Below are 55,028 nucleotides of genomic sequence, written 5' to 3'. Positions count from 1 at the left end.
CAGCTGCTGTCTGTACTACCGGGTGCCCGGCGGGGGCGTCTGCGGCGACTGCTGCTTCGCACGGCCGCCCCGCTCTTCCCCGCGCGCCCCATCTGGGTGACCATGGAACAAAGTCCGCGCAGACAGGGGGTTCACGGGTGCGAGTGGGACTGCTGACCCGGGAGTACCCCCCGGACGTGTACGGCGGCGCCGGAGTCCATGTGGAGTTCCTCGCCCGGGAGCTGCGGGCCCTGGTCGACCTGGAGGTGCACTGCTGGGGCGAGGGCCGGACGGACGGCGTGCTGCGCCACCGCTCCTGGTCCGCGCTCGACGGCGCCAACGACGCGCTGCGCACCTTCTCCGTGGACCTCGCCATGACCGCCGCCCTCCAGGGCCGCGAACTCGTCCACTCCCACACCTGGTACGCCAACCTCGGCGGCCACCTCGCCAAGCTGCTGTACGGCATCCCGCACGTGGTGACCGCGCACTCGCTGGAGCCGCTGCGCCCCTGGAAGGCCGAACAGCTCGGCGGCGGGTACGCCCTGTCGAGCTGGGCCGAGCGCACCGCGGTCGAGGCGGCCGACGCGGTGATCGCGGTGTCGGCGGCCATGCGCGAGGACATCCTCGGCTGCTACCCGGCCCTCGACCCGGCCAGGGTGCACGTCGTGCACAACGGCATCGACACCGGCCTGTACCGCCCCGATCCCGGCACCGACGCCCTGGACCGGATCGGACTGGACCGCTCCCGCCCGTACGTGCTGTTCGTCGGCCGGATCACCCGGCAGAAGGGCGTCCCGCACCTGCTGCGGGCCGTGCGCGACATCGACCCCGCCGCCCAGGTCGTGCTGTGCGCCGGAGCTCCGGACACCCCGGAGATCGACCGCGAGTTCCGCGCGTCGTACGAGGAGCTGAGCCGGATCCGCGAGGGGGTCCACTGGGTCCCGCAGATGCTGCCGCGGCCGGAGGTGATCCAGCTGCTCACCCACGCCGCCGTCTTCGTGTGCCCGTCGGTGTACGAGCCGCTCGGCATCGTCAACCTGGAGGCCATGGCCTGCGGCACCGCGGTGGTCGCCTCCCGGGTCGGGGGCATCCCGGAGGTCGTGGCGGACGGCTCCACGGGGGTACTCGTGGACGCGGACGACGACTTCGAGGCCGGCCTCGCGCGCGCACTCGACGCGGTGCTCGGCGACCCGGCCGCGGCCCGCCGGATGGGCGAGGCGGGACGGGACCGCGCGGTCACGGAGTTCGGCTGGGACGCCGTGGCCCGGCGTACGGCCGCTCTCTACGAGGAGGTCCGCAAACAGGCTTAGTCCCGCGCGTCCGGGGCAGTCTTGGGAAAATTCGGCGTGAGGGGAGCGGCCATGCGTCGTGGTGGGCCTTCGGTTCTGGGGATCGTGCTGGCGGGCGGCGAGGGCAAGCGCCTGATGCCCCTCACGGCGGACCGTGCCAAACCGGCGGTCACCTTCGGCGGCACCTACCGGCTGGTCGACTTCGTGCTGTCCAACCTGGTCAACGGGGACATCCTGCGGGTCTGCGTGCTCACGCAGTACAAGTCGCACTCGCTGGACCGGCACATCACCACCACCTGGCGGATGTCCAGCCTGCTCGGCAACTACGTCACACCGGTCCCGGCCCAGCAGCGCCTCGGCCCGCGCTGGTACCTGGGCAGCGCCGACGCCATCCTGCAGTCGCTCAACCTGGTCCACGACGAACAGCCCGAGTACGTGGCGGTGTTCGGTGCCGACCACGTGTACCGCATGGACCCGCGCCAGATGCTCGCCCAGCACATCGAGAGCGGCGCCGGCGTCACGGTGGCCGGGATACGGGTGCCGCGCTCGGAGTCCTCCGCCTTCGGTGTGATCACCCCGGGTTCGGACGGGATGAGCGTGGAGGGCTTCCTGGAGAAGCCCTCCGACCCGCCCGGTCTGGCCGACGATCCCGAATGCGTGTTCGCCTCCATGGGCAACTACATCTTCACCACCAAGGCGCTCGTCGAGGCGCTGCACCGGGACGCCGACGACGAGAACTCGGTGCACGACATGGGCGGTTCGATCCTGCCCCAGCTCACCGAGCGGGGCGAGGCCCACCTGTACGACTTCAGCTCCAACCATGTGCCCGGCGAGACCAGCCGCGACCAGGGCTACTGGCGGGACGTCGGCACGCTCGACGCCTACTACGAGGCGCACATGGACCTGATCGCCGAGCGCCCGGCCTTCAACCTCTACAACCGGCAGTGGCCCATCTACACGCACTCCGGCCAGCTCTCGCCGGCCCGCTTCAACGCGGGCGGCATGGCGAGCGAGTCGATCATCAGCGCCGGCAGCCTGATCCGGGGCCAGGTCACCCGGTCCGTGCTGTCGCCCGGTGTGGTGATCGACCCGGGTGCCGTGGTGCAGGGGTCGGTGCTGCACGACAACGTGCACGTGGGGCGGGGCGCGGTGGTGCGCGGGGCGGTGCTCGACAAGAACGTCGAGGTGCCGCCCGGCGCGACGATCGGCGTCAACCCCGAGCGGGACGCGGAGCTGTACACGGTGTCCAAGGGCGGCGTGATCGCGCTCGGCAAGGGGCAGCGGGTGCCGTAGCGGCGCCGACGACCGCCTCCCCGGGTTTGGCGAGGTGCGCGCCGGTGGGTGAACGGTGCCACCGGCGGGCCGCGCCCGTCCGGGTGGCTTCCGTCACCCCGCGAAGCGGCCGTCACCCCGGCCCGGCACCGTCCGTCACCGGGCGCCACCCCGGTCCCGCCCCTTCCGTGTGCGCGCGGAAGGGGCGCGGGCGTCACATGATGGTAACCATGTGTAGCCAGATCGTACTTGACCGTAATCGGCCGGGAGCGATTGACTGCTGATCCGTTCCCGTCGACGCGAGGCCCGCCCATGACCGCAGATCCGCTCGCCCCCCTCGACCTGGCGTTCTGGAACATCGAGTCCGCCGGCCATCCGATGCACCTCGCGGCGCTCGGCGTCTTCTCCGCCGGCTCGCCCTCCGCGGCGGCCCACGCGGCGGACCTGCTGGCCTCCCGGGCCGCCGCCGTGCCCGGACTGCGGATGCGCATCCGGGACACCTGGCAGCCGCTCGGCCTGCGCCAGTCGCTGAAGGCGCTGCGGAGCACGCTCCCGGGCCCCGGCGAACCGCCCCGCACCCCGCCGCGACAGCCGCTCACCGCCGCGCTCCGGCAGCCGTTCGCCTCGGTGGTGCGCCGGTCGCTCGCCTTCGGCGGCGCCACACGCGAGCCCGACCCCGGCTTCGACCCCCTCGACCACGTCCGGCTGCACCCGCCGGCCGCCGGCTTCCACGCCGCCGCCGGACGGCTGATGGGCCGCCCCCTGGAACGCGCCCGGCCGCCCTGGGAGGCCCACGTGCTGCCGGGGGAGGACGGTCTCTCCTACGCCGTCCTGTTCAAGTTCCACCACGCCCTCGCCGACGGGCTGCGCGCCCTCACCCTGGCCGCCGCGCTCATGGACCCCATCGACCTGCCCACGCCCCGGCCCCGCCCCAGCGACCCCCCGCGCGGGCTGCTCCCCGACGTGCGCGAGGTGCCCGGCCTGCTCCGGGACGCCCTGTCCGACGCGGGCCGGGCCCTGGACATCGGTGCCGCCGTCGCCCGCTCCACCCTCGACATGCGCTCCTCGCCCGCGCTGGCCTGCGCCCCCAGCGGTACCCGCCGCACCGCCGGCGCGGTCATCGACCTCGACGACGTGCACCGCATCCGCAAGAGCGCGGGCGGCACCGTCAACGACGTCACCATCGCGGTCGTCGCCGGCGCGCTGCGCCGCTGGCTCGACGAGCGCGGCGACGGCAGCGAGGGCGTCGCCCCGCGCGCCCTCATCCCCGTCTCCCGGCGCCGGCCGCGCACCGCCCACCCCCAGGGCAACCGGCTCTCCGGGTACCTGATGAGGCTTCCCGTCGACGAGCGGGACCCGCTGGCCCGGCTCACCCAGGTGCGCACCGCCATGGACCGCAACAAGGACGCGGGACCGCACCGGGGCGCCGGCGCCGTGGCCCTGCTCGCCGACCACGTGCCGCCGCTCGGTCACCGGCTCGGCGGGCCGCTGCTGGGCCAGGCGGCCCGGCTCTGGTTCGACGTCCTGGTCACGAGCGTGCCGCTGCCGGGCTTCGGCCTGCGGCTCGGCGGCGACCCGCTCGGCGCCGTCTTCCCGCTCGCGCCGCTGGCCCCCGGCCACTCCCTCGCCGTCGCCGTCTCCACCTACCGGGGGCGCGTCCACTACGGCCTCGTCGCCGACGGCTCGGCCGTTCCGGATCTCGACCGGCTGGCCCGGGCGCTGACCGAGGAGGTGGCGGCGCTGACCGCCGTCTGCGATCACTGAGGGGCACGGGTTTGCCGCTCCGGCCCGGCGCTCCGTAAAATCCCCCGTTCGACAGCGGACGCGAACGGAGCGCCGCGAGAAGCAGAGCGGGAAACGGCAGCGGCGATGACGGTGACACAGGACGGCCCCGAGGCCACGGACGCGGTGGCATACGGGCCCGGCATCGACCCGGAACGGCTCGCCGTCTGCCTCGGTGTGCTCGAGGAACTCGACGAACTCGACGTCGACCATCCGGACGCCATCGCGGTCCGCCGGGCCACCTCGCACATCTACCGCACGGTCAAGCAGCGCCGCCGCCAGGAGCGCCGGGCCGCCAAGACCGCGCACGACAAGGCCGTCACCGAGGCCACCGCCACCGGCTCCGCCGAGCGCATCGACGACGAGACCGAGGGCATCCTGCCCTCCTCCCGGGTGGAGCCGGGGAAGATCGCCGGGATACTCCAGCGCCCGCGGTCCTGCTACACCTGCAAGACCCGGTACGTCGAGGTCGACTACTTCTACCACCAGCTCTGCCGGAAGTGCGCCGCCGAGAACCGCGCACGGCGTGACGCCCGCGCCGACCTCACCGGCAAGCGGGCGCTCCTCACCGGCGGACGCGCCAAGATCGGCATGTACATCGCGCTGCGGCTGCTGCGTGACGGTGCCCACACCACGATCACCACGCGGTTCCCCAAGGACGCCATCCGCCGCTTCAAGGCCATGGACGACTCCGCGGACTGGATGCACCGCCTCGAGGTCGTCGGCATCGACCTGCGCGACCCGGGCCAGGCCGTCGCGCTCGCCGACCAGGTCGCCGAGCAGGGCCCGCTGGACATCCTGATCAACAACGCCACGCAGACCGTGCGCCGGCTGCCGTCCGCGTACGCCGCGCTCGTCGAGGGCGAGAGCGCCCCCCTCCCGGCCGGTGAGCTGCCCGCCCACCACGTCATCGGCGCCTTCAACTCCGGCGCCGTCGACGGACTGACCGCGCTGCCCGTCGGGGCCGGCGGCCTCGACCCGCAGAAGGTCGCCGACCTCGCCCTGGTCGCGGGCAACGCCAGCGTGGTCCGGCACCGTGACGGCACCGCCATCGACGCGGGCGGTCTGCTCCCCGACGTCGTCGAATCCAACACCTGGGTGCAGACCATCGAGCAGATCTCCCCGGTGGAGCTGCTGGAGACCCAGCTGTGCAACTACACGGCGCCGTTCATCCTCATCAGCAAGCTCCGGCCGGCCATGGCCGAGGCCGCCCGCCGGGCCCCCGCCGGACGCGCCTACGTGGTCAACGTCTCCGCCATGGAAGGCGTGTTCGACCGCGGCTACAAGGGCGCCGGGCACCCCAACACCAACGCGGCCAAGGCGGCCATGAACATGGTGACGCGGACCAGCGCCCAGGAGATGTTCGACGCCGACCGCATCCTGATGACCTCGGTCGACACCGGCTGGATCACCGACGAGCGCCCCCACTTCGACAAGCTGCGCCTCGCCGACGCCGGCTTCCACGCCCCGCTCGACCTGGTCGACGGCGCGGCCCGCGTCTACGACCCGATCGTGCGCGGCGAGGCGGGCGAGGACCTGTACGGCGTCTTCATGAAGGACTACGCGCCCGGCCGGTGGTGAAGGCGGCGGCCTCCGGGGCCGTCAGCCGACCGTGACCGGGCGTGGTCGCGCGCCGCCAGCAGTTCCAGCACGGTACGCCAGTCCTCCAGGACACCGGCGTCGAAGCGGGCCGTACGGGCCTCCTCGTCCGCCTCGCGCAGGGCGAGGAGGTCGTCCCCGGCGGGCAGGTCGTACCGGGGACGGTGACGGACCAGGCCGGCGACCCGCTCACCGAGCAGTGCCCGTACCGCGTCCGCCGCACGGTCGGCTCCGGCCGCGGTAGCGCCGGACCACGGCAGCCGGCCGACGGGCAGCACCAGGCCGGCCACCTGGAGTTCCTTGTCGGCGGGGCGGCCCCGGCGCAGCAGCGCCGCGGTCCGCAGGGCGTGTTCGCACGTGTCGGCCGGGGCGCCGCCGTGGCCCGTCCGGCCGGCCCGCGTACCCCGGCACGCGTGCAGCAGGTCCATCAGCTCCTCGACGGTGCGCAGTTCCATGCGCCGGTCCTCCCGGGAGACAGCCGTTGCCGTGCGGCAGCAGACCATGCCGAGTTTGCGGGCCGGCCAACGGGATCTGAACTGCGCCGTGACCAGACCGCCTTGTCGAAAACGTCGACGCCCACGTAGTCCGATCGGGTGAATGTGCGGTGTGCGGTGATGCGGATATAGCCGCATATGGGGGTTGATTGCTTACGCCCCGTCGCGACATTGTCACCGCCGGTTCCGAGCCCCATCGAGCGGGGGGCCGCTCATTTGGTTACCCTGGGGCGGACGGACAGCAGAAAGGGTTCTACCCGCACCCACGGTCCGTCTGGGACCAGCCGGTTCACAACGGCCCGCTCTTCCCCGAGACACCGGCGCCACCGCGTCCGAACGGCTATCGACTATGACCCGAGCGGACGTCGGGCGCCAGGCACCGGGCCGACGCGGTACGTCCCCAGGGTGACCGACACATAAGGAGTGCGCGGTGACACCGGAGCAGACGCAACGCGAAGAGTCCCCCACGGAATGCCTCCAGCGTCCCCGCCGCAAGGCCGGAGAGCTCGGCTGCCTCGACGTGTGGGCCCGTTCGGCCCCGATCCGCCTCGCCGGCTACGAGGACGACCTCGCCGAGCCGCACATCCTGCCCAGCGTCGACTGACAGGGGCGCCCGCTCGGCCCTCGCGCGTGCGTGCCAGACTCGCACCCATGCTGATCAGGGAAGCGTCCCCCGGCGACTGGCCGCGCATCTGGCCGTTCTGGCACCGTATCGTCGCCGCCGGTGAGACCTACGCCTGGGACCCGGGCACCTCCGAGGAGGCCGCCCGGGACCTGTGGATGAACCCGGCGAAGCAGGTGTACGTCGTCGAGGACGACGACGGTGCGGTCGTGGCCTCCGCCTACCTCACCCCCAACTACGGCGGTGCCGCCGCGCGGATCGCCAACGCCGGTTTCATGGTGGATCCCGACCGGGCCGGCCGGGGTGTCGGCCGGCTCCTCGCCGGACACGTCCTGACCCGGGCGCGCGACGCCGGCTACCGGGGCATGGTGTTCAACGCCGTCGTCGAGACCAACCCCGCCGTGGCGCTGTGGGCTTCGCTCGGCTTCACGATCCTGGGCACCGTGCCCGAGGCGTTCGACCACCCCCGGCACGGCTTCGTGGGACTCCACATCATGTACAGGGCGCTGTGACCCCGGCGCCGGGCGTCAGGGCCGGGCGTACGGGCGGGTCATGATCTCCATGTTGTGGCCGTCCGGGTCCTCGAAGTAGGCGCCACGGCCGCCGAAGAGGCGGTTGACCCTGCCCGGCTCGGTGTGCCGGGGGTCCGCGTAGTAGGTCACCCCGGCCGCCTCCAGACGGCCGATCATGGCGTCGAACCGGTCCTCCGGCACGAGGAACGCGTAGTGCTGGGACTGGACCGGCTCCTGTCGCGTCTCGTAGTAGTCGAGGGTCACGCCGTTGCCCAGGTCGACCGGGAGGAACGGACCGAACGGGGCGCCGACTTCGAGCCCCAGGATCCCGGCGAGGAACTCGGCGGAGGCCCGGCGGTCACGGGCGTTGACGGCGGTGTGGTTCAACTCGATGTGCGGTGTTCCGGGCATGGCTGGACACGTCTCCGGTTCTGATCTCCGAGGGATGGCTCCGCGCACACGGGGCGCGGCGGGAAGGGGAACGCGGAGAGCGGGCGGGCCACGGCCTCGCCCGGGCGGGGGAGCACCCCGCACCGGCCTCACACCGAGGCCGGGAGCGCCTTGCGTGAATGGCCCACGGCCGACCCGGCAGTCACCCGGCCGACCCTAGACCCGCCCGCCCGGTCCCGGCAAGATCCGCAGGCGGGCCCGCCGCCGGCGCGGCCGCCGCCCCGTCCTCCCGCGGCTCTTCCGCACCACCGCCACCCGCGTCTACGGCCCCTGATCCGCCTCCGCCAGCCGGGTCGGCGGCAGGAACTCCCGCACGTACGTGCGCTGCCAGCACGCGCCCGTCTCCCGCAGTTCCCGCCAGGTCGTGTAGCGGTAGCGGAAGAGGCGGGCGCGGATGTGGCGGGGCGGGGCGCCCGCGGGGAACGGAGAGCGGCGCAGCAGCCTGAGCGTGTCCCGGTCGTTCTCCAGCAGCCGCTCCACCAGCACCCCGAACCACGGGCCGGCGTAGGCGGGCGACAGCGCGGCGAACCACATCAGCCAGTCGAGCCGCAGGTGGTACGGGGCGAACTGGCGCGGCCAGCGCCGGGGATCACCCGGCTTGCCCTTGAACTCGTACGCCCGCCAGTCGCCGTCCTCCCGGGGCACCTCGTCCGCCGTGCCCTCCACGACCACCTCGTAGCGGACCCGGCTGACGCTGCCGAACGCCCCGTAGGTGTTGACCAGGTGCAGCGGGTCGAAGGAGCGGTTCATCACCTGGCGGCGGGAGAGCATGTTGCGCACCGGCTGCCAGGACAGGCCCAGCAGCAGGGCGGACACCGCGAGGACGACCACCACGTACCACAACGGGGCGCCGGGCACCGCCGGCGCGTCGGAGGGGAACGCGATCACCGGCAGGGCCAGCACGATCGTCACCCAGTTCAGCCAGGCGAAGTTGCCGGACAGCACCAGCCACAGCTGCGTGACGATCATCAGCGCGGCGGCGGCCCCGGCGACCGGCTGCGGGGCGAACAGCAGGAACGGCACGACCAGCTGGGTGACATGGTTCGCCGCCACCTCGACCCGGTGCAGGGGCTTCGGCAGATGGTGGAAGAACCAGCTCAGCGGCCCCGGCATCGGCTGCGTCTCGTGATGGTGGTCCAGGCAGGTCAGCTTCCGCCAGCACGCGTCACCGCGCATCTTGATCAGGCCCGCGCCGAACTCCACCCGGAACAGGACCCACCGCAGCAGGAACAGCACCACGACCGGCGGCGCCACCTCGTCGTTGCCGAGGAACACGGCGAGGAAGCCGACCTCGAGCAGCAGCGACTCCCAGCCGAACGCGTACCAGGTCTGCCCCACATTGACGACCGACAGGTACAGCGCCCACGGCACCAGCCACAGCAGCATCCCGCCCCACAGCGGAAGCAGCGAGTCGAGCCCGGCGAGCAGCGCCGCCGACACCGCGCAGCCCGCCCAGGCGCACCCGGCGAAGAACCGGTCCGAGTAGTGCCAGTGGAAAAGGCTCGGAGACCGGCGGAACGGCACCCGTTCCACGTGACGCGGCACCGGGAGCATCCCGCGCTCCCCGATCAGCGCACGGAACTGCAGTGCCGCCGTCAGGAACGCGACCAGGTACAGCCCGGCCAGCGCCCGCTGGAAGACCAGCCGGCTCAGCCAGTAGTCGGATGCGGTGAACCACTCCACGGTCCCGCGCTCCCTCCGCCGTCGTCCCCCCGCACCGCTGCCACCCTCCGTATACCACCGCGAGGTGCGGGAATCCCGTGGCGGGAGGGAAAGAGGAGGGCCCCAGCGGTCGAAGAATCGCGCGAGAACTGGCAAGGTGGCCCCATGTCTGATCGGGGAGCGAGCCCCCTGTCACTCCCGGACGACTGGCCGGACCACCCGGATCCGATCCTGGTGCTCAACCGCATGGGCAGCTTCGACTGGGATCTGGACGCCGGGGTCATGCAGATGGATGCCCAGGCGCACGAGATCTTCGACGTGCGCCCCGACGAGTACGACGACCGGCCCGAGACCCTGGGGAAGCGGGTGCCGCCCGGCGAGGCCCGGCGGCTGGACGCTGCCGTCTCACAGGCCCTGAAGGACGGCAGCGAGAACTACGGCGCCTACTTCCGGGTCCGCCGCCGCGACGGCGAGCTGCGCTGGACCCACACCCAGGGCTACATCCGCCGGGATGAGACCGGCAGGCCCCGCCGCGTCATCGGCATCGTCCGGGACGCCACGCAGGAGCTGAGCGACACCGAGGCCCGGCGCGCGCAGGCCGAGCAGGAGGACGCCCGCCGCCGGCAGACCAACATCGTCCAGCTCGCCACCGCCGCCCTCGCCCACGCCCGCACCGTGCGGGAGGTCATCGACGCCCTGAAGGACACCCACGGGCTCACCCATCTGGGCGCCACCAGCCTCGTCATGGGACTGGTCGAGGCGGGCCGGATCCGGCTCATCGCCGAGGGACCCGACGGCAGCTTCGTCGAGGGCACCCGCATCACCCGGATAGACGAGCCGTACCCGATGAGCGAGGTGGTACGGACCCTGGGCCCGTGCTTCATCGAGTCACCGGAGGAGTTCTCCGCGCGCTACCCGGGGCTCTGGCAGGGCATCACGGGCCTGCACATCACCTCGGCCGCCTACCTGCCGCTCATCGTCCAGGGCCGGCCGATCGGCGCCATGGGCCTGCTCTACAGCGACCGGCACGGCTTCTCGTCCGAGGAACGCAACATCCTGGTCGCCCTGGGCAGCAGCATCGCGCAGAGTCTGCAGCGCGCGATGTTCTACGAGCAGGAGATGGACCTCGCCCAGGGACTGCAGCAGGCCATGCTGCCCCGCACCATCCCCAGCGTGCCCGGCGCCGACCTCGCCGTGCGCTACCGTGCCGCCGCCATCGGCGGCACGTTCGGCCGGGACATCGGCGGCGACTGGTACGACCTGATCCCGCTGCCCGGCGGCCGGGTCGGTGCCGTCATCGGGGACGTCCAGGGCCACGACACGCACGCCGCCGCCGTCATGGGGCAGCTGCGCATCGTCCTGCGGGCCTACGCGGCGGAGGGGCATCCGCCGCCCACCGTGATGGCCCGCGCCTCCGTCTTCCTGGACGAGCTGGACACCGACCGCTCCGCGACCTGTCTCTACGCCGAGGCCGACCTGTCGACCGGCGTGTTCCAGGTGGTGCGGGCCGGCCACATCGACCCGCTGGTGCGCCGCAACGACGGCTCCTGTCACCGCGTGCCCGTCCCCGGCGGGCTGCCGCTCGGCCTGTCCGCGGAGTTCGGCGGGCTCGACTACCCGGTCGGCACGATAGAGCTCGACCCCGGCGACACCCTGCTGCTGTGCACCGACGGACTGGTCGAACAGCCGGGCGCCGATCTGGACGACGGCATGGAGACCCTGGCCGCCCTGATCACCGTCGGCCCCGACGACGTGCGCGACCTCGCCGACCGGCTCATCGACGTCGCCGAGGAACGCGGTGGTGACGACGACGTGGCGCTGCTCCTGCTGCGCCGGCGGGCCCTGGACAGCCCGCGCTCCGGCGGCCGGCTCAAGCAGTACGTGCCGCCCGGCGACCCCCGGGCCCTCTCCGAGACCCGCCGCATGATCCGTACGGCGGTCGGCGCCTGGGGCGCGGGGGACCGGGCCGACGAGATCGAGCTGGTCGCCGACGAGATGATCACCAACGTGCTGATGCACACCGAGGGCACCGCCGCGGTCACCCTCAGGGTCCTCACCGGCAAGGACCGGCGCCTGCGCGTGGAGGTCGAGGACTCCTCCAGTGCCCTGCCGCGCCGCCGCGAGGCCGGCGAGTCGGGCGTCTCCGGCAGGGGGCTGCTCCTGGTCGAGATGCTCACCGACGCCTGGGGCGTGGAGGCGCGGGGCGGCGGCAAGTGCGTGTGGAGCGAGTTCGTGGTGGGCAAGGAGGCCGAGCCGGCCTGACCTCACCGGTGCCTGGTGGCACTCTTGTCGTATGCCGGAACTCCCTGAGGTCGAGGCGCTCAAGGACTTCCTCTCCGAGCACCTGACCGGCCACGAGATCGTCCGGGTGCTGCCCGTGGCGATCAGCGTCCTGAAGACCTACGACCCGCCGCTCACGGCGGTCGAGGGCCGCGAGGTCACCGCCGTACGCCGGTACGGCAAGTTCCTCGCCCTCGCGACGGACGGCGGGCCGTACCTCGTCACCCATCTGGCCCGCGCGGGCTGGCTGCAGTGGAAGGACCCGCTGCCCGGCGGGCCGCCCCGCCCCGGCAAGGGACCGCTGGCGCTGCGGGTCGCGCTGGAGACCGGCGCGGGCTTCGACCTGACCGAGGCCGGCACCCAGAAGCGGCTCGCGGTGTACGTGGTGGCCGACCCCGGGGACGTCCCGGGCATCGCCCGGCTGGGCCCGGACCCGCTGGCCGACGACTTCGACGAGCGGCGCCTGGCGGACCTGCTGGCGGGGGAGCGCCGTCGCCTCAAGGGCGCGCTGCGGGACCAGGGCCTCATCGCGGGTGTCGGGAACGCCTACAGCGACGAGATCCTGCACGCGGCCCGCATGTCCCCGTACAAGCCGGCCGGCTCCCTCGGCGCGGAGGAGATCACCCGGCTGTACGGGGCCCTGCGCATCACCCTCACCGAGGCGGTGGAACGCTCGCGGGGGGTGGCGGCCGGGCGGCTGAAGGCCGAGAAGAAGAGCGGCCTCAGGGTCCACGGCCGCACCGGCGAGGCCTGTCCGGTGTGCGGGGACACCATCCGCGAGGTCTCCTTCAGCGACTCCTCGCTGCAGTACTGCCCCACCTGCCAGACCGGCGGCAGGCCGCTGGCCGACCGCAGGCTGTCCCGCCTGCTGAAGTGAGCGTCACGGGGCCGGGGCGTCACCGCGGATCCAGTGTCACCAGGTGCTCGCCCTGCTCGGTGCGCACCTCGTAGCGGGCGATCTGGTCGGGGTGCATGGCCGAACCGCTCCGCATCGTGTTGGGGCGCGCGTCGTGACGGTCCACGCGCCAGCTGGTCACCGTCTCCTCGGAGCCGTCCCGGCCGATCACGACCAGGTGGCAGACGCGGGGGCCCGCGCCGTCCTTCACCCTCAGCTCCACGTGGCTGCCCCAGGCCTCGTCCTCCGCGGTCACCTCCGCCCACACCCCGGACCGCTCGTCGGTCGCCGCGATGCTCACGGCGCGGCCGGCGCCGGCGCCCCCGCCCTGCGCCATCACCGCGACGGGCGCGGACACCGCGATCACCACCGAGGCGGCCAGCGCCAGCAGCAGCCGGCGGCGCCCCGCGCGGTTGCGGGCCGCCACCTCGGACACGAGCCGGTCCAGCATCCTCGGGCCCGGCTTCGCCAGCGGGTGCACCGGGCGCGGAGTCGCGCTCCGGTACAGCATCAACTGGCGTGCGGCCGGCCCGAATTCGGTCACCTGGACAGCGCAGCTCGGGCACTCCATGAGGTGGTCCTCGAAGCGGAACGCCTCCGCCTCGTCCAGCACGCCGAGCGCGTAGGCGCCGACGTCGCGATGCCTCTCCAGGGACCTCATGCCGAATCCTCGTGCCGTTGGGTGCGGGTGGGGTTACTCCTTGCTCCCACCGGTACGCACCAGTCGGCCGAATCACTCAAGCCGCGTGCCGAATCGTGACCAAAGGATTCGGAGCCCTCCGGCCCGCGGATTGGTCGGATTTCCGGGGAACCTAGAAGAGGTGGATGGCGAGGTGGCCGAGCGGCAGCCCGAGCTGCCAGGCCGGCGTCCACACCTTGGGTCCCTCGTCCTCGCCGCCCGCCGCGCCGCCCGGCACCGCGTTGAGATCCGGTGCCAGCAGCTCCGTCTCCCGCAGCCAGCGCCACGCCTCCCGGGCCAGCTCCAGATCCGGATCCGGCACCTCCCGGCCGGCCGCGGCCGCGTCCCCGGCCAGCTCGGCGAGCCGGCCCCGCACCCACTCCTGCCAGGGCTGGTCGTACGCGGTCAGCGACAGCCAGGTCTCCAGCTGGGTGATCACCCGGATGCCGGACAGCTCGCCCTCGGTGTCGGACAGGAAGACGGTCAGTGCCAGCGCGTCCCGGCCCGCCCGGAACTCGAACGACGTCGGCGGCATGAGATCACCGCTGCGCAGCAGCTCGTCGGCGATGTACTCGGCGTACAACCAGGCCATGGGGACGATGAGTTCACCGTCGCCGGTGCCGTCCGTGCTCTCTCGACCTCTGTGCAGCATCCCTTCCTGCCTTCCTCCGGTGCGTGCGCGTCGCCCGAACCCGGGCCCCCGGTCCGGAACACGGATGAGGACAGCCGATTACTCAACCGGGGTCGTCGGCAAGGCGCTTTACGGAGGTTTGACTCGGCGGTCGGTTTCACCGCATGTCGGAGGCGTATCCGGGAAGCACCCGGCGCAGGGCGCGCAACGCGTAGAACGCGCGGGACTTCACGGTACCGGGCGGGATTCCGAGGGCCGTCGCGGCTTCCGCCACACTCGCCCCCTCGAAGTACACCAGCACCAGGACTTCACGGTGCTCCGGAGTGAGTGTCTTCACAGCCTCACGGACATCGAGCATCGCCGCGGCCCGCTCGGCGTGGTCGGAGATCACCCGCGCGTTCTCCAGCACCGCGTCCCCGACCTCGGGCGGGCGGGCCTGCCGGGCCCGCCGCGCGTCGATCGCGAGCCGCCGTCCCACCGTCAGCAGCCAGGGCCGCACGGAGTCGAAGTTCTCGGCGCGCAGGGCCTCGGGGTGCTGCCACGCGCGCACCAGCGTCTCCTGGACCAGATCCTCCGCGCGCTGCCGGTCTCCGTCGCAGAGCCGGAGCAGCAGCGCGAAGAGAGGCCGGCCGTGCTCGCGCTGCAGTGCGGCGAGCTCGTGCTCGGCGGTCGTCCCGTTCGTGAGTGTGATTCCGGCCGTCATGGCCGTATGCCAGCGCACGGCGCTCCCCGGGGACAGGGCGTGCGCAGGGGCGTGCGGCGGACGGTCGATCGCGTCGACGAACGGTTCGACGAACGGTCGGGGGTGGCCGTTCGCGCACGCCGGACGGCCTAAAGGGCGTGTCGGTGCGGCCACCGACGGGATGTGGCTTCTTACCTGTTTATCCACAAATACGACTACAGCGGGGTGAAGCGATGATCACACGCAGTCGGCAGGTGGCCCTCGTCCTGACCGCCGTCCTCGCCGCGGGCGCCGCCTGCCAGGCCCGCGACCACCGGCCACCGGAACCGGGGCGTCCGGCCCCGTCCGCCTCGGGCCGCCCCGGCTTCACGCTCGTCGCCTCCGGCGATGTGCTGCCCCACACCTCCATCATCGAGCGCGCCCGCTACGACGCCGGCGGCACCGGATACGACTTCCGGCCGATGCTCGCCGGCATCCGCTCCGTCGTCGCCCCCGCGGACGTGGCGCTGTGCCACATGGAGACCGTCTACGGCGCCGACGGCGACTACACCGGCTACCCCCTCTTCAAGTCCCCGCCCGAGATCGCCCACGCCCTCGCCACCACCGGGTACGACGGCTGCTCCACCGCCTCCAACCACACCCTCGACGACGGCTCGGACGGCATCCGCCGCACGCTCGACGCCCTCGACCGGGCGGGCGTCCGGCACGCCGGTTCGGCGCGCAGCGAGCAGGAGTCCCGCACCGTGACCGTGCTGCGCGCGGGCGGGGCACGCGTCGCCCACCTCGCCTACACCTACGACACCAACGGCCTGCCGATGCCCCCCGGCCAGCCCTGGGCGGTCGCCCTGGTCGACGAGGCGCGGATCGTCGAGGACGCGCGGGCCGCCCGCCGGGCCGGAGCCGATGTCGTCGTCGTCTCCGTGCACTGGGGCACCGAATGGCAGGACGCCCCCGACGAGCGGCAGACCGCACTGGCCCGCTCGCTCACCGCGTCGAACACCGGCGGCCGCCCCGACATCGACCTGATCCTCGGCACCCACGCCCATGTCCCGCAGGCGTACGAGAAGGTCAACGGCACCTGGGTGGTCTACGGCATGGGCGATCAGGTCGCCGGTGAGATGACCGGCCACGACGGCGCCCTGGACCCCCGCGGGAACCAGTCCACCGTGGGCCGCTTCACCTTCGCCCCGCCCGCGCGCGAGGGCGGGCGCTGGCAGGTGACCCGCGCCGAGTTCGTCCCGCAGTTCTTCGACGTGGACGCCGGGCGGGTCGTCAACCTCAACCAGGCACTCGCCCGCGGAGCCGAACTGCGCTCGGTGCGCGACCGGATCAGGGACGTCGTGCTGAGCCGGGGCGCCGCGCAGGACGGCCTCCGGATGGGGGAGTGAGCGCGCGTCAGCCGGCGTCGACGTGCTCCAGTGCCTTCAGCAGTTCGCCCAGCACCCGCAGACAGGCCGTCACGTCCGCTTCCGTCAGGTCGCCGCCGGTCTCCCGCAGCAGCCGGTGCTCGTGCTCCAGGACGGCGGTGATCGCCGCGGTGCCCTGTCGTGTCGGCCGGATCAGTGGCGAGCGCCGGTGAGCGGGGTTGGGGACGCTCTCCACCAGGTGCTGTGCCGTCGCGTCGTTCACCATGCGCTGGACGAACTGCCGGCTGATCGCCTGCGCCCTGCCCATCTGCGGCACCGTCATGGGCCCGTTGCGGTGCAGCAGCGTCAGCACGGCGCGCACGCCCAGCGACAGTTCCGCGGTGTCCAGACCCTGCTCCACGCTGCGCTGGGCGCGCCGGTAGAGGGGGCCGACCAGGTCGTACACCTCGGTGAGGCGGTGGCCGAGTTCGTCCGGGGGGAGGGGTGCGTCCATGTCTGTCACTCCGCCATCATGACATCCAGGTTGTCAAACTCGCCGCAAGATGACACCTTGGTTGTCATGACTGTTGCTTCGGATCTGCGTTTCCTCCCCACGGCCGACGGCGATCTGGCCTACCTCGACACCGGTTCGGGTGATCCGGTCGTCCTGGTCCACTCCGGGTACGTGGACCACCGGGTCTGGCAGGACCAGATCCCCGCCCTGGCCGCGCACCACCGGGTGATCGCACCGGACGTGCGCGGCCACGGATTCTCGGCCAACGCGACCGCGCCGTTCCGCTGGGCCGACGATCTGGCCGCGCTGCTGCGGCACCTCGACGCGGGGCCCGCCGTCCTCGTCGGCCTCTCGATGGGCGGGGTGATCGTCACCGACACGGTGCTGGAGCACCCCGGACTCGTCCGCGCCGTGGTCACCAGTGGTGCCGTGACCGGGGACTTCCAGTACACCGACGCCTGGCACCAGGAGCTCCAGGCCGAGAGCGCCCGGGCGCTGGCCGCCGGAGACGTGGAGGCCTGGCTCCGATCCTTCCTCCGTGTGGTGCCCGGGCCGCACCGCGGCCCCGACGACATCGACCCGGAGGTCCCGCGCCGGCTGCGCGAGATGGCCCTCCACACGCTCTCCAAGCACACGCCGGACGAGACGGACTGGCTGGTGCGGGTGACCGGCTCCTGGGACCGGCTGCCGGAGATCGGCGTCCCGCTGCTCACCCTCAACGGCGCCCTCGAACCCGCCGACCTGCACGCCGCGGCCGAGCGGCTCGCCGCGGCGGTCCCCGACGGCCGGTCGGTGACCATCGGGGGAACCGGCCACTACCCCAACCTGGAGCGGCCGCGGCTCTTCAACGACGCCGTCCTCGGTTTCCTGCGCACCCTCTGACGCGGCGCCGGCACCACCGCCTACGGCACCACGGTCACCGGCCAGCGTCCGGCCTTCACCAGGCGCACCGCGACCGATCCGACGAACCGGTGGCCGGCCTGCTGGGACGCGCCCACGACCACCGCGTCCGCCCGCAGGTCGTCCGCCGCCTTCACCAGGCCGTTGTAGGGGTCTCCGCGAAAGGTGTGGAACTCCCAGCGGATGTCGGAGAGTCCCTTGATCCGCTCCATCGCCTCCCGGATCTGCGTCACCAGCTCCTCGGCGATCTCCTCCGTCGCGTCCGCCACCGGCGCGCCCAGGGCGACTCCCGCCGCCACCACCCGCTGCACGTACACGACGGCCAGCAGGGCGCCCTGACGCCGGGCCAGACCGGAGGCGTACGCCGCCGCCCGCAGTGAGGAGTCGGAGCCGTCCACGCCGGCCACGATCACCTTCGGGCCGTCCGTGCCCCGTTCGAACCGGGGGGCCTGCTGTTCCGTCACCCGGGCGAGGCTATCGGACCGCGTGCCCCGGTCCGTCGTGTGCGCACGGCAATCGCCCGCCAAAACTGCGCCGACCGGGTGAAATCGTGCCGCCGCACCGGTGTTGTCGAGGTGCGTCGGCCCTCCGCGGGGCGACTGATGAGTCATGCAGAAGGATCAGTTGCTCACCCGGCGCCGGGCGTTGCTCACCGGTGCGGCCACCCTGGGCGCGGCGGGTGTCGCCGCGGCACTCGCGCAGGGCACCGGGAACCGGGCCGCGCCGCCGCCCCCGGTGCCGCCCGCCGCCGGCGCCCAGGCCGCCCGCCGTCCGCTCAAGCCCTCCGAATACCGCCTGAGGCCCCTGGCCGGCTACGGCCCGCCGAGCACGGCCGGCAGCACACCGGTGCGCAGGCAACCGCTGCTGCGGATGTCCGGGCGCGGCCGCACCATGGTGCTGACCTTCGACGACGGACCCGACCCCCGCTACACCCCGCCCATCCTCGACACCCTGGCCCGCTACGAGGTGCGGGCGATGTTCTTCGTGTGCGGGGGGATGGCGGCCGAGAACCGGGATCTCCTGGCCCGGATGGCGGACGAGGGCCACGTGGTCGGCAACCACACCTGGAGCCACCCGCTGCTCACGCGCCTCAGCCGCCGCCGGATCCGCTCGGAGATGGAACGCACCTGCGACATCATCGAGAAGGCCCACGGCGAACGCCCCGCCTGGTTCCGCGCGCCCTACGGCGCCTGGAACCGCGCCGCCTTCCAGCTCGGCGCCGAACTGGGCATGGAACCCCTGGGCTGGACGGTCGACACCCTGGACTGGACCTCCCCGGGGACCGCCACCATCGTCGACCGGGTGGAGCAGGGCGCCGCACCCGGCGTCGTGGTGCTCTCGCACGACGCCGGGGGCGACCGCTCCCAGAGCGTGCGGGCCCTGCGCACCTATCTGCCGGAACTGCTGGACTCCGGCTACCACATCAGCGTGCCCCGCCGGCAGTACGCCTGAGAGCCCCCGCCCGTCCGGACGGGGGACCGCTCAGCGGACCTCGGCCAGGCGGGCGAAGGCGACGACGTTCCCGTCGTAGCCGTCCTGCTGGGAGAACCCGCCGCCACAGGTGATGACCCGCAACTCCGCCGTGCCCTTGGAGGCGTAGACCCGGTCGCCGGGGAAGTCGTTCTTCGCGAAGACCTCGACGCCGTAGATCTCGAACACGGCGGTCCTCCCGTCCCTGCGCGCGATCTCGACGCGGCTGCCCTTCTGCAGCGCCCCGAGTCCGTAGAACACCGCCGGGCCCTGCGCGTTGTCGACGTGGCCGACGACGACCGCCGTGCCCTTCTCGCCCGGCGAGACCGCGCCGGTGAACCAGCCCGCCAGATTCGGGTCCTCGGGCGGCGGCGCGTCCACCCAGCCCTCCACGTCCAGACCCACCGGCATGACCGGCGCGTCCACCTGGATCGCCGGGATACGGACCCGGTCCGGCACCGCGTACGGCAGCGGCCCCACCGCGGGCACCGTGATGCCGGCGGGAGCCCGGGTGTCGGCGGCGGCCGCGCCCGCCGGCTGGGGCGGCCCCACGTCGAACTCCCCCGAACCGTTCCGGATGAGCGCGAGGCCGGTCAGCAGAACCAGCGCTATCACGCCCCACGGGGCGCGTCTTCTCCGCCGGACCTCCCATTCGGCTTCGTCCGGCTCGAAAGCAGACATTCGCCTTCCCCTCTCGACACGGCCGTCGCCGTACCACTCGCGCATGACGAAAACGCTAGGCGGCACGCGCGCAACCGGCGACGGGGCGGTGGCGAACGGGTGGCCGGGACCGGGCACGGTGCGCCATCCGGGGCGGGGCCCGACGAAGATTTTCTGACGGTCCGTGACCTGCGGCGATACCCTCCGGCGCGGTTTTCCGCCAGGGGTCGCCCTCACCGGTACGGACCACTCCCGAAATGCGGCCCGGCGCAGCGCATCTGAGGGTCTTTCCGGGAGGCGCTTTCTCGCCGATCGGACCGGGGACGGGCCCCGGGGCGCCTTCCGCGGAGGATCACATGCGCAACTCACGTGCCCTGGCGGCCGCCGGTGTCGCGGCCGCCGTCCTGGGGGTCGCCGCTCCGGCGGCCGTCGCGGACTCCGGCCGGGTGCCCAACCCGTCCAACATCGTCGCCCTGCCCAGCGTCATCGCCCGCGGTGGCCAGCTGACCATCACCGTCGACGGCTGCCCCAACGGCGGCACGGCGACCTCCAACGCCTTCCCCAGGACCAACCTGACACCCATCCACGGCGCCAACGGCACCGCGAAGGGCACCGCCACCATCGACGACGACGCCCGCGCCGGTTCCTACGACATCACGGTCCAATGCTCCGGCAGGAGCCTGACCCGCCCGGCCGCCTTCACCGTCATCGGCGGGGTCCGCGGCGGTATCGGCGGCAGCAGCACCAGCGGTGCCACCCCCACCGACATGGCGATCGGCGGTGCGCTGGTGGCCGCCGCGGTCGCCGGCAGCGGTGTCTTCTGGATGCGCCGCCGCGCCGAGAAGCGGATCTGAGCCGCTGTCCCCCTCGGTCCCGATGCGTACGTGTTCGACAGGCCGCGCCCCGGATCCCGGAGGATCCGGGGCGTCGCCGCGTCCTTCCGCGAGGGGGATCAGCCCCCGAGGTGAGGGAAGAGCCGCAGGAACGGGTCCGCCGAGGTGGCCAGACCCCTGCCGTACGGCGCGTCGAAGTCCCAGATGAGGAAGAGCAGGAAGGCGATCAGTGCGGAGAACAGCCCGGCGAGGACCATCTCCCGCGTGGTGCGCCGGATCTGCAGCGCGAAGATCATCCCGATCGTGATGACGGCCCCCGCGACCAGGCCGAACCACACCACGCCCGGCATGGTCTCCCCGGTCGACTCGGCCCGGGCGCTGCGCGCCTCGTCGGCGGCGGCCACCTGGTCCACCAGGGGCTGGTAGGCCTGGGCCTCGAAGTCCGTCCGCGGCTCGTAGTCGGTGACGTCCCGGCGGACCCGGTCGAGCAGTTCGCCACCGCGCTCGGTGACCCGGCTGTCGTCGGCCATGGACCGCCACTCCGTGGTGACGACGTGTCCGACATAGGCGTTGACATCGTCCCGGATCCGGTCGCGCACCTCGACGGGGTAGACCCGTACCCGCTCGCTGATCTCGTGCAGGGCCACCGCCTCCGCCCGTACGTGTTCCTGGGCGGCGCTGCGGCCCTCCCAGACGCCGGCGATGGCGAGACCCAGGACGATGGCGTACACCACACCGATCCACATCGTCATGTACTCGATGACGTCCGGGGTCTCGCTGGTGTCCTCGTCGTCGGCCGCCCTGCGGTGCCGCAGCAGGGTGATGACGACCACGACGGCGCAGGCGGCGAGCATCGCGAGGGTGAGAACAAGCCATTCCGGCAAGAGGTGCCTCCAGAAGGGGTCGGGCGGGTCTCAGCGCGGACGCAGCGCGGCGATGGCGACCACCGCGGGCGTCGTGATGAGCAGGACGAAGGTGAGCGGCGACGTGGCGCCACCGGTGGGCTTCGGTGCCGGGGCCGCGCGGTACGCCGGATAGTGCACGGGCGCGGCGGACGGCCGGGGCTTCGGCGGGTCCGGCGGCGGCGCCGGCGGTGGCGATGGCGGTGGCGGTGGCGGTGGCTCGGGCCGGGCCGGCGGGGGCGGTGGCGCGGGGGCCACGGGCGCCGGCGGCGGCACCGGACGGGCCTTGGGCGGGGGCGGATCCGGTGTCGGATCGGGACTCGGCGGGGGAGTCGGCGCCGGCGGTGGCGGTGGCGGTGGCGGTGTCGGAGTGGGCGTGGGGGTGGGCGTCGGGGTCGGGGCCGGCACGCAGGGCGGGGGGTCCGTCCAGGTGATGCTGCCCGCGATCGCCACCGCCTCCGTGCCGCCCGGTCCCGTCGAGGCGTACGCGCAGGCGTCGGCCACCGCCGCGCCGGGCGCCCCGGCGAGCGCCCAGACCAGCGCCGCCGCGGCCAACGCGCCTGCCGCGGCGCGGGATTGGGTCCGTACGAGAGGTTGCACGACGAGGATCATGAGTCGGGAACCGCCCGGTCACGCGTGGCAGCCCGGTGATTGCCCCGAAGGAGTTAAAGAAAGAAAACCGGGCCGCCGTTGAACACGAGGCGTGCTTCCGTGCGTACCCATCGTCGAGCGGCGGCACAGCAGGGCGCTGCAAGACCTGGTCGATGATGTGGAGTTGACGATGAAGACCACCTGGCGGACCGCCTCACTGGTGGCGAGCGCCGCGGCGGTGCTGGCCCTGACCACCGCGTGCGGTCAGGACGCCCCGCCGCCCCCCGTCAGCCAGAACGTGGGTGCCACGGCCGCGCCCGGCGCCGCGGGCACCGCCGGCGGCGGTGACCAGGCCGGCGGCGGGCAGGGCGCGGCGAGCCCCGCCGACACCGCGGGCGAGCTGAACGTCTCCACCAACGCCGAACTGGGCAAGGTGGTGACCGACAACCTGGGCCTGACCCTGTACCGCTTCGACCAGGACACCGCGAAGCCGCCCAAGTCCAACTGCGAGGACGACTGCGCCAAGACCTGGCCGCCGGTGCCCGCCGACGACGCCTCGGCCGGCGAGGGCATCGACGAGGCGCTGCTGGGAGAGGTCACCCGGGCCGACGGCACCAAGCAGCTCACCGTCGACGGCTGGCCCGCCTACCGGTACGTCAAGGACGTCAACGCGGGGGACGCCAAGGGGCAGGGTGTGGGCGGCAAGTGGTTCGCCTTCACCCCCGAGGGCAAGAAGGCGCGAGGGGCCGCGCAGGCGGGGCTGTCCACCCGCCAGGATCCCAAGCTGGGCGAGATCGTCGTCGACAGGAACGGCATGACGGTCTACCGCTTCATGAAGGACGAGGCCTGGCCGAAGCCCGTGTCGGCCTGCACCGGCGCCTGCCTGGAGAAGTGGCCGGTGGTGGCACCGGTCGACTTCGCGGACACCAAGGGCATCCAGAAGAAGAACTACATGACCTTCACCCGCCCGGACGGCGCCGCCCAGCAGACCATCAACTGCTGGCCCATCTACACCTTCGCCGGTGACAAGGCCGCCGGCGACACCAACGGTCAGGGCGTGGGCGGCACCTGGTACGCCGTGCGCCCCGACGGAAAGCCGGTCGGCGCTTCGGAGAAGTAACTACCTCCCAAGGTGTCGTCCGCTCCGGATGCCGCCGGCCGAGTGTCCGCCCCTCCGCAGCCCGCGGAGGGGCGGACCGTTTTGCCGTGCTTCACCTGAACCCGGGGAAATATCGGCACTCTTCGCCGGGAACTTCTCGACGTGCCGGAACTCTCCGGAATGCCGCGGACACTTCTCGTCACGCATACGGGTATACCGATTCGGCACGTGCCATTGGCAGTGACCGGGAACGGACGGTCAATTTCCGTTTGGGCTCGCCCGATTGGCAGGCGATCAGTAGCCTCTGCTCGAACACCGGATCGCCTACGTTGTGGAGAGTTGCATGGAGCGTCCCGCCTGGGCTCCCCGGAGCATCGACATCTCGGTGCCCAGCGTCTCCCGGATGTACGACTACTACCTGGGCGGATCGCACAACTTCGAGGTCGACCGGGAAGCGGCCCGCAAGGCCATGGAGTTCATGCCGGGCCTGCCCAAGATCATGCAGGCGAACCGGGCGTTCATGCGCCGGGCGGTGCGTTTCGCCGCCGCCGAGGGCATCACCCAGTTCCTGGACATCGGCTCCGGCATTCCGACGTTCGGCAACGTCCACGAGGTGGCGCGGGCGGCAGCTCCGGACGCCCGAGTGATGTACGTCGACCACGACCCGGTGGCCGTGGCGCACAGCCAGGCGGTTCTCCAGGGAACCGACGGCGCGGGCATCCTCGCGGCGGACCTCCGAAAGCCCGGGGAGATCCTGAACAGTCCCGAACTGCTCCGGCTGATCGACCTGAACCGGCCGGTGGCGCTGCTTCTCGTTGCCATACTGCATTTCGTGGAAGACGCGGACGACCCGTATGCGGCGGTGACCGAACTGCGTGAGGCGCTCGCGCCCGGCAGCATGCTCGTACTCACCCACGCCTCCTACGACGGGATCCCGCTGCCGCCGGAACGTGCCGAGGGCGCGGTGGACGTGTACCAGAACATCCGCAATCCGCTGATCATGCGCACGCGCGACGAGATCGCGCGGTTCTTCGAGGGGTACGACATGGTGGAACCCGGACTGGTGCCGATGCCGCGGTGGCGGCCCGACACCGCACCGGAGGACGAGGATCCCTACGCCTTCTCCGGATTCGCGGGCGTGGGGCGTACGGCGTGAGCGCGGAGCCGGACGGGCCGGAGGACAGACTTCGCCGGTTCGCGACGATCTGGAGCCGGGCCGTCTTCCCGGTGACCTCGACCTCGTCGACCCGCTCCGAGTTCGAGGCGCGTCTGCTGCCGCTGGCCCGGCTGCTGAGCCGGGCGCTGCGGGCCAGATCGTTCGACGCGGACGCGGGCAGGCAGGCCGGCGCGTCCCTGGTCCGCGAACACTGCACCGACCCCGAGGCGCTCAGCCGCACCCTGGACTGCGTGGACGCCTATCTCGTCCTGTACTGCGGCGAGGACGGCGACCGCGAGGACCTCAGGGCACGCAGCGCCAGGCTCCAGCACGCCATGGCCGCCGGGTTCGCGCAGGCGCTGCGGGAGCGGACGCTGGCCGAGCAGGAGGCCATCGCACGGGCCGCGCTGGAGGCCCAGGGCGTGGTGGCGCAGGCGCTGCACGCCACCGAGGCCCGCTTCCGCGCGGTCTTCGAGGGCGCGGCGATAGGCATCGCCATAGCCGACCTGGACGGCAACATCTTCCAGGTCAACGGCGCGCTGCGGCGCATGTTCGGCCTGTCCGAGCAGGGCCTGCGCGGCCGCAACGTCAGGGACTGGGTCCACCCCGACGACCCTCCGCAGACCTGGCGGCTCTACGAGGAACTGGTGAGCGGCGAGCGCGAGCACTACCACCTCGAGAAGGCCTTCTACCGCCCCGACGGAACGGTCCTGTGGACCAACCTGACGGTGTCCCTGCTGCGCGACGCCGACGGCGAACCGCAGTACCAGCTCGCCCTCATGGAGGACACCACCGAGCGGCGGCTGCTCAACCTGCGCCTGCGCTACGAGGCCACCCACGACGCGCTCACCGGGCTGCCCAACCGGACGTTCTTCTTCGAGCGGCTGGAGAAGGCGCTCGGCGCCGGCGAGGGGCAGCGGTTCGGACTGTGCTACCTCGACCTGGACGGCTTCAAGACCGTCAACGACAGCCTCGGGCACGCAGCCGGCGACCGGCTGCTCGTCGAGGTCGCCGACCGGCTCCAGGCCTGCGCCACCGCGCCCGGCGAGATGGTGGCGCGGCTCGGCGGCGACGAGTTCGTGGCGCTGACCACCGGCCCGGACACCCGGCGCACGGTCGACGAGCTCGCCGCCCGCATCATGAACGCGCTGCTCGCCCCGATCAGCGCCGACGGCCGTGAGCTGACCGTGCGCGGCAGCATCGGCATCGTCGAGGGACCGGCCGGTGAGCGCAGCCCGGCGGAGGTCCTGCGCAGCGCCGACATCACCATGTACCGGGCCAAGTCGGCGGGCGGCAACCGTTTCGAGCTCGCCGACCCGGAGGCCGACGCCCGCGCCATCACCCGGCACGGGCTCACCACGGCGCTGCCGACGGCCCTGGACCGGGGCGAGTTCTTCATCGAGTACCAGCCGCTGGTGCACCTCGGTGACGGGAGCGTCCGGGGAGCCGAGGCGCTGGTGCGCTGGCTGCACCCGCAGCACGGGGTGCTCTCCCCGGACCGGTTCATCCCGCTCGCCGAGCACACGGGACTCATCGTGCCGCTGGGCCGCTGGGTGCTGGAGCAGTCTGTGCGCCAGGCACGGGAGTGGCAGGACCGGCACGGCGGTGCGGAGGCCCTCGGCCCGCTGCGCGTCAACGTCAACCTCTCGCCCTGCCAGCTCACCCACCCGGGGCTGGTCCAGGACACCGTGGAGATCCTGGAACGCACGGGGGTCGAGCCCGACGCGCTGTGCCTGGAGGTGACCGAGTCGGCGCTGATCGGAGCGGACGACGATCTGCTGAAGCCGCTGCGCCGCCTGGCGGAGATGGGCGTCGACATCGCCCTGGACGACTTCGGCACCGGCTACTCCAACCTGGCCAATCTGCGCCGGCTCCCGGTGAGCGTCCTGAAGCTGGACCGTTCCTTCACCCAGAGCATGCAGCAGTTCCCGGCCGACCCCGTCGACCTCAAGATCGTCGAGGGCATCGTCTCCCTGGCCCACAGCCTCGACCTCGCGGTCACGGTGGAGGGCGTGGAGACGGGCGCCCAGGCCGAACAGCTGCGCATCCTGGGCTGCGACACGGCCCAGGGCTGGTACTACGCCCGCCCGGGCCCGCCGGAGCGCCTGCACGAGCTGGCGCTGGTGGACGCGACGGGTTGAGCAGGTCGGGAACGGTGGGGACGAGCCGGGAGAGAGACTCGGTGCGAGCGGCGATCGAGGGTGAGCTGCGGCTCATGGACCCGGCGGTACGGTCCTCCCGCACCGAGGTCGTGCGCCTGCTGGACCCGGCGTTCACCGAGGTGGGAGCCTCCGGCCGGCGCTACACGTACGAGGAGATGATCGCCGAGCTGCACGACCACCCCGGCAGCTCGGCCGACGGACCGGTTCACGAGCCGTCGGAGATCACCGGGGTGCTCCTGGCCCCCGGTCTGGTGCACCTCACGTACGAGACACGCTTCGACGGGCGCCGGGCCCTGCGCAGCTCCCTGTGGCGCGAGCAGGACGAGGACACGGGTTGGCGCATGTACTACCACCAGGCAACGCCGACGCCCTGAGGGACGCGAGGAGCCGCGCACGGGGGTCCGGGGGCGAAGCCCGAAGGGGCGGAGGGCGAGGAATCCCCGCGCGCGCCACCCGCGTCAGCGCTCCAGCAGCATCCGCTGCAGCTCCCGCGCCGCCCGGGGCGGGGCCACGTCGCTGCGGTGGGCCAGGGCGATCGCGCGACGCAGTCCCGGCCGCGCCAGCGGAGTGACCCGCAGCCCGTGTCCCGACCGCGCGGCGACCATCCGCGGCACCACCGCCACCCCCAGCCCCGCGCGCACGAATCCCAGCACGGCGTCCATCTCGCCGCCCTCCACCGCGAACTCCGGCTCGAACCCCTCCGCCCGGCAGGCCGCCACCGTCAGCTCGCGCAGGTCGTACCCGTGCCGGAACATCACCAGCCGCTCACCCTCCAGATCGGCGATCCGCACGGTGCGCCGCCCCCGCCCCGGCCGCGCGACGTCCGGCGACGACACCACCACCAGGTCCTCCCGCAGCAACTCGACCGTGGTCAGGGAGGGCGACGGCGTCGGCAGCGGCAGCACCACCAGGGCCAGATCCAGCGCCCCCCGCGCCAGCTCCCGCACCAGGTCGTGCGATCCGCCCTCCTCGATCAGCAGCCGCACGCCCGGATACCGGTCGTGGAAGGCACGCAGCACGTCGGGCAGCAGGCCGGTGCACAGACTGGGCGTCGCCCCCAGCCGCACCCGCCCGCCGCGCAGCTGCGCCACCTCCTGCACCTCGTGCCGCGCCGTGTCCGCGTCGGCCAGGATGCGCCGCGCCAGCGGCAGCAGCGCCTCGCCCGCGTCGGTCAGTGTGATGTTGCCGCGCGCCCGCCCGAACAGATCCGCCCCCAGCTCCCGCTCCAGCGCCTTGATCTGCTGGGACAGGGACGGCTGCGCGACATGGACGAGCTCGGCGGCCCGGGTGAAGTGCCGGGTCTCGGCGACCGCCACGAAGTACTGGAGCTGCTGGAACTGCATCCAGCCAGCATAGCCACCGCCTATCAGAACGAGGCGGACCATGTCTTGGACCGATGGGGCCCTCCGGCCCTAGCGTCTGATGGCATGGCTCTGGCAACGCGGACGGACCGACGGCCGTCCATGGCACGCACCGTGTGGAACTCGACCGTCGGCAAGAAGACAGTGATGGCGGTCAGCGGCCTCGTCATGCTGCTCTACCTGGTCGCCCACATGCTCGGAAACCTGAAGATCTTCTTCGGGACCGACGAGTTCAACCACTACGCGCACTGGCTGCGCACCGTGGGCGAGCCGCTCATGCACTACGAGTGGACGCTCTGGGTGATCCGCGTCGTGCTGGTCGTCGCGGTCGTCGCCCACGCCGTCTCCGCGTACCAGCTCAGCCGCCGGGACATCAAGGCGCGGCCCAGCAAGTACGTGCACAAGAAGCCGCGGGCCGGCTACGCCACGCGCACCATGCGCTGGGGCGGGATCATCCTCGGCCTGTTCATCGTCTGGCACATCCTCGACCTGACCACCGGCACCGTGCACTCCGGTGGCTTCGAGTCGGGCAAGCCCTACCAGAACGTGGTGGACACCTTCTCCACCTGGTACGGCAACGCGATCTACATCGTCGCGATGCTCGCCGTCGGCCTGCACATCCGGCACGGCTTCTGGAGCGCCGCCCAGACCCTCGGCGTCGGCAGCCGTACCCGGGACCGTGCCCTGAAGGCCGTCGCCGACGTCCTCGCGCTGCTGCTCACGGCCGGCTTCCTCGCCGTGCCCGTGGGTGTCATGACCGGAGTGGTGAGCTGAACATGACTTCCTACACCGACTACACGACCGGTGCGCCGGTCGCCGACACCAAGGCCCCCGACGGCCCGGTCCACGAACGCTGGGACAGGCGCCGCTTCGAGGCCAAGCTGGTCAATCCCGCCAACCGGCGCAAGCACACGGTCATCGTCGTCGGCACCGGCCTGGCCGGCGGCTCCGCCGGGGCCACGCTCGCCGAGCAGGGCTACCACGTCGTCCAGTTCTGCTACACGGACTCCCCGCGCCGGGCCCACTCCATCGCGGCGCAGGGCGGCATCAACGCGGCGAAGAACTACCGCAACGACGGCGACTCCGTCCACCGCCTGTTCTACGACACCGTCAAGGGCGGCGACTTCCGGGCCCGCGAGTCCAACGTGCACCGCCTCGCGCAGATCTCCGTGGAGATCATCGACCAGTGCGTGGCCCAGGGCGTGCCCTTCGCCCGCGAGTACGGGGGCCTGCTGGACACCCGCTCCTTCGGCGGCGTCCAGGTCTCCCGCACCTTCTACGCCCGCGGCCAGACGGGCCAGCAGCTGCTGCTGGGCGCCTACCAGGCGCTGTCGCGGCAGATCGCGGCCGGCAACGTGGAGATGCACCCGCGCACCGAGATGCTCGACCTGATCGTCGTCGACGGGCGGGCGCGCGGCATCGTCGCCCGGGACCTGATCACCGGGAAGATCGACACCTACTTCGCCGACGCCGTCGTCCTGGCGAGCGGCGGCTACGGCAACGTCTTCTACCTGTCGACGAACGCCATGAACTCCAACGCGACCGCCGTCTGGCGGGCGCACCGGCGCGGCGCGTACTTCGCCAACCCCTGCTTCACGCAGATCCACCCCACCTGCATCCCGCGCACCGGCGACCACCAGTCGAAGCTGACGCTGATGAGCGAGTCGCTGCGCAACGACGGCCGGATCTGGGTCCCGAAGGCCAAGGGCGACGACCGTCCGCCGAACAGGATCCCCGAGGACGAGCGCGACTACTACCTGGAGCGCATCTACCCCTCCTTCGGCAACCTGGTGCCCCGCGACATCGCCTCCCGCGCCGCGAAGAACGTCTGCGACGAGGGCCGGGGCGTGGGCCCCGGCGGCCAGGGCGTCTACCTGGACTTCGCGGACGCCATCCGGCGGATGGGCCGCAAGGCGGTGGAGGCCAAGTACGGCAACCTCTTCGACATGTACCAGCGGATCACCGACGAGGACCCGTACCAGGTGCCGATGCGGATCTACCCCGCCGTGCACTACACCATGGGCGGCCTGTGGGTCGACTACGACCTGCAGACCACCGTCCCGGGCCTGTTCGCGGTCGGCGAGGCCAACTTCTCCGACCACGGAGCCAACCGCCTCGGCGCCTCCGCGCTGATGCAGGGCCTGGCCGACGGCTACTTCGTGCTGCCGGCGACCATCAACGACTACCTGGCCCGCAACCCGAACCAGGACGAGGTCGCCCCCGACCACCCGGCGGTGCAGGAGGTGCTGGCCGGGACCGAGGACCGGCTGAACCTGCTGCTGTCCGTCGACGGCGACCGCACCCCCGACTCCTTCCACCGTGAACTCGGCGAGCTCATGTGGGAGTTCTGCGGGATGGCCCGCTCCGACGCCGGCCTGCGCAAGGCGCTGGAGCGCATCCCGCAGATCCGCGAGGAGTTCTGGCGGCGCATCAAGGTGCCCGGAACCGGCGAGGAGTTCAACCAGTCGCTGGAGAAGGCCAACCGCATCGTCGACTACCTCGAACTCGCCGAGCTGATGTGCCTGGACGCGCTGCACCGCACCGAGTCCTGCGGCGGCCACTTCCGGGAGGAGTCCCAGACCCCCGACGGCGAGGCCGCCCGCAAGGACGAGGAGTTCGCGTACGCCGCCGCCTGGGAGTTCACCGGCACCGGCGAGGCTCCCGTCCTGCACAAGGAAGACCTGGTCTTCGAGTACGTCCACCCCACCCAGCGGAGCTACGCATGAAGCTCACCCTGCGCGTCTGGCGGCAGAAGAACGCCGACGCCGACGGCGCCATGTCCACGTACGAGGTGGACGGCATCTCACCCGACATGTCCTTCCTGGAGATGCTCGACACCCTCAACGAGGAACTCATCCTCAGGGGCGAGGACCCCGTCGCCTTCGACCACGACTGCCGCGAGGGCATCTGCGGCGCCTGCTCGCTGGTCATCAACGGCGACGCCCACGGGCCCGAGCGCACCACCACCTGCCAGCTGCACATGCGGTCCTTCAAGGACGGCGACACCATCGACGTCGAGCCGTGGCGGGCGTCCGCCTTCCCGGTCGTGAAGGACCTGGTGGTCGACCGGTCGGCCTTCGACCGCATCATCGAGGCCGGCGGCTACATCACCGCGCCCACCGGATCCGCGCCCGAGGCCCACGCCACACCGGTGCCGAAGCCGGACGCCGATTTCGCCTTCGAGCACGCGGAGTGCATCGGGTGCGGGGCGTGCGTGGCGGCCTGCCCCAACGGGGCGGCGATGCTGTTCACCTCCGCGAAGATCAACCATCTGAACGTGCTGCCGCAGGGGGCTCCCGAGCGCGAGACGCGGGTCCTGGACATGGTGGCGCAGATGGACGACGAGGGGTTCGGCGGGTGCACGCTCGCGGGCGAGTGCGCCACCGCCTGTCCCAAGGGGATTCCGCTGACCTCCATCACGGCGATGAACAGGGAGTGGCTGCGGGCCACCCGCAAGGCGGGCAAGCGGTAGCGCCGCTCCACCCCGCACGACGCCGCGCCCCGCGCCCGCGGCGTTTCACCGGACGTTCGCCCGAGGAGCGGACGGACGGGGCCGGGAGAGGTGCTCCTCCCGGCCCCGTGTCGCTCCGCCGCTCCTGGCATTCAGCATCTCCACATCCGCGCTCCCGGCTCCGGTCACGCGGCAGCCAACCCGGCTCGGGAGAACGGGGGTGTCCCCACTCCCGCTCCGGTGCGTGATCAGGAGAGAGCCATGACCGGCGTGCTGACCGTCGACCACCCCCCGCGGCCCACCGCCCCCACCCGCTACACCGTCACCCTCGCCCGCGACGAGGAGGACGTGCGGGCCGCGCAGCGCCTTCGCCACGACGTCTTCGCCGGGGAGATGGGCGCCCTGCTGTCCACCCCCCGGCCGGGCCTGGACGTCGACCCCTTCGACGCCCACTGCGACCACCTGCTGGTGCGCGAGGAGGCGACCGGGCAGGTCGTCGGCACGTACCGCCTGCTGCCGCCCGAGCGCGCGGGGACCGCCGGGCGGCTGTACGCGGAGAGCGAGTTCGACCTGTCGGCCCTCGACGCGATACGGCCCTCGCTCGTCGAGGTCGGCCGCTCCTGTGTGCATCCCGGCCACCGCGACGGCGCGGTCATCGGCCTCATCTGGGCGGGCATCGCCCGCTACATGACCGACCGCGGCCACGGCTGGCTGGCCGGCTGCTGCTCCGTCCCGCTCGCCGACGGTGGCGCGCTCGCCTCCGCCGCCTGGGACCGGGTGCGGGCCGGGCACCTCGCGCCCGAGGAGTACCGCGTGCGCCCGCTGCTGCCCTGGCTGCCGCGGAGCACGGCACCCGCCGTCGCCCCCGCCGGGCTGCCCGCCCTGCTGCGCGGCTACCTCCGGCTCGGCGCCTGGGTCTGCGGGGAGCCCGCGCACGACGTGGACTTCGGGGTGGCCGACTTCTGCGTGCTGCTGCCGATGGACCGCGTCAACCCCCGCTATCTGCGCCACTTCCTCTCCCTCGTCCCGGCCTGATGAGCGTCTGGCTGCCGGGGGCGCCCTGCACCCCCCGGGGCTGCGTGGACCGTACGCGCAGCGGGACGGCCGTACCGCGGGCCGTGCTGCGGCTGGCGGCGGTCGGGGTGCTGCTGCTCACCGGGATCGCGCTGCTGCCGTTCGGCCGGTGGATCCCGGCCGGCCCGGTGCGCCGGTGGTGCCGGTGGATCGTGCGGGCGGCCGGGGTCCGGGTCCGGGTCGCCGGCGCCGCCCCGCCCACCGGCGGACTGCTGCTGGTCGCCCACCACATCTCGTGGCTGGACGTCCCCCTGCTCGCCGCGGTCCGCCCGGCGCGGCCGCTGGCCAAGTCGGAGATACGGCGCTGGCCCGTCGCGGGGGCCCTGGCCGCCCGCGCGGGCGTGGTGTTCATCGACCGCGACCGGCTGCGGGCCCTGCCGGACACGGTCGCCGTGCTCACCGGGATCCTGCGCTCCGGTGCGGCGGTCGCCGCGTTCCCGGAGGGCAGCACCTGGTGCGGACGGGCGCGGGGGGAGTTCCGCCGCGCGGTGTTCCAGGCCGCGCTGGACGCCGGGGTCCCGGTGCAGCCGGTCCGTATCCGCTACCGGGACGGACGGGGCGGACCGGCCACCGCGCCCGCCTTCGTCGGGGACGACACCCTGCTCGCCTCCCTGTGGCGGGTGGCGTCGGCCCGTGGCCTGACCGCCGAGATCGAGGTGGAGGAACCCATCCCGCCGGGCCGCCACGGAGACCGTCGTGCCCTGGCCCGCGCGGCACAGGCGCCGGGCGTGCCGGGCCAGCGGGACGGTGCCGGTGGCCACCACCGGTGAGCACTGTCCAAAAGTAAGTGCTTTTTGTGTCATTTGTTCCGTTTTCGGGTCGCTGATCAGGAGAACCGGAGAGGAACGACTCCCGAAGGGAGGGTGATGGAAGATGATCACCCGCGAAGAGATCTCGATCCTTCTGGATCACCCCGTGTACGACGGGGACGGCAACAAGATCGGCGACGCGAAGCACGTCTTCCTCGACGACGCGAGCGGACGCCCCGAGTGGGTGACCGTCAAAACGGGCATGTTCGGGTCCAGCGAGTCGTTCGTCCCCATGCGCGACGCCGCTCTGGTGAAGGACCACCTCGAGGTCCCCTACCGCAAGGACAAGATCAAGGGCGCTCCCAACGTCGACATCGACGCGGGCGGTCACCTGTCGGTGGACGAGGAGCAGCGTCTGTACGAGTACTACGGCATCAACTGGGACTCCGTCCTGGGCGACCCGGCCGAGCGTGAAGGCGGGACCGGCACGGGCACGGCCGGTACGGGCACGGGTACGGGCACGGCCGGCACGGGTACGGCCGGTGCCGCCGGCGTCGCGGGCGCGGCCGGAGCGGCGGGCACCGCACCCGAGCCGGGCAGGACGGCCGGAACGCCGGGAGCCGCGGGTCACCGCGGCGAGGCCCGCACGGGACCGCGTGACGACGCCATGACCCGCTCCGAGGAGCAGATGCACGTCAGCGTCGAACGCCGCGAGGCCGGACGGGCCAGGCTGCGCAAGTACGTGGTCACCGAGGAGGTCCAGCAGACCGTGCCCGTGCGCCACGAGGAAGTACGCGTGGAGCGTGAGCCGATCACCGAGGCCAACCGGGGCGAGGCCATGGAGGGCCCGGAGATCTCGGAGGCCGAGCACGAGGTCACCCTGCACGAGGAACGCCCCGTCGTGACGACCGAGACGGTGCCGGTGGAGCGGGTCAGGATGACGACGGAGGAGAAGTCGGAGGAGACGACGGTCCGCGGCCGCGTCCGCAAGGAGCGCATCGAGGCGGAGACCGAGATGGACGAGGACTCCGGACGCCGGGGCCGCGACGTCCCCGGCAAGGGCAGGGAGTAGGAGCACCGGCCCCCGCATCACTCCCGCAGCGCCGCGCGCCGGTGGGTCCGTCACCGGCGCGCGGCGCTGCCCTCACAGACCGGCGATCGCGGCGAGCCGCCGGTAGGAGTCCAGCAGCGCCTCCCGGTCGTGGGTGCTGGTGGTGACGAGCACCTCCTGCGCGCCCGTGTCCTTCAGCAACGACTCCAGCCCGTCCGCCACTTCCTCCTCCGTGCCCGCGAGCTGACCGGCCAGCCCGGCCTCGTAGAAGCCGCGCTCCTTCGCGGTCATGGCCAGCGACTCGACGCGCTCGGCGGGCGGCAGCGGCGGGAAGGTGCCGTGCGTGCGGGAGTACGCCATCGACCAGGCCTCCGGGATCAGCAGCCGCCGGGCCCGTTCGGGGGTGGCGGCCACCGCGACCGTGCCGGAGACGACGACGTACGGTTCGCTCGCCCACCGCGACGGACGGAAACGCGCCCGGTAGCGGTCGATGCCGCGCCGCATCCGGTCGCGGTCCCGGAGGTCGCCGATGACCAGCGGCAGGCCCGCGGCCGCCGCGACGGACGCGCCCTCGCCCATGGCCAGCACGAAGGGCGGCACGGTGAGGCCTTCGGACGGCCGGGCCCGCACCCCCGTGGGGGAGGCGCCCAGGAACCAGCCGAGCAACTCGTCGAGCTGCGCGGCGAAGTCGTCGGCGTCGTCCTTGTCGCGGCCCAGCGCCCTGCGCACGCCGTCGGTGAAGCCGACCGAGCGTCCCAGACCCATGTCCACGCGCCCCGGGAACAGCGACTCGAGCACGCCGAACTGCTCGGCCACGACGAGCGGCCGGTGGTTGGGCAGCATGACCCCGCCGGTGCCGACGCGGATCGTCCGGGTCGCGCCGGCCACGGCGGCGGCCAGCACCGTCGGCGCCGAACCGGCCACGCCCGGCACGCCGTGGTGCTCCGAGACCCAGAACCGGTGGTAGCCGAGGCGCTCCGCCTCCCGCGCCAGGGCGACGGTGTCCCGCAGCGCCTCGGGGCCGGTGTGCCCCTCGCGCGTGCGGCTGCGGTCGAGGACGGAGAAGCGGGCCGAGGCGATGACGGAACTCATACCGTGTTCAACACCCGGGCGCCCCCAGGATTCCGTCCGTCAGGTGTCTAGAGTGGCGGTGTGACCGACCGCGACGAGCGGCCGCTGGCCGTGTTCGACCTCGACAACACCCTCGCCGACACCGCGCACCGGCAGCACTTCCTGGAGCGCCGGCCGCGCGACTGGGACGCCTTCTTCGCCGCGGCGCCCGCCGACCCCCCGCTCACCGAGGGTGTCGCGCTGGTCCGGGAGAGCGCGCGGGAGTGCGAGATCGTCTACCTCACCGGGCGGCCCGAGCGCTGCCGGCGCGACACCGTGGACTGGCTCGCCGCGCAGGGGCTGCCGAAGGGCGACGTGCACATGCGCGGCAACGCCGACCGCAGGCCCGCCCGGCACACCAAGCTGGCGATCCTCCGCCGTCTGGCCCGGGCCCGGGAGATCCGCGTCCTGGTGGACGACGACGAACTGGTCTGCCTGGACGCCCGGCGGGCCGGTTTCACGGTCGTCCAGGCCCGCTGGACGGCCCCGTCCGGGGAGCTGAAGGACGCTCAGGAGCGCGAAGGGCGGACCTGAGCCGCCCAGCCGGCCGGAGCTCGGGAGACGGCCCCGCTCAGTCCGTCTCCTCCAGGCGGAAACCGACCTTGATCCCCACCTGCCAGTGCGCGATCCGCCCGTCCTCGATCTGGCCGCGCACCTGGTTCACCTCGAACCAGTCCAGATTGCGCAGCGTCTGCGACGCGCGCTCGATGCCGTTGCGCACGGCCTGGTCGACGCCCTCGGGCGAGGTGCCGACGATCTCCGTGACGCGGTAGGTGTGGTCCGACATGCTGCTGCTCCTCTCCCCGGCGGGCCGTCCGCCGCACCGGGCGCCGCTCGTGTCACACGTCACTCCACAGTGCCCCACCATGCCGCCGGGCGCGAGGCGTCGCCCTCGTTCGCCTCACGGCTTGACCTGACCATTGGTCCATACCAAGATGCTGGTCACCCGCACGAGCCTCCGCTCGCCCCCCACGTCGGGCCGCCCTGTACGTCAGACAGAAACAGGTCCCCACGTGAGACGCCGTCTGCTCGCCCTCGTCTGTGTGTCCGCCACCCTGCTCAGCGGCTGCGGAATGCTGCCCGGCAGCGAACCGGAACGGCGCACGGTCACCGTGTGGGTGATGCAGCACAGTGCCTCTCAGGAGTACCTGGACCGCTTCACCGAGGAGTTCGAGCGCGAGCACACGGACATCGACCTCGACGTCCGCGTCCAGGAGTGGACCGGCATCGGCGAGAAGGTGCAGCGGGCGCTGGAGACCGACGAGCCCGACGGGCCGGACGTCATCGAGGTCGGCAACACCCAGGTCGCCACGTACGCGGAGGGCGACGGACTGCTCGACCTCACCCTGGAGTCGATGCGGGACTGGGGCCGCGACGACTGGCTGCCCGGCCTCGCCGAACCCGGCCAGTGGGGCTCCCAGCAGTACGGCATCCCCTGGTACGCCGCCAACCGCGTCGTCATCTACCGCAAGGACCTCTTCCGGGAAGCGGGCGTCACCGCGCCGCCGGAGACCCGCGACGAGTGGCTCACCCTCACCGAGAAGCTCGACACCGGAGACGGCCAGGGCATCTACCTCGCCGGGCAGGACTGGTACACGCTCGCCGGATTCATCTGGGAAGAGGGCGGCGAACTCGCCACGAACCGGGACGGCGTCTGGCGCGGCACCCTCGACAGCCCACAGGCGCTGCGCGGCATGGACTTCTACCGGCGGCTCCAGGCGCTCGGCGACGGACCGGTCGACGCCGACGAGGAACACCCCCCGCAGGCCGGGGTGTTCGCCGACGGCCGCGTCGCGCAGATCGTGGCCGTACCCGGGGTGGCGCGTGCCATTCTGAAGCAGAATCCGGCGCTCGAGGGCAAGTTGGGGTACTTCCCCGTCCCCGGCAGGAAGGCCGGCACCGCCGGCTCCGTCTTCACCGGCGGCTCCGACCTCGTCGTGCCCGCCAACACCGACGTCCGGGACGCCGCGATCGAGGTGGTCGCGGCACTCACCGGCGAGCGCTGGAACACCGATCTCGCCCGCACCATGAACTACGTCCCCAACAAGGCGTCCCTCGCCGGCGCGGTCGCCGGGGAGGAGGGGGTCGCGGCCATGGCGGCCGGAGCCGCCCAGGGCCGGGCGACCCCCGGCACACCCCAGTGGAGCGAGGTCGAGGCGGACAACCCGATCAAGGAGTACATGACGAAGGTGCTCAGGGGCGCGGACCCGGCCACGGAGGCCCGACGCGCCGCCGGGCGCATCACCGAGGCCCTGGCCTTCGACTAGGGCCGGCTCGTGCCGCCGGTGTCAGCGGGCCGTGCTCAGTGACAGCGCGAACCGCCGCTCCTCGTCCGTCCACCACCGGGTCAGCTCCAGTCCCGCGGAGGACAGTTCGGTACGCACCCCCTCCTGGCGGAACTTGGCCGACACCTCGGTGCGCAGATCCTCGCCCGCCGCGAAGTCCACGGCGAGCCCCAGTGCGGGGATCTTCACCGTCTGCGTCGCGCGGGAACGCAGCCGCATCTCGATCCACTCGTGGCCGGCGTCCCACACCGCCACGTGGTCGAAGGCGTCCGGATCGAAGTCGGCCCCCAGCTCGCGGTTGACGACGGCCAGGACGTTCTTGTTGAACGCGGCCGTCACCCCCGCCGCGTCGTCGTACGCCCGGACCAGTACCCCCTCGTCCTTCACCAGGTCGGTGCCCAGCAGCAGGGCGTCGCCCGGCGCGAGCAGGGCGCGGACGGAGGCGAGGAACGCGGCCCGTTCGGCGGGCAGCAGATTGCCGATGGTGCCCCCGAGGAACGCCACCAGCCGCGGCCCCGGAGTGTCGGGCAGCGTCAGCAGGGCGGTGAAGTCGGCGATCAGCGCGTGCACGTCGAGCCCCGGCCGCTCGGCGGCCAGCGCCTGCCCCGCCTGGGCGAGGGCGCTCTCGCTGACGTCGACGGGGACGTACGCGCGCAGTTCCGTGAGCGCGTCGATCAGGTAGCGCGTCTTCTCCGATGACCCGGAGCCCAGTTCGACCAGGGTGCGGGCCCCCGACGCCTCGGCGATCTCACCCGCGCGGGCGCGCAGGATCGCGCGCTCGGCACGCGTCGGGTAGTACTCGGGCAGCGCGGTGATCTCCTCGAAGAGTTCGCTGCCCCGGGCGTCGTAGAACCACTTCGGCGGCAGCGACTTGGGACTGCCGGTCAGGCCCTCCCGGATGTCGGCGCGCAGGGCGGCGCCGGTGGTGTCCTCGGGCAGGGTGCGGGTGAGACGGAACGGACTCACGTAAGGGGCTCCCTCGATGGTGCGGGCGCGCCGGCGGACGACAGGGCGTCGCCGGGCTCCTTGAGCGGGGTCAGCAGGACATCCGTACGGCTCGCGGCGAGCAGGGTGCGGTCGGGGACCTCCCGCCAGTGCGGGTCGTCGTCGTAGGGCTCGGACGCCACGACGGTGCCGCCGCCGGTCCGGGTGAGGTACCACAGGGTGTCGCCCCAGGCGGTGGCGGTGACGGTGTCCCCGTTGGTGAGCAGCAGGTTGAGCCGGGCCCCGGGGGCCGCCGCGGCCACCTCCAGGACCGTGTCGGCGAGCGCCTGGCCCTCCTCGTCACCTGCCCGCAGCCGGGCCAGCACCAGCGCCCACACGAACGCGGAGTCGTTGCGCGCCTCCAGCGACAGCACGTCCTCGGCGGGCAGGGCCGTGACCAGGGGCGCGAGCGAGCCGGGCCAGCCCGGCACCGCCCCGTTGTGGCTGAACAGCCAGGTCCCGGCCGTGAACGGGGCCGCCGCCGCCTCCGCGTCGGCGCCCGACAGCGTCGCGTCCCGCACGGCGGCCAGCAGCGCCCCCGTGCGCACCACGCGGGCGAGGTCCGCGAACGACAGGTCCGCCCAGACGGGCCCGGCCCGGCGGTAGCGGGCCGGCACCGGATCGTCCTGCGCGTACCAGCCCACCCCGAACCCGTCGGCGTTGACCGTGCCGTACCGCTGCCGCCGGGGCGCCCAGGACTGCCGGTACAGGCCGTGCGGCGGGGACACGAGCAGCTCGCCCAGCGCCGCCTCGGGCCCCACGTAGGCCACGTGGCGGCACATCAGACGCTCTCCGAGCGTGCCGTGCGGAACCCGGAGAAGATCTGCCGTCGCACCGGCAGGTCCCAGTTGCGGAACGTGCCCCGGCAGGCCACCGCGTCCACGGCGAACGAGCCGCCCCGCAGCACCTTGTGCTCCGGCCCGAAGAACACCTCCGAGTACTCCCTGTACGGGAACGCCCTGAACCCGGGGTACGGCAGGAAGTCGCTGGCCGTCCATTCCCACACGTCACCGATCAACTGCCGTACGCCGAGCGGGGACTCACCGGCCGGGTAGCTGCCGGCGGGCGCCGGACGCAGGTGCCGCTGGCCGAGGTTGGCGTGCTCGGGCCCGGGGTCGGCGTCGCCCCACGGGTAGCGCATCGGGCGGTCACCGGCCGGGTCGTGGCGCGCCGCCTTCTCCCACTCCGTCTCGGTGGGCAGCCGGCGCCCGGCCCAACGGGCGTAGGCGTCCGCCTCGTACCAGCACACGTGCAGCACCGGCTCGTCCGGCGGCACCACCTCGGTGACGCCGAACCGGCGCCGCAGCCACTGCCCGCCGTCCCGGTGCCAGAACAGCGGCGCGGTGATGGAGGTGCGGCGGATGTGGGCCCAGCCCTCGGCGGTCCACCAGCGGGGCTCGTCGTAGCCGCCGTCCTCGATGAACGCCTGGTACGCGGCGTTCGTCACCGGAGTGGTGTCGATGTGGAAGGGCGCCACCTCGCGCCGGTGCGCGGGCCGTTCGTTGTCCAGCGCCCACGGCTCGTCCGAGGTGCCCATGGTGAACGGGCCGCCCGGGACGAGGACTTCCGCCGGGCCCGTGTACAGCGGCACCGGGTCCGGGTCCGGGGCGGTGAGGGCCTGCGGCCCCCGGCGGAGCTGGTGGGTGATCAGCATCGTCTCGTCGTGCTGCTGTTCGTGCTGGGCGATCATCCCGAAGGCGAAGCCCGCCTCCGTCAGCCGCGTCCCGTGGAACGCGGCGCCCTCCAGCACGTCCAGCGCCCGGCCGCGCACGTCGGCGGCGTACCGCCGGGCCTCCCGCGGGGGCAGCAGCGGCAGGCTCGGACGTTCGGCGCGCGGGTGCTCGAAGGCGTCGTACAGGCCGTCGATCTCGGGCCGTATCGCCTCGTGGCCGGCGACGGCCCGCAGCAGCCACTGCTCCTCCTGGTTGCCTATGTGGGCGAGGTCCCACACCAGCGGAGACATCAGCGGCGAGTGCTGCGCGGTCAGGTCGGCCTCCTCGACGCAGCTGGTGAGCAGCGTCGTGCGGTCCCGCGCGGTGATCAGCGAGGCGACCGCGCGCTCGCGCAGGGCCTCGGCGTCGAGGGCGGGCTCGGTCATGAGGGGGTGTCCTTCCCGTGCGGAGAAGAGTTGTGCGGGTGCGGGTGCGGGTGCGGGTGCGGGTGCGGGTGGCCGGCGGCCGTGGCGCGCAGGCCGTCGAGGAGGTCGTCGGCGGGGCAGCGGCCGCGGGCGACATAGCGGTCCCGGTACGCCTCCACCGCGTCGACGACCCCGGGGGTGGCGCCGAGCCGGGGGAGGGCGCGCAGCGCCGCCGCGAAACAGCTGCCGGCCACCTCGCGCAGCTCCGGATCGGCCAGTCCCACGCGGGCCGCGTCCCGCCACAGCGCGTTGTGCGGCGCGGGCACGCCGTGCGCCCGCTCGGCCAGCGGCTTCACCGCGCGGTAGGCGGTCTCGGCCGCCTCCGGATCCTCGAACAGCGCCGTCGTCACCGCCAGCGGCACGATCCAGCCGTCGTCACCGGGCTGCGCGTCGATCATGCGCAGCTCCAGGTGCCCGCGCGGCCTGACCGGCGGGAACAGCGTGGTCGCGTGGTAGTCGAGGTCCTCCCGGGTGGGGGGCCTCGGGGTGCCGGACCTGATCCACTCGCGGAAGGTCAGCTCCCGCGGTACCAGCCACGGGCCGCCGTCGTCCCGTACGCACATGACGGGGGAGTCCAGGACGTGCCGGGCCCACGCCGCGCGCGGGTCGGCGTCCAGGACGGGACCGCCCGCCCGGCCGGTGCCGATCTGCTCCCAGCGCAGCTGCCGCGTGGACAGCCAGCCGGTCGGACGGCCGTCGGCCAGGGGCGAGTTGGCGAACACGGCGACCAGGACCGCGCCCAGCTGGTGCGCGAGCCACCAGCGCCGTACGTGGCCCAGGGGTCCCGGCTCCTCGTACCCGGCGTCCAGGCACACCTGCACGGAGGCGGAGGCGCGCATCATGGCGCGGCCCGCCGGACCGCCGCGGTCGAGGCAGGCCTCCATGGCGTCGTAGCGCGGTTCGCGCAGGAAGCGGCCGGGTGTCCGCCAGGGCTCGTGACCGAGCCCGGCGAGGCCCAGACCGTCCCGGCGCAGCACCGCGCGGACGGCGTCGAGGTCGGCGGACACGGTGGCGACGCACTCCATCAGGGAGGCGGCGGGCGGCGAGCTCAGCTCCAGCTGGCCGCCGGGTTCGACGGTGAGCGCCGACCTCAGCGGCACACTCCGCACGGCGGCGTAGGCCGCCGTGAGGCGTTCGGAGGTCAGGGGGAGCCGCGGGTCCCGCAGCTCGTGGACGAGCCATTCCACCTCGACACCGAGGCGGCGCGGCGGTCCGGTCTTGAAGCAGATGCCCCGCACCAGGGCTTCCACCTCGGCTTCGGTGACGGTGGTTCGTGACTGCGCGCAGCCACCTTCCGCATCGGACATGTGGGGGATCCTCCTGAGATTCCACCATGTCGCCGGCCCGGATGTTCGATGGTCCCGGCCGGCATCAACCCGTCCACCCAAAACCTTCGCGCCGCCGGGCACAAGGGCGCCTGGCGGGCGTACCGGTGCGGTCCTCCCTTCGTCCGGCCCGCTGTCCAGGGGCTTCGGCGCCCGCGCGCCGGGCCTTCGCGACGCGGGGAAACTCCGTTGCGCCGCATCACCAGCATCGCTCAGGATGCGTGCATGAGCACGACGGGGGAGAGCGCACGGCGTACGGTCACGGCGGCTACGGGGGTGGCGCCGTGAGCGCGCGCCTGCGGGGCATCGCCCGGGAGACCGAGCTGATCGTCGCGGCCGGGGGCTACCGCGCGCCCGGTGGGCACGAGGTGTCCCTGGCGGCGGACATCGACGCGGCGCGGGACGGTACGCGGGTGTACGGGCCGGAACCGGTTCCGGTCCCGGCGTTCCGGCCGGCCGTGACCCGGTTCGAGGTCACCGGCGAGAGCAGCTTCGAGGCCGCCCGCAGGCTCGCCGGCGCGACGGCCGTGCTCAACTTCGCCTCCGCCCGCAACCCCGGCGGGGGATACCTCAACGGCGCACAGGCCCAGGAAGAGGCCCTGTGCCGGGCGTCCGCGCTGTACACCTGTCTGCTGCGGGCCCCCGGCTACTACGACCACCACCGCGCCCACCGCGACCCGTTCTACACGGACCGGGTGATCCACTCACCGGCCGTGCCCGTCTTCCGTGACGACCGGGGCCGTCTGCTGGACGTGCCGTTCACGGCCGGGTTCCTCACCTCGCCCGCGCCCAACGCGGGCGTCGTCCTGCGCACGGCGCCGGAGCGGGCGGGCGAGATCCCGCACGCCCTGACGGCGCGTGCCGGACGGGTGCTGGAGACCGCCGCCGCCCACGGTTACCGGCGGCTGGTGCTGGGCGCCTGGGGCTGCGGGGTGTTCCGCAACGAGCCGGCGCAGGTCGCGGCGGCCTTCCGGACCCATCTCGCGCCGGGCGGCCGGTTCGCCGGGGCCTTCGAGCACGTGGCCTTCGCGATCCTGGACCGCACCCGGGACAGCCCGGTCCGCGCCGCGTTCGCACGCACGCTCGGCGACCTGCTGTCCGGGCAGGCCGGGATCAGCTCCAGCCGTACCGCTCCCGCAGCCGCTGACGTACGAGATTGAAGCGCATCCGGTCCAGCGCGCACGCCTCGCGGCGCATGCCGTCCTCGTGCAGCCGCAGCACCCGGTCCACCGCCACCCACGAGTCGCGGCCCGACCGGTCCCACGGCCCGCTGCCGATCGGAACCCACTCCCGGCCCCCCTCGCGCCGCCTGCTGGACAACTGCACGGCGAGCACCGTCCCGCCCGCCTCGCGGGCGACGACGAGCACCGGACGGTCCTTGCCCCGGCCGTCGTTCTCCTCATAGGGCACCCAGGTCCAGACGATCTCCCCGGGATCGGGGTCGCCGTCGTGCGCGGGCGAGTACTCGGTGCGCACCCGGCCCACCTCACCGGGCAGGGCCTCGACGGTGGCGGAAGGGCCGTGGCGGCCCGGGGCGTTCTCAGGGCTGAAGGCGGTCACAGCCGTACCGTACGGCACGGCCGTGACACCTCGTCGGGTCGCCCCCGGGCGGCGGCGGGGGCGGAGCGGGGGCGCCTCAGCCGGGGATGCCCGTGAGTTCCCGGCCCGTCACCATCTCGGCCTCGATGCGGACGAACACGCCGTCGTGCATGGGCATCCAGGACTGCGGGCCGGTCCGCAGCAGACGCTCGTGCTCGGCCGGGTCGGTGACCACGGCGGCCCGGCCCGTGACCACCACGCTCCAGCCGGCCCGCAGCTCCGCCCGGAAGTCGTCGGCCTCGAAGGCGACCACCACCCCGTCGACGGCCCGCACCAGCTCGGAGGCGGCGGAGGTGCGCAGCACCACGGAGGAGTCCGTGTCCAGGGAGAAGTTCAGGGGCAGGACCGCCGGCAGGGCCTGCCGGGTGTAGACGACGCGACCGACCGGCGCCTTGGCCAGCAGGCGCAGGCACTCCTGCCGGTCGAGCAGGCGGAAGCCATCGGTGTGGATCATTTGTCCATCGTCGGGGACGCCACCCGGCGCGGCTAGGGCCGGACGGCCCTGATGACCGCCGACGTGAGATGCCGCCCGCCGAGCGCGGAGCTCACCATGTTCGACTCGCCCCGGCGGTGGAACCCGGGACGCATGGGCAAGACCGCGCTGACCGTCATCGACATGATCAACACCTACGACCACCCGGACGCCGAGCAGCTGATCCCGTCCGCCGAGTCGGTCGTACCGGTCGTCTCGGGCCTGCTGGAACGGGCACGGGAGCAGGACGTTCCGGTGATCTACGTCAACGACAACTTCGGCGAGTGGCGCTCCCACCACGGCGAACTGCTCGACAAGGCCCTGGCGGGACCGTACGCGCACCTCGTGGAGCCGTTGCGGCCGGACGACTCCTCCCTCTTCGTGGTCAAGGCCCGGCACTCGATCTTCTTCGAGACCCCGCTGGGCTATCTGCTCAACCAGCAGGGCATCGACCGGCTCGTGCTGTGCGGCCAGGTGACGGAGCAGTGCGTCCTGTACTCCGCGCTCGACGCGCACATCCGGCACCTCGACGTGATCGTCCCCCGCGACGCCGTCGCCCACATCCACGCCGATCTGGCGGACGCCGCGCTGCGGATGATGGAACGCAACATGGGTGCGCGGGTGTGCGCCGGCGACGAACTGTGGACCTGACGCCCGCGCCGCCCGGCCCGGACGCAGCGACGTCGACGTGACGGTGGTGGTCGAGGGCCCGCTTCCGCGCGGGGCGAGGGCCGAACCGGCCGCCCGGCCGGCCCGTCCCGCCCTGCCCTGCCCCGCGGCGGGGCTGGAACTGGTCGTGTGCCCGGCCGCGTTCACCACCCGCCCGTCCGGCGGTGCCGGAGGGACTCCCGGTCCGCTCCTCGAGCGCGAGCGGGGCTGAGGTCAAGCGCCGCGGAGGCCGGAGGTGGGTCAGGCGTCGATGGTGACGGCGCAGGTCCAGCCGTACGGGCCCGGGCCGATACGGAGGTCCTGCCAGGTCACGGTGGTCGGGGCCGCTCCGGTGCGGGGCACGTCCGACAGGGCCGCCACCGCCAGGCGCACGTCGAGACCGCCCTCCGTCGCGTCCGCCTCCACGTCGACCGGCACCTGCCCGTACTCCTCCAGCCGGTACAGGATCTCGTCCAGCAGAGCGGCGAGGAGATCGTCGTCGCTGGCCGCGTCGAGCCGGATGCGGCCCGCGCCGGTCGGTCTCACCCCGGAGACGTCGGCGAAGCACTCCACCACCGCCGTCACCGCCTCCGCCAGGCAGTTCTCCCGGCTCGACGCCCACGCGTCGATGCGGACCTCGTCCTCCTGCGCCACCGCACGGTGCCCGCTCCCGCCCGGCCGACCCTCCTGCCCGTAGCCGCCCGTGTCACCGACCATGACCCACGACTGCCCGGGGCTCGCGCGCCCATGCCCGGCAGCGGTGCTTCGGATGCCGCGACGGGGGTACGCGGGAGCCATGCGGTTCCGTGATCGCCGGGAGGCCGGCCGGGAACTGGCCGCGCGGCTGCGGGAGCGGCAGGACGAGGGCGCCCTGCCCGACCCGGTCGTGCTGGCACTGCCCCGGGGCGGTGTCGCCGTGGCCGCGGAGGTCGCGGGAGCACTCGGCGCGCCGCTCGACGTCCTGGTCGTACGGAAGGTCGGTGCCCCCTTCCACGAGGAGTTCGGCGTCGGCGCGATGGCCGGTGACGGAGTCCCGGTGTTCGACGACGACGCCCTGCGCGGGCTCGGCCTGAGCGCGTCCGATCTCGCACCCGTCGTCGCCCGCGAGCGCGCCGAACTGCGCCGCCGGGAACGGCTCTACCGCGAGGGCCGGCCCGCTCCCGACGTGCGCGGACGGACCGTGATCGTCGTGGACGACGGACTGGCCACCGGGTCCACCGCCCGGGCCGCGCTGCGTTCCCTCCGCACCGGGGGCCCCGGCCGGCTGGTGCTGGCCGCCCCGGTCGGTTCGCGGCAGGGCGTGGCGCTGATGCGTGCCGAGGCCGACGAGGTGGTGTGTCTGCACCAGCCCGCCGCGTTCATGGCCGTGGGGCAGTGGTACGACGAGTTCGGGCAGCTGACCGACGAGGACGTGCTGGGGGCGCTGCGCGCGAGCCGGGCGTAGCCGCGCGTGCCGTTCTCGGACGACGGTGTCCGCGCGCACGTCTCAGACGACGGCGTCCGCGCGCAGGGCCGCGATCTCCTCGGCCCCGTGGCCCAGTTCGGTCAGGATCGCGTCCGTGTGCTCGCCCACGGCGGGCACCGGGTCCATGCGGGCCGGCACGCCCGCGAGGTCGGCCGGCGGGAGCAGCGCCTCCACCGTCGCGCCCGGCACCGCCACCTCGCGCCGGCGGCCGCGTGCGGTGAGCACGGGATGGTCGAGGAACGCGGCGACGTCGTTGACCCCGGCGCAGGCGATGCCGGTCGACTCGAGTTCCTTCAGCAGATCCTCCGCGTCGTCGCGGGCGCAGCGCTCGGCGACGACCGCGTTCACTTCCTCCCGGTGCGCCACGCGGGCGGAGCCGGTCGCGAACCGCGGATCGTCGGTCAGCTCCGGCCGGCCGAGGAACCGGGAGCACAGGGCCGCCCATTCGCGCTCGTTCTGGACGGAGAGCAGCACCTCGCGGCCGTCCGCGGCCCGGTAGGTCCCGTAGGGGGCGATGGTGGCGTGCTGGGTGCCCAGGCGAGAGGGCTGGCTGCCGCCGTAGCGCGTGTAGTAGGCGGGCTGGCCCATCCACTCGGCCAGCGCCTCGAACAGGGACACCTCCACCGGGTGCACCGTGCCGGTGGTGGCACGGGTGTACAGGGCGGTCAGCACCCCGCTGTACGCGTACATCCCGGCGGCGATGTCGGCGACGGAGATCCCGGTCCGGGCGGTCTCCTCCGGCGTGCCGGTCAGCGACACCAGACCCGTCTGGCACTGCATCAGCAGGTCGTAGGCCTTGCGGTCCGCCCACGGGCCGCTGGTGCCGTAGCCGGAGATCGTGCAGGGGATCAGCCGCGGGTAGCGGCGGGTGAGTTCCCCGGTCCCCAGGCCGAGCCGGCCGGCGGCACCCGGCGCGAGGTTCTGGACGAACACGTCGGCGTCCGCGAGCAGCCGGTGCAGGATCGCGCGGCCCCGCGGGTCCTTCAGGTCGAGGGTGAGGGACTCCTTGGAGCGGTTGATCCACACGAAGTAGCTGGAGTGGCCGTGGACGGTGGTGTCGTAGCGCCGGGCGAAGTCTCCCTCACCGGGCCGCTCCACCTTGATCACGCGCGCGCCGAGGTCGGCGAGCTGCCGGGTGGCGTAGGGCGCCGCCACCGCCTGCTCCACGCTGACCACCGTCACCCCGGACAAGGGGAGTCCCCGCACGTCCACGCCTCCCTGCCGGTTCCCGGAACACCGCTTGACGATTAGTACGGCGGGGGCCGCCGCCTGTCAACGGCCGTCCGGTCCGCTCACCGGCCGGTCCGGCCGGACGGGGCGCCGGCCGGACGGCCGCGGGACACGACGCGGGCGCCCCGCTCGTCGACCGTGCGGACCTGGAGGGAGCCGCAGCCGCAGCGGGTCCACACCGTGCTGCCCGTCGCGGTGCCGTGCCGGGAGACCAACCGGAAGGGTTCGGCGTCGTCGGGCCACCCGCAGTAGGGGCAGCGGGTGGTGGTCCTGCCCGTGGCGCCGGTGGTGCTCGTCATGGTGCCTCCTCGGTTCCTCGCGTGCCTCGGTTCGTGTCGGTCGTCGCGACACGGCCAGGGTGCGCCGTCACATTCGTACACGTCCAGGTTGACTTTCTGTACGTCACCGTGAAGCGTGGGCTACATGATCGATCTGCGCCGGCTGCACGTCCTGAGGGCGGTCGCCCACTACGGCACGGTCACCGCGGCGGCCCGCGCCCTGCACTTCACCCCGTCGGCGGCCTCCCAGCAGATCCGTCAGCTCGCGCGTGACCTGGACGTCGTCCTGCTGGAGCCGCAAGGGCGCGGGGTTCGGCTCACTCCGGCCGCCGAGAGCCTGCTGTCGCACGCCGACGCCATCCAGGCACGCTGGGACCAGGCGGAGCTGGACCTGCGGGCCGACCGCGACGCCCCGGCCGGCGTGCTGCGCGTGACCGGGTTCCCGGTGGCCGTCTCGGTGCTGCTGGCACCGATGGCGGCCCGGCTGCGCGAGCGTCACCCGCGGCTGTCGGTGCGGATCGCCGAGGCGGGGGTGGGGCAGAGCTTCGACCTGCTCTTCGAAGGTGCCGCCGATCTGGCCGTGCTGGAGTCCACGCCGCTCGATCCACCGCTCGGCGACGCCCGGTTCGACCGGGAGCCGTTGTTGGAGGACCCGTTCGACCTGGTGGTCCCGGCCGGTCATCCGCTGGCCGGGGCCGAGCGGATCGACCTCGTCCGGGCGGCCCGTGAGCCGTGGATCGCGCCGGCGCCGGAGAGCCCCTGCCGGCTGCACGTCATGTCGGCGTGCGGTGCCGCCGGTTTCGCCCCGGACGTCGTCCACCACGCCCACGACTGGAACGCGATCGCCCATCTCGTCGCCCACGGACTCGGCGTCGCCCTGATCCCGCGCCTGGCCCGTCCGGCCCCTGACCTGCCGATCGTCCGGGTGACCTGTGCGGGCAACCCGCACCGCGCCCTGCTGACCTGCACCCGCGGCGGCGGCCGCGCCCGCCCCGCGGTGCGGGCCGCACTGCGCGAACTGAGGGAACTGGCGGCGACGGCGGTCGCCTGAGAAGGGGCGACGGCCGCGGGCGCCCGACGACACCGGCCGCCCGGGCGCCGTGTCCCGCGCGGGACGACGGCCGTCCGGGCCCCGGGGCCTACCGTCCGGGCGCCCCCACACGCAGGCCGTCCATGACCAGATCCAGCAGCCGCGTGGCGCGCAGCCGCCAGTCGCCGGCCGGGTCGAGCAGCCACAGTCCGCCGATGGCGAGGACGAAGTCGTCCGCGGTCACCCCCGGGCGGATGACCCCGGCCTCCTCGCAGGCGCGCAGCAGGACCTCGGCCGCGTCGGTGAGCGGATGCGGGGGCGGCTTGCCGGGACTCCCCGGACCGCTGGTGGCCTGCCGGATGGCGTCGGCCAGCCCGGCCTTGGTCATGGCGAACCCGGCGAGCCGGTCCATCCATTCGCGCAGGGCGCGGTCCGGCTCCCGGGTCCGGAGCAACTGGGCCGCGCAGTCGGCGACCTGCCGCATCTCGTGCCGGTAGATCTCCAGGACGAGTGCCTCACGGCTGGGGAAGTTCCGGTAGAGCGTGCCCTGCCCGACGCCCGCCTTCTTGGCGATCACGCTCAACGGGGTGTCCGCCGAGCGCGTGAGTTCGGTCAGGGCCACTTCCAGGATGCGCTCGCGGTTGCGCTGCGCGTCCGCGCGCTGGGGTGCGTCGTTCTGCTGCCCCACTCGTCCTCCTCACGGGCCGTGGCCGAAACCCGTCCTTGCTCAACCGGACAACTGTCCACTACGTTTCCAGGCACCGGACAGTTGTCCGCTTCGGGTCCATCGTATCGGCGGACGCGGACGGCCGCGGCACGCCCCGGAGACCGGCGCCCGCGGCCCCCTTCCGCCCTCCCGCACGGTCCCGGACGCCCCGCGCTCCGTACCGCACCGACCGCCACGTCACCGACCTGTACGCCTTCCCGATCGCCGACCGCACCAACCGACTTGTCCGCCTTCCCGATCGCCGAAAGAAGGCTGCTCATGACCTCCTCGACGTCCAGCACCGTCACCTTGAACATCAACGGCGAGAAGCACACGCTGTCCGTCGACCACCGCACCACCCTGCTCGACGCGCTGCGCGAGCGGCTCGACCTGACCGGCACCAAGAAGGGCTGCGACCAGGGGCAGTGCGGCGCCTGCACCGTCCTGGTCGACGGCCGCCGCACCGTGTCGTGTCTGCAACTGGCCGTCGCCTCCGGCGAACGCGAGATCACCACCGTGGAGGGCGTCGCCGAAGGGGACCGGCTGCACCCCGTCCAGCAGGCGTTCCTCGACCTGGACGGCTTCCAGTGCGGCTACTGCACCCCCGGCCAGATCTGTTCGGCCATCGCCGTCATCGAGGAGCACGCCGCGGGCTGGCCCAGCGCCGTCACCGAGGACGTACGACCGCAGGCGGCACCGCCACCCCTGACGCCCGAGGAGATCCGGGAACGCATGAGCGGCAACCTGTGCCGCTGCGGCGCCTACGTCCAGATCGTCCAGGCCGTCGCCCGCGCGGCCGGCGAGAGCCGCACCGAGACCGAGGAGAGCGCCGCATGAGGGAGTTCGACTACCGGCGCGCCGACGACGTCACCGGCGCGGTGGCACTGCTGGGTGCCGACCCCGACGCCCGCTACCTCGGCGGCGGCACCAACCTCGTCGACCTGATGAAGACCGGCGTGGAACGCCCCGCCCGGCTCGTCGACGTCCGCTCCCTCCCGCTGGACCGGATCGAACCGGCCGCCGACGGCGGACTGCGGATCGGCGCCACCGTCACCAACAGCGACCTCGCCGCCCACCCCGTGGTCCGCGAACGCTACCCGGCCCTCACCCAGGCCGTGCTCGCCGGCGCCTCCGGGCAACTGCGCAACATGGCCACCGTCGGCGGCAACCTGCTCCAGCGCACCCGCTGCGGCTACTTCGCCGACGTCACCAAACCCTGCAACAAGCGGGCACCCGGCAGCGGTTGCCCCGCCGTCGGGGGCGAGCACCGCAACCACGCGGTCCTCGGCGCCTCCGAGCACTGCGTGGCCGTGCACCCCTCCGACATGGGGGTGGCGCTCACCGCGTTCGACGCGACCGTCGCGTACGAAACCACGGACGGGCCGGGGGAGTTGCCGCTGGCCGACTTCTACCTGCCGGTGGGCGACACCCCGCACCGCGAGACCGCCCTGCCGCCCGGCGCGCTCATCACCTACGTCACCCTGCCGCCCGCGCGCCTCGCCGCCCGCTCGCGCTACCGCAAGGTCCGCGAACGGGCCTCGTACGCCTTCGCGATCGGCTCCGTCGCCGCCGCTCTGGAGGTGTCGGACGGTGTCGTGTGCGACGCGCGCCTCGCCTTCGGCGCGGTCGCCTCGAGGCCCTGGCGGGCCCGGCTCGCCGAACGTGTCCTGACCGGCGCCCCGGCCACCGCGGAGTACTTCGCCGCCGCCGCGGACGCCGAACTCGCGGCCGCCAGGCCCCTTCCCGGAAACGGCTACAAGGTGACCCTCCTGCGCAACCTCGTGGTGGCCGTGCTGTCCGAACTCGCCGAGGAGGCCACCCGATGACCACCGCCACGAGCCGCGCCACGACGACGGGCGCGGTCGGCACCGCCCACTCCCGCGTCGAGGGCCGCGACAAGGTCACCGGCGCCGCCCGCTACGCCGGCGAGATCCCCTTCGCCGGCCTCGCCCACGGCCGGCTGGTGCTCTCCACCGTCGCCCGCGGCCGGATCGTCTCCGTGGAGAGCGGACCCGTCCTCGACATGCCGGGCGTGCTCGCCGTCCTGCACCACGGCAACGCCCCGCGCCTGGAGACCGGCTACGTCGGCATGCTGGGCGTGCCGCCCGACCCGACCGCCGCGGTCTTCCAGGACGACCGTGTCCCGCACGCCGGCTGGCCCGTCGCGCTCGTCGTCGCGGAGACGTCGGAGCAGGCACGGGAGGCGGCCGAGGCACTCACCGTCACCTACGAGCGGGAACCGCACGACATCGCGTTCTCCGCCGGCCGTTCCGACGCCCGCCCGGCGGACGGACACATGCCCGCCTCGACGGAGAAGGGCGACCTGGACGCCGAACTCGCCGCCAGCGCCCATGTGGTGGACGAGGAGTACGTCACGCCCGAAGAACACCACGCCATGATGGAACCGCACGCCGCGACCGCCCTGTGGGACGGCGGCCGGCTGGAGGTCGTCGACTCCAACCAGGGCACCACCTGGGTCGCCGACGAACTGGTGCGGATGTTCTCCCTGGACGCGTCCGCGGTGCGGGTGCGCTCCGACCACGTCGGCGGAGGCTTCGGCAGCAAAGGGCTCCGGGCCCACCAGGTGTCCGCGGTGATGGCGGCCACCGAGCTGCGGCGGCCGGTCCGCGTCGTCCTGACCCGACGTCAGATGTTCTCGCTCACCGGCTACCGCAGCCCCACCGCCCAGCGGGTCCGCCTCGGCGCCGGCCCCGACGGCCGGCTGCGCGCCCTGGACCACCGCTCGCTCAACCAGACGTCCACGGTCTGGGAGTTCGTGGAACCGGCCGCCGGCGTCGGGCGGACCCTGTACGACGCCCCCGCCCACCGCACGGAGAACCAGGTGGTCCGGCTGAACGTCCCCTCCCCGACCTGGATGCGCGCACCGGGCGAGGCGCCGGGGTCGTTCGCGATGGAGGCCGCGCTGGACGAACTGGCCGAGCGGTGCGGGGTGGACCCGATCGAGCTGCGGCTGCGCAACGAGCCCGAGCTGGGTCCGGTCTCCGGGCTGCCCTTCGCCGGCCGCAACCTCGCCGCCTGCTTCCGCGAGGGCGCCCGCCGCTTCGGCTGGGCCAGCCGCGACCCGCGCCCCGGCGTGCGGCGCGAGGGGCACCTGCTGCTCGGCACCGGGACGGCGGCGGCCTCCTTCCCGGCCGGCGCCATGCCGTCCACGGCGGCGGTCACCGCGGAGGCGGACGGCACCTTCACCGTGCGGATCTCGGCCGCCGACATCGGCACCGGGGCCCGTACCGCACTGGCCCTGGTGGCCGCCGACGCGCTGCGGGTGCCGGCCGGCCGGGTCCGGGTGCACATCGGCGACAGCGACTTCGGCCCGGCGATGATCGCGGGCGGCTCCATGGGCACCCGTTCCTGGGCCTGGGCGGTCACGGCCGCCGCCGGGGAACTGCGGGACAGGCTCGTACCGGGCGGCACCGTGCCGCCGGAGGGCATCACCGTGCGCTCCGACACCACCGCCGCCGTCGGCGCCCTGGCCCAGAAGGAACGGCACTCCTACGGTGCACAGTTCGCCGAGGTCGCCGTCGACGTCGCCACCGGCGAGGTGCGGGTGCGGCGGATGCTCGGCATCTTCGCCGCGGGCCGGATCGTCAACCCGCTCACCGCCCGCAGCCAGCTGATCGGCGGCATGACCTGGGGCATCTCCATGGCGCTGCACGAGGAAGCGGTGCGCGACAGCGCCTCGGGCGACCTGTACGGCGGCGACCTGGCCTCCTACCACGTGGCGAGCCACGCCGACGTGCCGGCCGTCGAGGCGGACTGGGTGGACGACCACGACCCCGACGACCCGGTCGGGATCAAGGGCATCGGCGAGGTCGGCATCGTGGGCGCGGCGGCTGCCGTCGCGAACGCCGTCTGGCACGCGACCGGAGTGCGCCACCGGCGGCTGCCCATCCGTCCGGACCGTGTGCTGGAGGCGGGAGGCCCGCGTGTTTGACATCGCGGGCGAGCTGCACCGCTGGCTGGCCGAGGGCCGGGAGTTCGCCGTGGCCACGGTGGTGGCCGTGAGCGGCAGCGCCCCGCGCGGCCCCGGCGCCGCGCTCGCCGTCGACCGGGCGGGCACGGCGGTCGGCTCCGTCTCCGGCGGCTGCGTGGAGGGGGCGGTGTACGAGCTGTGCGCCCGGGCGCTCGAGGACGGCGAGACCCGTGCCGAACGCTTCGGCTACAGCGACGAGGACGCCTTCGCCGTGGGCCTGACCTGCGGTGGGGTGATCGACATCATGGTCACACCGGTGCTCGCGCGAGCTCCCTCCCGGGACGTGCTGCGGGCGGCGCTGGCGGCCGCCGACGGGGGCGAGCCCGGGGCCCTGGTGCGGGTCGTCGAGGGCCCGCCGGAGGTGCTCGGCGGAGTCCTGCTGGTGCGCCCGGACGGGTCGTACCGGGGCGGCCTGGGCGGATCCGCGGAACTGGACCGGTCGGCGGCCGGAGAGGCCGGGGCCCTGCTGGACGCCGGCCGCACCGGCACGGTCGCCGTCGCGGCGGGCGCGGCGGGAGCGGAGTCCGGGGCGGGCTCCCTGTGCCCCGGCGGTGTGCGCCTGTTCGTCGAGTCCTCGCTGCCGCCGCCCCGCATGATCGTCTTCGGGGCGATCGACTTCGCGGCGGCGCTCGTGCGCGTGGGGAAGTTCCTCGGATACCGGGTCACGGTCTGTGACGCCCGGCCGGTCTTCGCCACCCGGGCCCGTTTCCCGGAGGCCGACGAGATCGTCGTCGACTGGCCGCACCGCTATCTGCGCGGTACCCCGACCGACGCGCGCACGGTGCTGTGCGTCCTCACCCACGACGCGAAGTTCGACGTACCGCTGCTGAGGGTGGCCCTCGGGCTGCCGGTGGCGTTCGTCGGCGCGATGGGCTCCCGCCGCACCCACGCCGACCGCGCGCTCCGCCTGCGCGAGGCGGGCGTGGGGGAGCGCGAACTGGCCCGCCTGCGCTCCCCGATCGGCCTCGACCTGGGCGCCCGCACCCCGGAGGAGACGGCCCTGTCCATCGCGGCGGAGATCGTCGCCTCCCGCCGCGGCGGCACGGGCGTCCCGCTGACGGACTCGGGGACACCGATCCACCGCGACGGACGCGAGACACCGGCGGCAGCCTGAACGCGCCCGCGGGAACCGCCGGCGGCCGGTTCGGGCGGGGTGCCGTCGACGCTTGGGCGTCGCTCGGCCGGGCTGGGCCCGGGCGCACTGGGCGCGGTGGTTTCCGGCCTCGGGGCGGGTCGTGCGACGGTCGGGACACATCGGCGGCAGCTTGAGCGCCGCCGCGCCGACCGTCGGCGGCCGGTTCGGCCGGGGTGCCGGCGACGCCCGGGCGTCGCCCTGCCGGGCGAGGCCGGCGGGCACCGGGCGCCGGGGTTTCCGGCCCTCGGGGCGGACCGTCGGACGAGGCGGCGCGCGTGGGCCGGGCCCAGGGCGGAGCGGCGCTCACGGCGGGCCGGACGCGGTCGGGGCCCGCCCCGGCCGCCCGGTGCCGGTGCGTCGCCGCGTCGCGGCGCCCGCGTGCCGGGGCGTACGTGCCGGGAGAGCCGGAGGCTGCTTGGGGCCCCGGCTCCCCGGTGTGCGGGTGTCCCGCTCCGCGCGGGAGCCGGTCCGTCGGGCTGCCCCCTG

58 protein-coding genes (1 of these 58 running past the window's edge) are annotated in these 55,028 nt (G+C 73.4%); 34 read left to right on the top strand and 24 right to left on the bottom strand.

Annotated elements, in window-relative coordinates; all coding sequences use genetic code 11:
• The 5 genes from IE172_RS22295 to IE172_RS22275 all read left to right on the top strand — a co-directional run.
• Positions 1-100: the 3' end of a (2Fe-2S)-binding protein gene (locus IE172_RS22295; protein WP_190099054.1), read on the top strand. Its footprint begins 656 nt before the window's first position; the window shows 100 of its 756 coding nt (coding positions 657-756); the start codon falls outside the window, past its left edge; it ends in the stop codon at positions 98-100.
• 37 nt (positions 101-137) lie between these two features.
• Positions 138-1,289 carry a glycogen synthase gene (gene glgA / locus IE172_RS22290; RefSeq protein WP_190099053.1) on the top strand — a complete coding sequence of 384 codons (1,152 nt, stop codon included), beginning with the start codon at positions 138-140 and terminating at the stop codon, positions 1,287-1,289.
• Positions 1,290-1,340: 51 nt separating this feature from the next.
• The gene (gene glgC / locus IE172_RS22285; protein ID WP_190099052.1) at positions 1,341-2,561 is read left to right on the top strand and encodes a glucose-1-phosphate adenylyltransferase; all 1,221 of its coding nucleotides are present in this window, start codon (positions 1,341-1,343) and stop codon (positions 2,559-2,561) included.
• 291 nt (positions 2,562-2,852) lie between these two features.
• The gene (locus IE172_RS22280) at positions 2,853-4,304 is read left to right on the top strand and encodes a wax ester/triacylglycerol synthase family O-acyltransferase (protein ID WP_190099051.1); all 1,452 of its coding nucleotides are present in this window, start codon (positions 2,853-2,855) and stop codon (positions 4,302-4,304) included.
• 105 nt (positions 4,305-4,409) lie between these two features.
• A complete protein-coding gene (locus IE172_RS22275; RefSeq protein WP_190099050.1) occupies positions 4,410-5,903 on the top strand; it encodes an SDR family NAD(P)-dependent oxidoreductase in 1,494 nt (497 codons plus the stop codon).
• On the opposite strand, the gene IE172_RS22270 is transcribed toward IE172_RS22275, so the two are convergent.
• A complete protein-coding gene (locus IE172_RS22270; RefSeq protein WP_190099049.1) occupies positions 5,882-6,376 on the bottom strand; it encodes a hypothetical protein in 495 nt (164 codons plus the stop codon). The two genes, IE172_RS22275 and IE172_RS22270, sit on opposite strands and share 22 nt — an antisense overlap.
• 469 nt (positions 6,377-6,845) lie before the next feature.
• Between IE172_RS22270 and IE172_RS22265 the strand changes: the two genes are divergently transcribed.
• Entirely contained in the window at positions 6,846-7,019 is a 174-nt protein-coding gene (locus IE172_RS22265) for a hypothetical protein (protein WP_190099048.1), read from the top strand.
• A gap of 47 nt (positions 7,020-7,066) precedes the next feature.
• Complete coding sequence (locus tag IE172_RS22260) at positions 7,067-7,549, top strand: GNAT family N-acetyltransferase (protein ID WP_190099047.1); 483 nt, start codon at positions 7,067-7,069, stop codon at positions 7,547-7,549.
• A gap of 15 nt (positions 7,550-7,564) precedes the next feature.
• On the opposite strand, the gene IE172_RS22255 is transcribed toward IE172_RS22260, so the two are convergent.
• Entirely contained in the window at positions 7,565-7,960 is a 396-nt protein-coding gene (locus tag IE172_RS22255; RefSeq protein WP_190099046.1) for a VOC family protein, read from the bottom strand.
• Positions 7,961-8,260: 300 nt separating this feature from the next.
• On the bottom strand, positions 8,261-9,682 hold the full coding sequence (locus IE172_RS22250) for a lipase maturation factor family protein (RefSeq protein ID WP_190099045.1): 1,422 nt from the start codon (positions 9,680-9,682) through the stop codon (positions 8,261-8,263).
• A 144-nt stretch (positions 9,683-9,826) separates the two neighbouring features.
• Between IE172_RS22250 and IE172_RS22245 the strand changes: the two genes are divergently transcribed.
• Positions 9,827-11,923, top strand: coding sequence for a SpoIIE family protein phosphatase (locus IE172_RS22245; protein ID WP_190099044.1), 2,097 nt, complete (start codon positions 9,827-9,829; stop codon positions 11,921-11,923).
• A gap of 31 nt (positions 11,924-11,954) precedes the next feature.
• Entirely contained in the window at positions 11,955-12,818 is an 864-nt protein-coding gene (locus tag IE172_RS22240) for an Fpg/Nei family DNA glycosylase (RefSeq protein WP_190099043.1), read from the top strand.
• A gap of 19 nt (positions 12,819-12,837) precedes the next feature.
• Here the strand turns inward: IE172_RS22240 and IE172_RS22235 are convergent, their stop codons facing one another.
• The 3 genes from IE172_RS22235 to IE172_RS22225 all read right to left on the bottom strand — a co-directional run bounded on the left by IE172_RS22235 (position 12,838) and on the right by IE172_RS22225 (position 14,849).
• Positions 12,838-13,497: a zf-HC2 domain-containing protein gene (locus IE172_RS22235; RefSeq protein ID WP_190099042.1), complete on the bottom strand. Its 660-nt coding sequence runs from the start codon at positions 13,495-13,497 to the stop codon at positions 12,838-12,840.
• A 151-nt stretch (positions 13,498-13,648) separates the two neighbouring features.
• The gene (locus tag IE172_RS22230; RefSeq protein ID WP_190099041.1) at positions 13,649-14,167 is read right to left on the bottom strand and encodes a hypothetical protein; all 519 of its coding nucleotides are present in this window, start codon (positions 14,165-14,167) and stop codon (positions 13,649-13,651) included.
• Between the two features lie 136 nt (positions 14,168-14,303).
• Complete coding sequence (locus IE172_RS22225; RefSeq protein ID WP_190099040.1) at positions 14,304-14,849, bottom strand: sigma-70 family RNA polymerase sigma factor; 546 nt, start codon at positions 14,847-14,849, stop codon at positions 14,304-14,306.
• A 212-nt stretch (positions 14,850-15,061) separates the two neighbouring features.
• On the opposite strand from IE172_RS22225, the gene IE172_RS22220 reads away from it, so the two are divergent.
• A complete protein-coding gene (locus IE172_RS22220; RefSeq protein WP_190099039.1) occupies positions 15,062-16,216 on the top strand; it encodes a CapA family protein in 1,155 nt (384 codons plus the stop codon).
• 7 nt (positions 16,217-16,223) lie between these two features.
• On the opposite strand, the gene IE172_RS22215 is transcribed toward IE172_RS22220, so the two are convergent.
• Positions 16,224-16,697: a MarR family winged helix-turn-helix transcriptional regulator gene (locus tag IE172_RS22215; protein WP_190099038.1), complete on the bottom strand. Its 474-nt coding sequence runs from the start codon at positions 16,695-16,697 to the stop codon at positions 16,224-16,226.
• Positions 16,698-16,754: 57 nt separating this feature from the next.
• Between IE172_RS22215 and IE172_RS22210 the strand changes: the two genes are divergently transcribed.
• Positions 16,755-17,570, top strand: a complete 816-nt coding sequence (locus IE172_RS22210) for an alpha/beta fold hydrolase (protein ID WP_190099037.1) — start codon at positions 16,755-16,757, stop codon at positions 17,568-17,570.
• A 20-nt stretch (positions 17,571-17,590) separates the two neighbouring features.
• Here the strand turns inward: IE172_RS22210 and IE172_RS22205 are convergent, their stop codons facing one another.
• Entirely contained in the window at positions 17,591-18,052 is a 462-nt protein-coding gene (locus tag IE172_RS22205; RefSeq protein WP_190099036.1) for a universal stress protein, read from the bottom strand.
• A 145-nt stretch (positions 18,053-18,197) separates the two neighbouring features.
• On the opposite strand from IE172_RS22205, the gene IE172_RS22200 reads away from it, so the two are divergent.
• Positions 18,198-19,040 (top strand): polysaccharide deacetylase family protein, encoded by an 843-nt coding sequence (locus IE172_RS22200; protein WP_190099035.1) that lies wholly within the window; start codon positions 18,198-18,200, stop codon positions 19,038-19,040.
• Between the two features lie 30 nt (positions 19,041-19,070).
• On the opposite strand, the gene IE172_RS22195 is transcribed toward IE172_RS22200, so the two are convergent.
• Complete coding sequence (locus IE172_RS22195) at positions 19,071-19,739, bottom strand: class F sortase (RefSeq protein WP_190099034.1); 669 nt, start codon at positions 19,737-19,739, stop codon at positions 19,071-19,073.
• 335 nt (positions 19,740-20,074) lie between these two features.
• Between IE172_RS22195 and IE172_RS22190 the strand changes: the two genes are divergently transcribed.
• A complete protein-coding gene (locus tag IE172_RS22190) occupies positions 20,075-20,572 on the top strand; it encodes a hypothetical protein (RefSeq protein WP_190099033.1) in 498 nt (165 codons plus the stop codon).
• A gap of 98 nt (positions 20,573-20,670) precedes the next feature.
• On the opposite strand, the gene IE172_RS22185 is transcribed toward IE172_RS22190, so the two are convergent.
• Both IE172_RS22185 and IE172_RS35150 read right to left on the bottom strand, forming a co-directional pair.
• A complete protein-coding gene (locus IE172_RS22185; protein ID WP_190099032.1) occupies positions 20,671-21,435 on the bottom strand; it encodes a bestrophin-like domain in 765 nt (254 codons plus the stop codon).
• A gap of 30 nt (positions 21,436-21,465) precedes the next feature.
• On the bottom strand, positions 21,466-21,594 hold the full coding sequence (locus tag IE172_RS35150; protein WP_268253484.1) for a hypothetical protein: 129 nt from the start codon (positions 21,592-21,594) through the stop codon (positions 21,466-21,468).
• Positions 21,595-22,234: 640 nt separating this feature from the next.
• Here IE172_RS35150 and IE172_RS22175 point away from each other — a divergent pair.
• The 4 genes from IE172_RS22175 (at position 22,235) to IE172_RS22160 (ending at position 26,835) form a co-directional block, all read left to right on the top strand.
• Complete coding sequence (locus IE172_RS22175) at positions 22,235-23,164, top strand: SCO0930 family lipoprotein (protein WP_190099090.1); 930 nt, start codon at positions 22,235-22,237, stop codon at positions 23,162-23,164.
• Between the two features lie 322 nt (positions 23,165-23,486).
• Positions 23,487-24,299, top strand: coding sequence for an SAM-dependent methyltransferase (locus IE172_RS22170; protein WP_190099030.1), 813 nt, complete (start codon positions 23,487-23,489; stop codon positions 24,297-24,299).
• On the top strand, positions 24,296-26,440 hold the full coding sequence (locus IE172_RS22165) for a putative bifunctional diguanylate cyclase/phosphodiesterase (RefSeq protein WP_190099029.1): 2,145 nt from the start codon (positions 24,296-24,298) through the stop codon (positions 26,438-26,440). Before IE172_RS22170 ends, IE172_RS22165 begins: the two co-directional genes overlap by 4 nt.
• Before the next feature lie 74 nt (positions 26,441-26,514).
• On the top strand, positions 26,515-26,835 hold the full coding sequence (locus IE172_RS22160; protein WP_190099089.1) for a nuclear transport factor 2 family protein: 321 nt from the start codon (positions 26,515-26,517) through the stop codon (positions 26,833-26,835).
• Positions 26,836-26,919: 84 nt separating this feature from the next.
• On the opposite strand, the gene IE172_RS22155 is transcribed toward IE172_RS22160, so the two are convergent.
• A complete protein-coding gene (locus IE172_RS22155) occupies positions 26,920-27,804 on the bottom strand; it encodes a LysR family transcriptional regulator (RefSeq protein ID WP_190099028.1) in 885 nt (294 codons plus the stop codon).
• A 120-nt stretch (positions 27,805-27,924) separates the two neighbouring features.
• On the opposite strand from IE172_RS22155, the gene IE172_RS22150 reads away from it, so the two are divergent.
• The 6 genes from IE172_RS22150 to IE172_RS22125 all read left to right on the top strand — a co-directional run bounded on the left by IE172_RS22150 (position 27,925) and on the right by IE172_RS22125 (position 34,168).
• Positions 27,925-28,596, top strand: coding sequence for a succinate dehydrogenase (locus IE172_RS22150; RefSeq protein WP_190099027.1), 672 nt, complete (start codon positions 27,925-27,927; stop codon positions 28,594-28,596).
• A gap of 2 nt (positions 28,597-28,598) precedes the next feature.
• The gene (locus tag IE172_RS22145) at positions 28,599-30,548 is read left to right on the top strand and encodes a fumarate reductase/succinate dehydrogenase flavoprotein subunit (RefSeq protein WP_190099026.1); all 1,950 of its coding nucleotides are present in this window, start codon (positions 28,599-28,601) and stop codon (positions 30,546-30,548) included.
• Positions 30,545-31,294, top strand: coding sequence for a succinate dehydrogenase/fumarate reductase iron-sulfur subunit (locus tag IE172_RS22140; RefSeq protein WP_190099025.1), 750 nt, complete (start codon positions 30,545-30,547; stop codon positions 31,292-31,294). Before IE172_RS22145 ends, IE172_RS22140 begins: the two co-directional genes overlap by 4 nt.
• A 240-nt stretch (positions 31,295-31,534) precedes the next feature.
• Positions 31,535-32,308, top strand: coding sequence for a GNAT family N-acetyltransferase (locus IE172_RS22135; protein WP_190099024.1), 774 nt, complete (start codon positions 31,535-31,537; stop codon positions 32,306-32,308).
• A complete protein-coding gene (locus IE172_RS22130) occupies positions 32,308-33,117 on the top strand; it encodes a lysophospholipid acyltransferase family protein (protein WP_190099023.1) in 810 nt (269 codons plus the stop codon). The genes IE172_RS22135 and IE172_RS22130 overlap by 1 nt, the downstream gene beginning before the upstream one ends.
• Positions 33,118-33,220: 103 nt before the next feature.
• Complete coding sequence (locus IE172_RS22125) at positions 33,221-34,168, top strand: DUF2382 domain-containing protein (RefSeq protein ID WP_190099022.1); 948 nt, start codon at positions 33,221-33,223, stop codon at positions 34,166-34,168.
• 72 nt (positions 34,169-34,240) lie between these two features.
• Here IE172_RS22125 and IE172_RS22120 read toward each other — a convergent pair whose 3' ends face one another.
• On the bottom strand, positions 34,241-35,239 hold the full coding sequence (locus IE172_RS22120) for an LLM class flavin-dependent oxidoreductase (protein WP_190099021.1): 999 nt from the start codon (positions 35,237-35,239) through the stop codon (positions 34,241-34,243).
• Positions 35,240-35,299: 60 nt separating this feature from the next.
• Here IE172_RS22120 and IE172_RS22115 point away from each other — a divergent pair, with 60 nt between their 5' ends.
• Positions 35,300-35,791 carry a phosphatase domain-containing protein gene (locus IE172_RS22115; RefSeq protein WP_190099020.1) on the top strand — a complete coding sequence of 164 codons (492 nt, stop codon included), beginning with the start codon at positions 35,300-35,302 and terminating at the stop codon, positions 35,789-35,791.
• 37 nt (positions 35,792-35,828) lie between these two features.
• On the opposite strand, the gene IE172_RS22110 is transcribed toward IE172_RS22115, so the two are convergent.
• Positions 35,829-36,044 carry a dodecin gene (locus tag IE172_RS22110; RefSeq protein WP_190099019.1) on the bottom strand — a complete coding sequence of 72 codons (216 nt, stop codon included), beginning with the start codon at positions 36,042-36,044 and terminating at the stop codon, positions 35,829-35,831.
• Between the two features lie 226 nt (positions 36,045-36,270).
• Between IE172_RS22110 and IE172_RS22105 the strand changes: the two genes are divergently transcribed.
• Positions 36,271-37,524, top strand: coding sequence for an extracellular solute-binding protein (locus IE172_RS22105; RefSeq protein ID WP_190099018.1), 1,254 nt, complete (start codon positions 36,271-36,273; stop codon positions 37,522-37,524).
• A 21-nt stretch (positions 37,525-37,545) separates the two neighbouring features.
• On the opposite strand, the gene egtD is transcribed toward IE172_RS22105, so the two are convergent.
• From egtD to egtA, 4 genes are read right to left on the bottom strand one after another with little or no spacing between them, the layout of a single operon-like run.
• Positions 37,546-38,508 carry an L-histidine N(alpha)-methyltransferase gene (gene egtD / locus IE172_RS22100; RefSeq protein WP_190099017.1) on the bottom strand — a complete coding sequence of 321 codons (963 nt, stop codon included), beginning with the start codon at positions 38,506-38,508 and terminating at the stop codon, positions 37,546-37,548.
• Positions 38,505-39,308, bottom strand: coding sequence for an ergothioneine biosynthesis protein EgtC (gene egtC, locus IE172_RS22095; RefSeq protein WP_190099016.1), 804 nt, complete (start codon positions 39,306-39,308; stop codon positions 38,505-38,507). Before egtC ends, egtD begins: the two co-directional genes overlap by 4 nt.
• Entirely contained in the window at positions 39,308-40,624 is a 1,317-nt protein-coding gene (gene egtB / locus IE172_RS22090) for an ergothioneine biosynthesis protein EgtB (RefSeq protein ID WP_190099015.1), read from the bottom strand. Before egtB ends, egtC begins: the two co-directional genes overlap by 1 nt.
• On the bottom strand, positions 40,621-41,970 hold the full coding sequence (gene egtA, locus IE172_RS22085; RefSeq protein WP_190099014.1) for an ergothioneine biosynthesis glutamate--cysteine ligase EgtA: 1,350 nt from the start codon (positions 41,968-41,970) through the stop codon (positions 40,621-40,623). The genes egtB and egtA overlap by 4 nt, the downstream gene beginning before the upstream one ends.
• A gap of 302 nt (positions 41,971-42,272) precedes the next feature.
• Between egtA and IE172_RS22080 the strand changes: the two genes are divergently transcribed.
• A complete protein-coding gene (locus IE172_RS22080; RefSeq protein ID WP_190099013.1) occupies positions 42,273-43,148 on the top strand; it encodes a TIGR02452 family protein in 876 nt (291 codons plus the stop codon).
• Here IE172_RS22080 and IE172_RS22075 read toward each other — a convergent pair.
• A complete protein-coding gene (locus tag IE172_RS22075; protein ID WP_190099012.1) occupies positions 43,102-43,548 on the bottom strand; it encodes a type II toxin-antitoxin system PemK/MazF family toxin in 447 nt (148 codons plus the stop codon). The genes IE172_RS22080 and IE172_RS22075 overlap by 47 nt on opposite strands.
• Positions 43,549-43,624: 76 nt before the next feature.
• Positions 43,625-44,041 (bottom strand): pyridoxamine 5'-phosphate oxidase family protein, encoded by a 417-nt coding sequence (locus IE172_RS22070; protein ID WP_190099011.1) that lies wholly within the window; start codon positions 44,039-44,041, stop codon positions 43,625-43,627.
• 132 nt (positions 44,042-44,173) lie between these two features.
• Between IE172_RS22070 and IE172_RS22065 the strand changes: the two genes are divergently transcribed.
• Entirely contained in the window at positions 44,174-44,710 is a 537-nt protein-coding gene (locus IE172_RS22065) for a cysteine hydrolase family protein (RefSeq protein WP_190099088.1), read from the top strand.
• Between the two features lie 37 nt (positions 44,711-44,747).
• Positions 44,748-44,939 (top strand): hypothetical protein, encoded by a 192-nt coding sequence (locus IE172_RS22060; protein ID WP_190099010.1) that lies wholly within the window; start codon positions 44,748-44,750, stop codon positions 44,937-44,939.
• Positions 44,940-44,968: 29 nt separating this feature from the next.
• Here IE172_RS22060 and IE172_RS22055 read toward each other — a convergent pair whose 3' ends face one another.
• On the bottom strand, positions 44,969-45,424 hold the full coding sequence (locus IE172_RS22055) for an archease (RefSeq protein WP_190099009.1): 456 nt from the start codon (positions 45,422-45,424) through the stop codon (positions 44,969-44,971).
• 79 nt (positions 45,425-45,503) lie between these two features.
• On the opposite strand from IE172_RS22055, the gene IE172_RS22050 reads away from it, so the two are divergent.
• A complete protein-coding gene (locus tag IE172_RS22050) occupies positions 45,504-46,151 on the top strand; it encodes a phosphoribosyltransferase (protein ID WP_190099008.1) in 648 nt (215 codons plus the stop codon).
• Positions 46,152-46,193: 42 nt separating this feature from the next.
• Here the strand turns inward: IE172_RS22050 and IE172_RS22045 are convergent, their stop codons facing one another.
• Together IE172_RS22045 and IE172_RS22040 are read right to left on the bottom strand one after the other, a co-directional pair.
• A complete protein-coding gene (locus IE172_RS22045) occupies positions 46,194-47,384 on the bottom strand; it encodes a CaiB/BaiF CoA transferase family protein (protein WP_190099007.1) in 1,191 nt (396 codons plus the stop codon).
• A gap of 80 nt (positions 47,385-47,464) precedes the next feature.
• Complete coding sequence (locus IE172_RS22040; RefSeq protein WP_190099006.1) at positions 47,465-47,701, bottom strand: hypothetical protein; 237 nt, start codon at positions 47,699-47,701, stop codon at positions 47,465-47,467.
• 124 nt (positions 47,702-47,825) lie between these two features.
• Between IE172_RS22040 and IE172_RS22035 the strand changes: the two genes are divergently transcribed.
• Positions 47,826-48,731, top strand: coding sequence for a LysR family transcriptional regulator (locus IE172_RS22035; protein ID WP_190099005.1), 906 nt, complete (start codon positions 47,826-47,828; stop codon positions 48,729-48,731).
• An 88-nt stretch (positions 48,732-48,819) separates the two neighbouring features.
• Here the strand turns inward: IE172_RS22035 and IE172_RS22030 are convergent, their stop codons facing one another.
• The gene (locus tag IE172_RS22030) at positions 48,820-49,398 is read right to left on the bottom strand and encodes a TetR/AcrR family transcriptional regulator (protein WP_190099004.1); all 579 of its coding nucleotides are present in this window, start codon (positions 49,396-49,398) and stop codon (positions 48,820-48,822) included.
• Between the two features lie 297 nt (positions 49,399-49,695).
• Here IE172_RS22030 and IE172_RS22025 point away from each other — a divergent pair, with 297 nt between their 5' ends.
• Genes IE172_RS22025 through IE172_RS22010 form a run of 4 tightly spaced genes read left to right on the top strand, consistent with a single transcriptional unit; the run spans position 49,696 to position 54,521 of the window.
• Positions 49,696-50,253 carry a (2Fe-2S)-binding protein gene (locus IE172_RS22025; RefSeq protein ID WP_190099003.1) on the top strand — a complete coding sequence of 186 codons (558 nt, stop codon included), beginning with the start codon at positions 49,696-49,698 and terminating at the stop codon, positions 50,251-50,253.
• Positions 50,250-51,242 (top strand): FAD binding domain-containing protein, encoded by a 993-nt coding sequence (locus tag IE172_RS22020; protein ID WP_190099002.1) that lies wholly within the window; start codon positions 50,250-50,252, stop codon positions 51,240-51,242. Before IE172_RS22025 ends, IE172_RS22020 begins: the two co-directional genes overlap by 4 nt.
• Positions 51,239-53,368, top strand: a complete 2,130-nt coding sequence (locus IE172_RS22015; protein ID WP_190099001.1) for a xanthine dehydrogenase family protein molybdopterin-binding subunit — start codon at positions 51,239-51,241, stop codon at positions 53,366-53,368. Before IE172_RS22020 ends, IE172_RS22015 begins: the two co-directional genes overlap by 4 nt.
• Complete coding sequence (locus IE172_RS22010) at positions 53,361-54,521, top strand: XdhC family protein (RefSeq protein WP_190099000.1); 1,161 nt, start codon at positions 53,361-53,363, stop codon at positions 54,519-54,521. The genes IE172_RS22015 and IE172_RS22010 overlap by 8 nt, the downstream gene beginning before the upstream one ends.
• Positions 54,522-55,028: the final 507 nt, after the last annotated feature.

It is taken from the genome of Streptomyces griseoflavus (genome assembly GCF_014649995.1).
Taxonomy (GTDB): domain Bacteria; phylum Actinomycetota; class Actinomycetes; order Streptomycetales; family Streptomycetaceae; genus Streptomyces; species Streptomyces griseoflavus.
Note: the sequence above shows the minus strand (reverse complement) of the source record. Positions and strands in the feature narration are given on the sequence as shown.

Bases quoted from the DNA above. Each gene is read 5' to 3' on its own strand.
- IE172_RS22275 (WP_190099050.1), top strand. From the start codon at position 4,410: ATGACGGTGACACAGGACGGCCCCGAGGCCACGGACGCGGTGGCATAC.
- IE172_RS22200 (WP_190099035.1), top strand. From the start codon at position 18,198: ATGCAGAAGGATCAGTTGCTCACCCGGCGCCGGGCGTTGCTCACCGGT.
- IE172_RS22120 (WP_190099021.1), bottom strand. From the start codon at position 35,239: ATGAGTTCCGTCATCGCCTCGGCCCGCTTCTCCGTCCTCGACCGCAGC.
- IE172_RS22145 (WP_190099026.1), top strand. From the start codon at position 28,599: ATGACTTCCTACACCGACTACACGACCGGTGCGCCGGTCGCCGACACC.
- IE172_RS22255 (WP_190099046.1), bottom strand. From the start codon at position 7,960: ATGCCCGGAACACCGCACATCGAGTTGAACCACACCGCCGTCAACGCC.
- IE172_RS22015 (WP_190099001.1), top strand. From the start codon at position 51,239: ATGACCACCGCCACGAGCCGCGCCACGACGACGGGCGCGGTCGGCACC.
- IE172_RS22150 (WP_190099027.1), top strand. From the start codon at position 27,925: ATGGCACGCACCGTGTGGAACTCGACCGTCGGCAAGAAGACAGTGATG.
- glgC (WP_190099052.1), top strand. From the start codon at position 1,341: ATGCGTCGTGGTGGGCCTTCGGTTCTGGGGATCGTGCTGGCGGGCGGC.
- egtC (WP_190099016.1), bottom strand. From the start codon at position 39,308: ATGTGCCGCCACGTGGCCTACGTGGGGCCCGAGGCGGCGCTGGGCGAG.
- IE172_RS22050 (WP_190099008.1), top strand. From the start codon at position 45,504: ATGCGGTTCCGTGATCGCCGGGAGGCCGGCCGGGAACTGGCCGCGCGG.
- IE172_RS22230 (WP_190099041.1), bottom strand. From the start codon at position 14,167: ATGCTGCACAGAGGTCGAGAGAGCACGGACGGCACCGGCGACGGTGAA.
- IE172_RS22190 (WP_190099033.1), top strand. From the start codon at position 20,075: ATGCGCAACTCACGTGCCCTGGCGGCCGCCGGTGTCGCGGCCGCCGTC.
- IE172_RS22175 (WP_190099090.1), top strand. From the start codon at position 22,235: ATGAAGACCACCTGGCGGACCGCCTCACTGGTGGCGAGCGCCGCGGCG.
- IE172_RS22260 (WP_190099047.1), top strand. From the start codon at position 7,067: ATGCTGATCAGGGAAGCGTCCCCCGGCGACTGGCCGCGCATCTGGCCG.
- IE172_RS22130 (WP_190099023.1), top strand. From the start codon at position 32,308: ATGAGCGTCTGGCTGCCGGGGGCGCCCTGCACCCCCCGGGGCTGCGTG.
- IE172_RS22140 (WP_190099025.1), top strand. From the start codon at position 30,545: ATGAAGCTCACCCTGCGCGTCTGGCGGCAGAAGAACGCCGACGCCGAC.
- IE172_RS22240 (WP_190099043.1), top strand. From the start codon at position 11,955: ATGCCGGAACTCCCTGAGGTCGAGGCGCTCAAGGACTTCCTCTCCGAG.
- IE172_RS22195 (WP_190099034.1), bottom strand. From the start codon at position 19,739: ATGTCTGCTTTCGAGCCGGACGAAGCCGAATGGGAGGTCCGGCGGAGA.
- IE172_RS22270 (WP_190099049.1), bottom strand. From the start codon at position 6,376: ATGGAACTGCGCACCGTCGAGGAGCTGATGGACCTGCTGCACGCGTGC.
- IE172_RS22110 (WP_190099019.1), bottom strand. From the start codon at position 36,044: ATGTCGGACCACACCTACCGCGTCACGGAGATCGTCGGCACCTCGCCC.
- IE172_RS22235 (WP_190099042.1), bottom strand. From the start codon at position 13,497: ATGAGGTCCCTGGAGAGGCATCGCGACGTCGGCGCCTACGCGCTCGGC.
- IE172_RS22020 (WP_190099002.1), top strand. From the start codon at position 50,250: ATGAGGGAGTTCGACTACCGGCGCGCCGACGACGTCACCGGCGCGGTG.
- IE172_RS22155 (WP_190099028.1), bottom strand. From the start codon at position 27,804: ATGCAGTTCCAGCAGCTCCAGTACTTCGTGGCGGTCGCCGAGACCCGG.
- IE172_RS22035 (WP_190099005.1), top strand. From the start codon at position 47,826: ATGATCGATCTGCGCCGGCTGCACGTCCTGAGGGCGGTCGCCCACTAC.
- IE172_RS22245 (WP_190099044.1), top strand. From the start codon at position 9,827: ATGTCTGATCGGGGAGCGAGCCCCCTGTCACTCCCGGACGACTGGCCG.
- IE172_RS22280 (WP_190099051.1), top strand. From the start codon at position 2,853: ATGACCGCAGATCCGCTCGCCCCCCTCGACCTGGCGTTCTGGAACATC.
- IE172_RS22210 (WP_190099037.1), top strand. From the start codon at position 16,755: ATGACTGTTGCTTCGGATCTGCGTTTCCTCCCCACGGCCGACGGCGAT.
- IE172_RS22225 (WP_190099040.1), bottom strand. From the start codon at position 14,849: ATGACGGCCGGAATCACACTCACGAACGGGACGACCGCCGAGCACGAG.
- IE172_RS22065 (WP_190099088.1), top strand. From the start codon at position 44,174: ATGGGCAAGACCGCGCTGACCGTCATCGACATGATCAACACCTACGAC.
- IE172_RS22135 (WP_190099024.1), top strand. From the start codon at position 31,535: ATGACCGGCGTGCTGACCGTCGACCACCCCCCGCGGCCCACCGCCCCC.
- IE172_RS22055 (WP_190099009.1), bottom strand. From the start codon at position 45,424: ATGGTCGGTGACACGGGCGGCTACGGGCAGGAGGGTCGGCCGGGCGGG.
- IE172_RS22125 (WP_190099022.1), top strand. From the start codon at position 33,221: ATGATCACCCGCGAAGAGATCTCGATCCTTCTGGATCACCCCGTGTAC.
- IE172_RS22160 (WP_190099089.1), top strand. From the start codon at position 26,515: ATGGACCCGGCGGTACGGTCCTCCCGCACCGAGGTCGTGCGCCTGCTG.
- IE172_RS22170 (WP_190099030.1), top strand. From the start codon at position 23,487: ATGGAGCGTCCCGCCTGGGCTCCCCGGAGCATCGACATCTCGGTGCCC.
- IE172_RS22220 (WP_190099039.1), top strand. From the start codon at position 15,062: ATGATCACACGCAGTCGGCAGGTGGCCCTCGTCCTGACCGCCGTCCTC.
- IE172_RS22040 (WP_190099006.1), bottom strand. From the start codon at position 47,701: ATGACGAGCACCACCGGCGCCACGGGCAGGACCACCACCCGCTGCCCC.
- IE172_RS22025 (WP_190099003.1), top strand. From the start codon at position 49,696: ATGACCTCCTCGACGTCCAGCACCGTCACCTTGAACATCAACGGCGAG.
- IE172_RS22070 (WP_190099011.1), bottom strand. From the start codon at position 44,041: ATGATCCACACCGATGGCTTCCGCCTGCTCGACCGGCAGGAGTGCCTG.
- egtB (WP_190099015.1), bottom strand. From the start codon at position 40,624: ATGACCGAGCCCGCCCTCGACGCCGAGGCCCTGCGCGAGCGCGCGGTC.
- egtA (WP_190099014.1), bottom strand. From the start codon at position 41,970: ATGTCCGATGCGGAAGGTGGCTGCGCGCAGTCACGAACCACCGTCACC.